The sequence below is a fragment of the Blautia sp. AF19-13LB genome (assembly GCF_003479105.1).
Lineage (GTDB): Bacteria > Bacillota > Clostridia > Lachnospirales > Lachnospiraceae > Fusicatenibacter > Fusicatenibacter saccharivorans.
Map to the genome: position 1 here is coordinate 1 of NZ_QUGO01000020.1, position 45785 is coordinate 45785.

General features: G+C 47.7%; 45 protein-coding genes. 20 read left to right on the plus strand and 25 right to left on the minus strand.

Annotation, left to right across the window (positions count from 1 at the left end):
• Positions 1-75: 75 nt before the first annotated feature.
• Both DWX32_RS16170 and DWX32_RS16180 read right to left on the minus strand, forming a co-directional pair.
• Entirely contained in the window at positions 76-846 is a 771-nt protein-coding gene (locus tag DWX32_RS16170; RefSeq protein WP_117762263.1) for an ATP-binding protein, read from the minus strand.
• 737 nt (positions 847-1583) lie between these two features.
• Complete coding sequence (locus DWX32_RS16180) at positions 1584-2210, minus strand: DUF3786 domain-containing protein (RefSeq protein ID WP_118660595.1); 627 nt, start codon at positions 2208-2210, stop codon at positions 1584-1586.
• A 230-nt stretch (positions 2211-2440) separates the two neighbouring features.
• Here DWX32_RS16180 and DWX32_RS16185 point away from each other — a divergent pair, with 230 nt between their 5' ends.
• From DWX32_RS16185 to DWX32_RS16220, 7 genes are all read left to right on the plus strand, one after another.
• Complete coding sequence (locus DWX32_RS16185; protein ID WP_118660597.1) at positions 2441-2890, plus strand: Rrf2 family transcriptional regulator; 450 nt, start codon at positions 2441-2443, stop codon at positions 2888-2890.
• A 575-nt stretch (positions 2891-3465) separates the two neighbouring features.
• Entirely contained in the window at positions 3466-4359 is an 894-nt protein-coding gene (locus DWX32_RS16190) for a DegV family protein (RefSeq protein ID WP_118595257.1), read from the plus strand.
• A 172-nt stretch (positions 4360-4531) separates the two neighbouring features.
• Positions 4532-5083, plus strand: a complete 552-nt coding sequence (locus DWX32_RS16195) for a stage V sporulation T C-terminal domain-containing protein (protein WP_055221761.1) — start codon at positions 4532-4534, stop codon at positions 5081-5083.
• A gap of 257 nt (positions 5084-5340) precedes the next feature.
• Positions 5341-6285: an ABC transporter permease gene (locus DWX32_RS16205; protein WP_022462693.1), complete on the plus strand. Its 945-nt coding sequence runs from the start codon at positions 5341-5343 to the stop codon at positions 6283-6285.
• A 77-nt stretch (positions 6286-6362) separates the two neighbouring features.
• Entirely contained in the window at positions 6363-7166 is an 804-nt protein-coding gene (locus DWX32_RS16210; protein WP_022462692.1) for an ABC transporter permease, read from the plus strand.
• 1 nt (position 7167) lies between these two features.
• Complete coding sequence (locus DWX32_RS16215; protein WP_118660599.1) at positions 7168-8046, plus strand: ATP-binding cassette domain-containing protein; 879 nt, start codon at positions 7168-7170, stop codon at positions 8044-8046.
• 3 nt (positions 8047-8049) lie between these two features.
• Complete coding sequence (locus DWX32_RS16220) at positions 8050-8781, plus strand: ABC transporter ATP-binding protein (protein ID WP_117510043.1); 732 nt, start codon at positions 8050-8052, stop codon at positions 8779-8781.
• 2 nt (positions 8782-8783) lie between these two features.
• Here DWX32_RS16220 and DWX32_RS16225 read toward each other — a convergent pair whose 3' ends face one another.
• Positions 8784-9767 (minus strand): dipeptidase, encoded by a 984-nt coding sequence (locus DWX32_RS16225; protein WP_118660601.1) that lies wholly within the window; start codon positions 9765-9767, stop codon positions 8784-8786.
• 285 nt (positions 9768-10052) lie between these two features.
• Here DWX32_RS16225 and DWX32_RS16230 point away from each other — a divergent pair, with 285 nt between their 5' ends.
• The 5 genes from DWX32_RS16230 (at position 10053) to fucO (ending at position 16086) form a co-directional block, all read left to right on the plus strand.
• Complete coding sequence (locus DWX32_RS16230) at positions 10053-11450, plus strand: alanine/glycine:cation symporter family protein (protein WP_055267140.1); 1398 nt, start codon at positions 10053-10055, stop codon at positions 11448-11450.
• A 147-nt stretch (positions 11451-11597) separates the two neighbouring features.
• Positions 11598-12686 (plus strand): hypothetical protein, encoded by a 1089-nt coding sequence (locus tag DWX32_RS16235; RefSeq protein WP_117801845.1) that lies wholly within the window; start codon positions 11598-11600, stop codon positions 12684-12686.
• Between the two features lie 66 nt (positions 12687-12752).
• The gene (codB, locus tag DWX32_RS16240; protein ID WP_118660603.1) at positions 12753-13997 is read left to right on the plus strand and encodes a cytosine permease; all 1245 of its coding nucleotides are present in this window, start codon (positions 12753-12755) and stop codon (positions 13995-13997) included.
• A 135-nt stretch (positions 13998-14132) separates the two neighbouring features.
• Entirely contained in the window at positions 14133-14714 is a 582-nt protein-coding gene (locus DWX32_RS16245; RefSeq protein ID WP_117813088.1) for a TetR/AcrR family transcriptional regulator C-terminal domain-containing protein, read from the plus strand.
• A 223-nt stretch (positions 14715-14937) separates the two neighbouring features.
• Positions 14938-16086: a lactaldehyde reductase gene (gene fucO, locus DWX32_RS16250; protein ID WP_118660605.1), complete on the plus strand. Its 1149-nt coding sequence runs from the start codon at positions 14938-14940 to the stop codon at positions 16084-16086.
• A gap of 238 nt (positions 16087-16324) precedes the next feature.
• On the opposite strand, the gene tig is transcribed toward fucO, so the two are convergent.
• On the minus strand, positions 16325-17560 hold the full coding sequence (tig, locus tag DWX32_RS16255; protein ID WP_158579604.1) for a trigger factor: 1236 nt from the start codon (positions 17558-17560) through the stop codon (positions 16325-16327).
• Between the two features lie 243 nt (positions 17561-17803).
• Between tig and DWX32_RS16260 the strand changes: the two genes are divergently transcribed.
• Entirely contained in the window at positions 17804-18259 is a 456-nt protein-coding gene (locus DWX32_RS16260) for a hypothetical protein (RefSeq protein WP_117510035.1), read from the plus strand.
• Between the two features lie 148 nt (positions 18260-18407).
• On the opposite strand, the gene DWX32_RS16265 is transcribed toward DWX32_RS16260, so the two are convergent.
• From DWX32_RS16265 to ispE, 7 genes are all read right to left on the minus strand, one after another.
• The gene (locus DWX32_RS16265) at positions 18408-18860 is read right to left on the minus strand and encodes a DUF1934 domain-containing protein (protein WP_022462143.1); all 453 of its coding nucleotides are present in this window, start codon (positions 18858-18860) and stop codon (positions 18408-18410) included.
• Between the two features lie 39 nt (positions 18861-18899).
• Positions 18900-19724: a glutamate racemase gene (gene murI, locus DWX32_RS16270; RefSeq protein ID WP_055221779.1), complete on the minus strand. Its 825-nt coding sequence runs from the start codon at positions 19722-19724 to the stop codon at positions 18900-18902.
• Between the two features lie 197 nt (positions 19725-19921).
• Positions 19922-20668, minus strand: coding sequence for a stage II sporulation protein R (gene spoIIR, locus DWX32_RS16275; protein WP_118660609.1), 747 nt, complete (start codon positions 20666-20668; stop codon positions 19922-19924).
• A gap of 97 nt (positions 20669-20765) precedes the next feature.
• Positions 20766-22502, minus strand: coding sequence for a GerAB/ArcD/ProY family transporter (locus DWX32_RS16280; protein ID WP_118660611.1), 1737 nt, complete (start codon positions 22500-22502; stop codon positions 20766-20768).
• A 3-nt stretch (positions 22503-22505) separates the two neighbouring features.
• Positions 22506-24038, minus strand: a complete 1533-nt coding sequence (locus DWX32_RS16285) for a spore germination protein (protein ID WP_118660613.1) — start codon at positions 24036-24038, stop codon at positions 22506-22508.
• A 144-nt stretch (positions 24039-24182) separates the two neighbouring features.
• Positions 24183-24896, minus strand: coding sequence for a GntR family transcriptional regulator (locus DWX32_RS16290; protein ID WP_055221789.1), 714 nt, complete (start codon positions 24894-24896; stop codon positions 24183-24185).
• Positions 24883-25764 carry a 4-(cytidine 5'-diphospho)-2-C-methyl-D-erythritol kinase gene (gene ispE, locus DWX32_RS16295; RefSeq protein WP_055226230.1) on the minus strand — a complete coding sequence of 294 codons (882 nt, stop codon included), beginning with the start codon at positions 25762-25764 and terminating at the stop codon, positions 24883-24885. The genes DWX32_RS16290 and ispE overlap by 14 nt, the downstream gene beginning before the upstream one ends.
• A 407-nt stretch (positions 25765-26171) precedes the next feature.
• On the opposite strand from ispE, the gene DWX32_RS16300 reads away from it, so the two are divergent.
• Complete coding sequence (locus DWX32_RS16300; RefSeq protein ID WP_022462149.1) at positions 26172-26915, plus strand: AzlC family ABC transporter permease; 744 nt, start codon at positions 26172-26174, stop codon at positions 26913-26915.
• Positions 26905-27207: an AzlD domain-containing protein gene (locus DWX32_RS16305; RefSeq protein ID WP_330410127.1), complete on the plus strand. Its 303-nt coding sequence runs from the start codon at positions 26905-26907 to the stop codon at positions 27205-27207. Before DWX32_RS16300 ends, DWX32_RS16305 begins: the two co-directional genes overlap by 11 nt.
• A 60-nt stretch (positions 27208-27267) precedes the next feature.
• Here DWX32_RS16305 and DWX32_RS16310 read toward each other — a convergent pair whose 3' ends face one another.
• The 3 genes from DWX32_RS16310 to DWX32_RS16320 form a co-directional block, all read right to left on the minus strand.
• Positions 27268-28797 carry an alpha-N-arabinofuranosidase gene (locus DWX32_RS16310; protein WP_118660615.1) on the minus strand — a complete coding sequence of 510 codons (1530 nt, stop codon included), beginning with the start codon at positions 28795-28797 and terminating at the stop codon, positions 27268-27270.
• A 136-nt stretch (positions 28798-28933) separates the two neighbouring features.
• Complete coding sequence (locus DWX32_RS16315; RefSeq protein ID WP_055226225.1) at positions 28934-29128, minus strand: hypothetical protein; 195 nt, start codon at positions 29126-29128, stop codon at positions 28934-28936.
• Positions 29115-29510: a BrnT family toxin gene (locus DWX32_RS16320; RefSeq protein WP_330377069.1), complete on the minus strand. Its 396-nt coding sequence runs from the start codon at positions 29508-29510 to the stop codon at positions 29115-29117. The genes DWX32_RS16315 and DWX32_RS16320 overlap by 14 nt, the downstream gene beginning before the upstream one ends.
• 199 nt (positions 29511-29709) lie before the next feature.
• On the opposite strand from DWX32_RS16320, the gene DWX32_RS16325 reads away from it, so the two are divergent.
• Together DWX32_RS16325 and DWX32_RS20945 are read left to right on the plus strand one after the other, a co-directional pair.
• The gene (locus DWX32_RS16325; RefSeq protein ID WP_055226223.1) at positions 29710-31002 is read left to right on the plus strand and encodes an L-cysteine desulfidase family protein; all 1293 of its coding nucleotides are present in this window, start codon (positions 29710-29712) and stop codon (positions 31000-31002) included.
• A 57-nt stretch (positions 31003-31059) separates the two neighbouring features.
• A complete protein-coding gene (locus DWX32_RS20945; protein ID WP_368250375.1) occupies positions 31060-31179 on the plus strand; it encodes a DUF6783 domain-containing protein in 120 nt (39 codons plus the stop codon).
• Positions 31180-31188: 9 nt separating this feature from the next.
• On the opposite strand, the gene DWX32_RS16330 is transcribed toward DWX32_RS20945, so the two are convergent.
• The 4 genes from DWX32_RS16330 to DWX32_RS16345 form a co-directional block, all read right to left on the minus strand.
• Positions 31189-32118, minus strand: a complete 930-nt coding sequence (locus tag DWX32_RS16330) for a nucleoside hydrolase (RefSeq protein WP_070103170.1) — start codon at positions 32116-32118, stop codon at positions 31189-31191.
• Between the two features lie 122 nt (positions 32119-32240).
• Positions 32241-33941, minus strand: a complete 1701-nt coding sequence (locus DWX32_RS16335; RefSeq protein ID WP_055226221.1) for an ABC transporter substrate-binding protein — start codon at positions 33939-33941, stop codon at positions 32241-32243.
• 73 nt (positions 33942-34014) lie between these two features.
• A complete protein-coding gene (locus tag DWX32_RS16340; protein ID WP_055226220.1) occupies positions 34015-34905 on the minus strand; it encodes a carbohydrate ABC transporter permease in 891 nt (296 codons plus the stop codon).
• Between the two features lie 11 nt (positions 34906-34916).
• Positions 34917-35873 carry an ABC transporter permease gene (locus tag DWX32_RS16345; protein ID WP_055226218.1) on the minus strand — a complete coding sequence of 319 codons (957 nt, stop codon included), beginning with the start codon at positions 35871-35873 and terminating at the stop codon, positions 34917-34919.
• A gap of 403 nt (positions 35874-36276) precedes the next feature.
• Between DWX32_RS16345 and DWX32_RS16350 the strand changes: the two genes are divergently transcribed.
• Complete coding sequence (locus DWX32_RS16350; RefSeq protein ID WP_158579605.1) at positions 36277-37944, plus strand: sensor histidine kinase; 1668 nt, start codon at positions 36277-36279, stop codon at positions 37942-37944.
• Between the two features lie 84 nt (positions 37945-38028).
• Complete coding sequence (locus DWX32_RS16355; protein WP_055226214.1) at positions 38029-38787, plus strand: response regulator transcription factor; 759 nt, start codon at positions 38029-38031, stop codon at positions 38785-38787.
• Positions 38788-38882: 95 nt separating this feature from the next.
• Here DWX32_RS16355 and DWX32_RS16360 read toward each other — a convergent pair whose 3' ends face one another.
• The 6 genes from DWX32_RS16360 to DWX32_RS16385 form a co-directional block, all read right to left on the minus strand.
• The gene (locus DWX32_RS16360; protein WP_055226212.1) at positions 38883-39509 is read right to left on the minus strand and encodes a GntR family transcriptional regulator; all 627 of its coding nucleotides are present in this window, start codon (positions 39507-39509) and stop codon (positions 38883-38885) included.
• Positions 39510-39723: 214 nt separating this feature from the next.
• Positions 39724-40155 carry an RrF2 family transcriptional regulator gene (locus DWX32_RS16365; RefSeq protein ID WP_055226207.1) on the minus strand — a complete coding sequence of 144 codons (432 nt, stop codon included), beginning with the start codon at positions 40153-40155 and terminating at the stop codon, positions 39724-39726.
• A 147-nt stretch (positions 40156-40302) separates the two neighbouring features.
• Entirely contained in the window at positions 40303-40671 is a 369-nt protein-coding gene (locus DWX32_RS16370) for a prenylated flavin chaperone LpdD (protein ID WP_082424856.1), read from the minus strand.
• The gene (locus DWX32_RS16375) at positions 40665-41240 is read right to left on the minus strand and encodes a UbiX family flavin prenyltransferase (protein WP_055226203.1); all 576 of its coding nucleotides are present in this window, start codon (positions 41238-41240) and stop codon (positions 40665-40667) included. The genes DWX32_RS16370 and DWX32_RS16375 overlap by 7 nt, the downstream gene beginning before the upstream one ends.
• 18 nt (positions 41241-41258) lie before the next feature.
• Positions 41259-42659: a subtype B tannase gene (locus DWX32_RS16380; protein ID WP_118595246.1), complete on the minus strand. Its 1401-nt coding sequence runs from the start codon at positions 42657-42659 to the stop codon at positions 41259-41261.
• Between the two features lie 75 nt (positions 42660-42734).
• A complete protein-coding gene (locus tag DWX32_RS16385) occupies positions 42735-44204 on the minus strand; it encodes a UbiD family decarboxylase (RefSeq protein ID WP_055226200.1) in 1470 nt (489 codons plus the stop codon).
• Positions 44205-44433: 229 nt separating this feature from the next.
• Here DWX32_RS16385 and DWX32_RS16390 point away from each other — a divergent pair, with 229 nt between their 5' ends.
• The gene (locus DWX32_RS16390) at positions 44434-45375 is read left to right on the plus strand and encodes a LysR family transcriptional regulator (protein ID WP_158579606.1); all 942 of its coding nucleotides are present in this window, start codon (positions 44434-44436) and stop codon (positions 45373-45375) included.
• A gap of 122 nt (positions 45376-45497) precedes the next feature.
• Here the strand turns inward: DWX32_RS16390 and DWX32_RS16395 are convergent.
• On the minus strand, positions 45498-45785 hold a 288-nt coding region (locus DWX32_RS16395), incomplete at its 5' end, for a tyrosine-type recombinase/integrase (RefSeq protein ID WP_147398504.1).

The following is a 45785-nucleotide window of genomic DNA, read 5'->3' on the forward strand; positions in this document are numbered from 1 at the left end:
TAGTATTGACTTTTTATTTGCAGGCTGAAGTAACGAGAATGCGACGCGCAGTTTTCAAACTTCCAATCCTCCAACTCACAATCCTAACTTCTTTACAATTTCTCCCAGTGCACTTCTTACAGGAGAATCTTTCGGAAGCCGTATGATCGGCTTTCCATCACAGTCATACTGATATACCTGGTCATCATGTGGTACAACGCCTAACAGTTCCAATCCCTGATTTCGGATTTCTTCCAGAGTTCCGGCATCCAGTTTTCCATCTGGAACACGATTCACGATTAATCCAGTTTTCTGTGGTTTAAAGTTTAATTCATTCATCAGCTTTGCAATACGTCCGGCTGCCTGAACACCTCTTCTGGAACAGTCACTCACAAGAATCGCAACTTCCATCATTGGCAGAATTCCTCTGCTGATGTGTTCCATACCCGCTTCGTTATCAACCACAATATATGGATAATGGCTTTGCAGTTTCTGAACCTGGGTCTGTACAAGGCCATTTACAAAACAATAGCAGCCCTGTCCCTGGGTTCGTCCCATTACCATCAAATCATAATCGTCTTCTTCTGCAATCGCATCAGAAAGACGCATTTCCAGATATGCCTGTTTTGTCATACCGGAGGGAATCTGATATCGTGGGTCTATGCCTGCCCGCTCAATTTCTTCTCTCAGCTCCCCAAGTGTGACCTCCGGCTCAACACCGAGCACTTCGTTCAAATTTGCATTTGCATCTGCATCCACCGCTAGGACCGGACGTTTTCCGCTTTCACATAAATACTGGATCAACAATCCACAAAGAGTTGTTTTTCCTACGCCACCTTTTCCTGATACTGCAATTACATGTCCCATGTTTTTCCTCCTAAAATTCTGAACAATCTGTTGACTTTTTCTTTAAACCTCATTATAGTTGTTACTATATAAATTACAATAGTCAATCTGCGAGATTTGTATGGTTACTCAACACATCAGAAAAATTGTTGAGAAATTATATGATACTAACTAATACAGGAGTATATAATGTCAGAAAAAACGAGAAAACAAGATCGCCGTACCCGCTATACCAGGCAAACCATAAAAGATACGTTCTTAGAGTTGTTAAATCAGAAAAGTTTTACGAAAATTACAGTTACAGAGATCTGCAAAAATGCTGAAATCAACCGTGGCACTTTTTATCTTCATTACTACGATATCCATGATGTATTATCAGATATTTTTAATGATATGACTCAGGATATGTTAACAACTGTAGATCATTTATTCTGTCTAAATCAAAAAAGCTGTTCCTATCCGTTCTGTCAGAAAATACAGATGGAATCACAATACAGGGCACTGTTTCTGGATGATGCAATTGCCCCTATTCTTCTGGAAAAAATAGCAGAAAATACAAAAGAAGGCTATGTGACCTGGCTTATGTCACACAGCCTCCTGACCTTTGAACAGGCAGAATCGGTTTTTTATTTTCAAATGAATGGCTGCCTTTCCATCAACAGACTGATGCTCCGCAATCACTGTAATGACTGGAAACAGATTCAGACAGTAATCGACAAATTTATCAAAGCCGGGTTGGAAAGTTTTCTGATTCATGATCAGAGAGAAGAAAAGGCTTCCGATAATTTTTGCAGCAAAATTTCTCCAACTGTTACCGCATCTTCTACACTCAGATAATGATCGGCATGATCCTGAAGAAATATTTTGCCAGATGCAGGAAATTCTTCATCTGCAAACCATATCTTTAAAGTTACCGGATATCTTGGCAGAACTGGAAAAACAGCACACAGATCCGCCTTTGTTTCTGTGAATTCTGCACCCAGGTTTTTACATGCTTTCTGAATTTTCTCAGGATCTTTATCCTGCAAAAGCTTTTCCAGTTTCTGCTCTGCAGTCCGGTCAAACTTGGTTCCCCGAATCAATCCATCTTTCAGGTTACCAAAAGTAATGAGCTTCTGTGAACCTTCTGTTCCATCAGCCATATCCAGATAATGCAGCAATGTCAGATAATGCCATTCGTCCATGTCTGAGTTAATACGAAACTCGGGGAGTTGAATTTCAATCGTTTCATAAAAACTCAGTACTTCAAGCACATTTCGGCTGCTATGAAAAACAGCCCCACTTTTTGCAGCAAGCTCCTCTCCGGAACGATTTTGCAGCCGTTTTACTGCTGCCTGCAACATTTCCTGAAATGCACGATTTTCTGTTTGATTTTTGTATTCCATAAGTTCTCCTTTGTGAACATTTATAGTATCTGTGTTGACTTTTCCTTTAATCTCCATTATAGTTGTAATTATATTATTTACAATCATCAAAGCATTAAAAAATGTACAGTTTATCAACACATTAAAAAGAACTGTTGAGAACTTAGGATGTTTTAAACAAACCAGAAATATTTTCATCCCAAAAACGTGAAAACAAGATCATTATATCATACTACAAGGAGTTTCTTATCATGAAATATTCAACGAAATTAAGTGATGCTGTTCATGTGATGGTTCTGATTGCTATCAACCAGGAAAAATCCCTCTCCAGTGCCTCAATTGCAGAAAGTGTCCATACAAATCCCGGCTTTGTACGCCAGCTTATGTTAAAACTAAAAAAAGCGGAACTTATGACCAGTGTAGCCGGACATGCCCGTCCTTCTCTTTCAAAACCAGCCGATCAGATTACATTGCTGGATATTTATAAAGCAGTTGAAGGTGATAAACCATTGCTTCATTTAGATACTCATACCAATCCAGATTGTGGCGTTGGTATTAACATTCAGTTATCTTTGCAGGGATTTTATAATGAAATTCAAAAGGCTGCCGAAGAAAAAATGAATACGATTACTTTGCAGGATATCATAGATACCTACTATCAGCGGATATCTATAGAAAATAACTTACAGAATATTATTTAACAGGAGAACACTTTCATGTACCTTCAGCAAATACGAAATGCTACCAAAACACTGTGGGAGAAGTAGACTATGCGAAAACAATCTGGTCAAGTTCATAGCAGGGAATCTTCTGCAACTCTCCAACTGACAGTAAGTTTACTCTATCCTTAATTGCTTAAGCTGGTTGTATATGAATAAAGAATGATGTATAGTATTTGCAAGAGGCACCTTCTTTCGTAAATGTTGCAAATGTTTGTTTCGTCACTTTCATTATACAACATCAAGAATCAAGGTGTCTTTCTTTTATGCAAAATCACGAACTTGCTCATTTATAGATAAAACGATTTTATTTCAAAAGCGGTTTTTACTAAAAATACGTCTGCCGTTTTTGGTCATTATTACTATGCATTGATACCTGGTCAAATTTCTTCCGAAAACAGATGATTTCAGGAATCGACTTGTCGGCACACTCCCTTGCAGTGTGTTGTCTATCTTCCATTGAAATCTCTCTTCTTTGGTGATACAATGTGCTACAATGCTTATCAAAAGTTACATCATTTTGGGGGACATTTACACTACAAAGGAGAATTTTATTTATGTTTCAGGTTTTTGTTGATTCAGCGGCAAATCTGCCTGCTGTTACTGCGAAAAAATACGATATCCATGTCGTTTCTTTCGTCAATCTTGTGAATGGAAAAGAGCTGGTCTGCTTCGACCCGGATCTGTCACCGGAAGAGGAGCTTTCCAAAGGAAAAGAATATTACAATGCCATGCGCACCGGCTGTGAAATCAAGACCGGACTGATCAGCACCGCAAATTTTGCGGATGCGTTCCGCACCGCTCTTGAGGCAGATCAGGATGTCATCTATCTTTCCTTAAGCAAAAACATCAGCGGAACTTATAACTCCGCAAGACTTGCTGCCGAGGAGCTTCTTGAGGAATACGGCGGAAAACGTAAAATCCGCCTCGTCGATTCCCTGAATGCCTCTCTTGCACAGGGCATCCTCGCCATCTATGCCAGCGAAATGCGCGATCGGGGCATGAACGTAGACGAAGCGGCAGATCTTCTGGAAACCTACGTCGGCAAAATGAACGGCATTTTCACCGTCGGCGATCTGAAATATCTTTCCCGCACCGGAAGAATCAAGGGAAGTGTCGCTGTGGTCGGAAATATGCTGAAAATCAAACCGATTCTGCGTGGAAATGAAGATGGCTATATCGTTTCTTATAAGAATGTCCGCGGACGCAAGGCCGTTTTAAATGAACTGATTCGTCTTTTCTGTGAAACGATCGAAGACCCGGAAAACCAGATCGTCGGAATCGCACATGCAGATGCCTATGAGGAATCTCTTTATATGATGGAAGAAATCCAGAAAAGAGTGAAGGTGCGTGAATTTATCAATACTTCCTACGATTACTGCACCGGAAGCCACGTCGGACCGGATACGATCGCTTTGTTCTATCTCGGAAAAGACCGCAGTCTTCTGTAAAAGGAGCAACCAGACTAACCACTGCTGTTCCACTGTATTTTTTCCGAAATTGCTGCAAACAGCGGAAATACTGTTTCTTTTTTCCATGCATAATTCCACCTGTTTTTCCACATACTACCCATACAGTACAAATTATGGAAAGTACATTGCGGAAACAGGAGGAATTTTTCATATGAAAGCGACGGGAATTGTTCGAAGGATTGATGATCTGGGGCGTGTGGTAGTTCCCAAGGAAATCCGGCGCACGATGCGGATCCGGGAGGGACAGGCCATGGAAATTTATACCGGACGGGAGGGTGAGATTATCCTGAAAAAATACTCACCGATCGAAGAGCTGGCGGAATGCGCAGCAGGGTTTACAAAATCGATTTCAACGGTGACCGGATGTCTCGTCTGTGTTTCGGATCAGGAACAGATTGTAGCGGCAAACGGGCCGGAACAGAAAAATTATCTTGGCAAGTCCATCAGCAGCCGGCTGGAGGAAGCGATTCTGAACCGGAAAACAGTACTTGCGCGTCCCGGTGAAAAGGCTTATTTTTCAATTTTGGAAAACACAGACAATACTACTCCTCTGCCGGAGCTCATTTTTCCGATTCTCTCCTCCGGTGATGCCATCGGTTCGGTCATTCTCTGCGGCAAAGACAGGGAGTCCCTGCCGGGCGATACGGAAAAGAAGCTCCTCCAGGTAGCGGCAACGTACCTCGGACGGGAAATGGAAAACTAAACAGGGGATTTATCGAAGGCAATTTATCAAAGGCTTTTTGCATCATCCGCACCGGTTATGCAAGAGGCCTTTTCCTGTTATTCTGTAATTCGAGATATTCCAATTTTATCTTGCTATTTACACCTGCATTGTCTACAATAAAAATGACGTGCACGAAAACCTTCAGCCGATACGCCCGAAGCTTTTCTGTGCCTGCTTTTATAAGCCGGGAAAAATTCCCGGAGTATCCTACATTACACAAGGAGGAATTTCCATTCATGAAATACATTGCAAAGAAATTCGGCTCTCTCCTTCTTACGCTGCTTCTTGTATCCTTTTTATCGTTCTTTGCCTTTTCCGTCATACCCGGAGATGCGGCAAAATCGCAGCTTGGCACGGAGGCGACGCCGGAGCGGATTGAGGCTCTGCAAAAGGAAATGGGACTGGATCGGCCGGTTCTGGAACGGTATGCTTCGTGGGTAACCGGCTTTTTTCATGGAGATCTCGGCACCTCGTATTCATACTCGATGCCGGTCGGAGAACTGATCCGCGATAAAGTTCCGATTACCATCGCTATCACCGTTATCGCATTCCTGATGATCCTTGTTGTCTCGATTCCCATCGGCATTTTCACAGCACAGCACGCCGGAGGCCATCTGGACCGGCTGATCATGACGATCAATCAGGTGATCATGTCTGTGCCGGGATTTTTCATCGGTATTCTGATCACGTATCTTTTCGGTCTGATTCTCAAATGGTTTCAGCCGGGCGCCTATGTGCCGATTTCTGAAAATTTTTCCGGTTTTATCGGTTATCTTGTTGCACCGTCTGCCGCCATTGCACTTCCGCGCTGTTCCATGGCTGTCAAAATGCTGCGCAGCTCTGTGCTCTCACAGCTCGATGCCGACTATGTGCGCACCGCCTATTCCCGCGGAAACAGTACACGCCGTGTTATGTATCACCATGTGCTGAAAAACGCCCTGATTCCGGTACTGACCTTCTGGGGCATGACAATCGCAGATATTGTGGCAAACAGCATTATTCTGGAACAGGTTTTTTCGATTCCGGGCATGGGCAATCTTCTGATCACTTCGATCTCCAACCGCGATTACCCCGTGGTTCAGGGCATCCTTGTACTGATCGCCGCCCTCATTATTATCATCAATTTCGTGGTAGATCTGCTGTATGGCAGAATTGATCCGCGTATCCGCGTAAAAGACTGACGGGAGCTTTCGATCATCAGCTCCCGCGACCGAAAGGTCATGGGGAGCCGCCCACGACAAAGGAAAGGGTTTTCATTATGAAAAAGAAACGCAATCTCACGCTGATCATCGGAGCTGTTCTCACCGCTTTTATGCTTCTGTTTCTTCTGATCGGCTTTTTCTATACACCGTACGACCCGGATGCAATGAACGGCGCAGCCAAGTTTGCTGCTCCCTCTCTGTCGCACCCGTTCGGCTGCGATCACTTTGGACGCGATATTTTCAGCCGCGTCTTAAAAGGAACCGGTACAACCTTCTTCGTCGCTTTCGCTACTCTGCTGCTCGGCGGAACCATTGGTGTCCTCGTCGGTGCGTTCACCGGGTATTTTGGCGGATGGATTGACGAAATCCTGATGCGCATAAACGATGTCATTGTTTCCTTTCCGGGAATCCTGCTGGCGCTGGTATTTATCGCGCTGCTGGGTCCCGGCAAATACAACGTGATCCTTGCACTCGGTATCGTATTCATTCCGAGCTTTGCACGTATCACCAGAAGCGAATTTCTCGCACGCAAAGATATGGACTATGTCAAAAGTGCCCGTCTGATGGGTGTTTCCCATCTTCGGATCATATTTGTACATATCCTGCCAAATACGGTCCCGTCCCTTCTTTCGATGGCAGCAATCGGTTTCAACAACGCCGTTCTCTCCGAGGCCGGCATGAGCTTTCTCGGCATCGGTGTCCAGCCGCCCGATGCCTCGCTTGGACGGATGCTCTCAGAATCCCAGACGTATCTGATGACTGCTCCCTGGGGCTCTGTTTTCCCCGGTCTTGCCGTCATTTTACTGGCGCTTGGCGTATCGCTCCTCGGCGACGGATTACAGAAGAAAGGCGGTAACTGATATGGCACTTCTCGATGTACGTGACTTAAAAATTGCATTTTACGATACCACGCCACCGACCGAAGTGGTAAAAGGCATCTCCTTTTCCTTAGAAGAAGGTGAGACGCTTGGCATTGTCGGGGAATCCGGTTCCGGCAAAACGCAGACAGCACTCTCCATTCTGCAGCTTTTAAAGGAAAATTCCGCCGTATCCGGCGGAGAAATTCTTTACGAAGGTTCTTCCGTTACACACGCTTCCAGCCAGGATCTGCAGCGCATCCGCGGAAAAGAAATCAGTATGATTTTTCAGGAGCCGATGACCTCTTTAAATCCGGTTCTGGCCATCGAAGAACAGATTGCAGAGGGACTGCTGATTCATGAGAGCTGCACACCGGCAGAACGTCATGAAAAGGTTCTTGCTATAATGCATGAGGTCGAGCTTCCCGACCCGGAAAAGCTTTGCAAAAAATACCCGCACCAGCTCTCCGGCGGTCAGCGCCAGAGGGTGATGATCGCTGCGGCGCTTATTACAGAACCGAAGCTTCTGATTGCAGACGAGCCGACAACAGCTCTTGATGTGACGATTCAGTCGCAGATCTTAAAGCTGCTGAAAAAAATCAATGAACGCCATCACACGGCGATTCTTTTTATCTCACACGACCTCGGCGTCATCCGTTCGCTCTGTGACCGGGTCATCGTCATGAATCATGGGACGATTGTGGAATCCGGCAGTGTAGACGATGTCTTTTTCCACCCGAAGGAAGACTACACCCGCCGCCTGCTCGATGCAATTCCGAACCGACGAACATCGCTGCGAAAGCGAATCAAAATCGCTCCAACAGCTCAATGGCCGACAGACTCTGACAAAAAAGCTGCTCCGCCGGCGGAAAAGGAGGAATAACCCATGGAAGAAATCAGTCCGAACAACATTCTGAAAGTCAGCCATATTTCTGCCTCCTATCAGGAGGGAAAGCAGAGAAAAACGGTGCTTCATGATATCTCTTTCGAGCTTCATGAAAATGAAATTCTCGGTCTCGTCGGAGAGAGCGGATGCGGAAAATCGACACTCTCCAAAGTGATCTTAGGATTTATCCGCCCAGATGAAGGCGAAATAATTTCGCAGGTCGACCATCCGCAGATGATTTTCCAGGACCCGTTTTCTTCCCTGAATCCTGCGAAGAAAATCTCCTGGATTTTAGAGGAGCCGCTTCGGATGCAGAAGGTTCCAAAAGAAGAACGAAAAAAACGGGTTCTTGCGATGGCCGAAAGAGTCGGCCTCTCCGCAGAGCACCTGAAACGCCGCCCGCATGAGCTCTCCGGCGGCCAGCGCCAGAGAGTCAGCATCGCGGCCGCACTGATCCAGGGCTCACGCCTGATCCTTGCCGACGAACCGGTTTCCGCTCTCGATGTGACGATTCAGAAGCAGATCATGGAGCTGATGGTTCAGCTTCAGGAGGAGCTTCAGCTCTCGATTCTCTTTATCTCGCATGACCTCAACGTGATCTATCAGATGTGCGACCGGGTTCTCGTGATGAAAGAAGGCCGGATTGTGGAGAACGCGGAGACGGAAGAACTGTTTGCGCATCCGCAGAATGATTATACAAAGGAGCTTCTGGCGGCATCACCGGAGCTGTAGTTTTATTTCCAGCATTCTCTAAACACCCGAAGTACATTCTTGGAAAAGACCTTCTCGATCTCCTCATCGGTGAAACCGTCGTGGCTCATCACATCTGCGAGATGCTGCATATGCGCAGCGTCCGGCACATCCGTCTTGCCGCTGAAACCGTCAAAATCGGTTCCAAGGCCGATGATGTCGATGCCGCCGACGTTTCGCAGATACTTCATATGGCGTACCATATCCATCGTCGATGCCTTTTTCGTTGCCGGCTCCTCCTCGCGCAGAAACGACGGACAGAAATTGATACCGGTGACGCCGCCACGCTCTGCGAGCTGACGAATCATTTCATCTGAAAGGTTTCGCAGATGGAAGCACGCACCGCGCGCATTGGAATGGGATGCAATGACCGGACCTCTCGTATGTGCAAAAACGTCGCGGATTCCGGCATCATTTAAGTGTGATAAATCGATCACTATGCCGAGCCGCTCCATCTCCTCGACAAAGGCAATACCGGTCGGTGTCAGCCCGTTTTCAAGATCCGGAAGATATGGCTTTCCCTCTTCCTGCGCCGGGTTCGGGAATCCAAGCTCATTCGGAAAATTCCAGGTCAGCGTGGAAATCCGCACACCGAGATCGTACAGCGTATGCAGCTTCTCTATGCTTCCCTCGTAGACACCACCCTCTTCGACGGTCATCACCGCACCTATTTTTCCTTCCTTCTGTACCTGCATCAGATCCGCATACGTTTTGATCTGACAAATGCGGTCCGGATACCGTTCCACCTCTGATTTCCAGAGATCAGCCAGCTTTCTCACATGCTCAAACGGTGTTTCGTCTTTCAGTCCCTTCAGGAACGTAAACAGAGAAAAGCACTGGCAGAGGCTGCCGCCCTTTTCCAGCTTATCCAGATTGATCTGAAGATCCGCATCCGCAAGATGCTCCTGTTTTTCCTTCCACTGCAGCGCCGGGATGGTGTCGCAGTGCATATCAATTACCTGAAACATGGCAATAATCCTCTTTTCTGTTTTTTCTCTATTCTATCATATTTCGCTGCATTCCTTCACAAAAACTGGAAGAAAACGTAAAAAACCGCCTGGCTCATGTTAAACCCATAAGGCTAGAGAAAATATATCTTTCCGGAATCGCAAAAAATTTGGGGGTTCGCGTTTTTTCTCGAAAAAAACTTGCAAATCTCGTCTGAGATGATATACTTTTTGCATTGTGTTACTTTATGAAAGCACTGATCTTCCAAGAAAGTGCTTCTGCTTATGAAAAAGAAAGAGGTATCTATGCTCCAACTGATTGAAACCATCAACAATGCCGTGAACAATTTTATCTGGGGTGTTCCGGCTATGATCTGTATTTTCGGTGTCGGTCTTTACCTGAGTCTGCGCACCCGTTTTCTCCAGATTCGAAAATTCCCGTATGCGATCCGCACAACGCTCGGAAGAATGTTCCGCAAACGAGATGCTTCCGATGGCGCAATTACACCGTTCCAGGCGGTCTGTACAGCACTTGCCGCCACGGTCGGTACCGGTAATATTGCCGGTGTTGCCGGCGCTATTGCTATCGGCGGACCCGGTGCCGTATTCTGGATGTGGGTTTCCGCTCTGCTCGGCATGTGTACGAAATTTGCCGAGGTAACACTGGCTGTTTTCTATCACGAGAAAAATGCCAACGGGGAACTCGTCGGCGGACCGATGTATTACATCAAAAACGGTCTCAGCAAAAAATGGCATTTTCTGGCCTATCTTTTCGCTGCTTTCGGTGTACTGACTGTGTTCGGAACCGGAAATGCAACGCAGGTCAACACCATCACAACCGCAGTCAACTCCGCACTGATGAATTACCATGTGATCTCAAAGGACGCGATCCCGACCTCCAACCTGATTCAGGGTATCATCATTGCGGCACTCGTAGCGCTGATCCTGCTCGGCGGTGTCAAACGGATCGCACAGGTAACAGAAAAGCTCGTTCCGTTTATGGCTCTGTTTTATATTGTCCTTGCCATCGGTGTAATTTTGCTGAACCTCAACCGGATTCCGTCTGTTTTCGTTTCGATCCTTGAGGGCGCCTTCCGTCCCTCCGCCGTTACAGGCGGTATCGTCGGAAGCATGCTTATGAGTGTAAAAAAAGGTGTGTCCCGCGGTATTTTCTCAAACGAGGCAGGTCTTGGTACCGGTTCGATCGCGCACGCCTGTGCCGACACAAAAAAGCCAGTCAAACAGGGTATGTTCGGTATCTTTGAGGTATTTACTGATACGATCGTGATTTGTACCTTAACTGCACTTGTTATTCTCTGCAGCGGTACTTCCATCACCTACGGACAGGCTGCCGGCGCAGAGCTGACCATCAGCGGTTTTACCCTTACATACGGAAACTGGGTTTCGCTGCTCACCGCGTTCGCGATGTGCTGCTTCGCCTTTTCCACGATTCTCGGATGGGGACTTTACGGTGCACGCTGCATCGAGTTTTTATTCTCCGAAAGAATCACAAAATATTTTATGGCCGCCTATGCGCTGGTTGCCATCCTTGGCGCCACCGCAAACCTCGGCCTGATGTGGAGCATTGCCGAGACCTTCAACGGTCTCATGGCGATCCCAAACCTGATTGCGCTCTTCCTGCTTTCGGGCAAGGTTGTGGAGCTTACAAAGGAATACTTTTCCGGAGAAGGCAAAACCCGGTAAAATTCCTTTTCTCGCGGCGCATTCCCTTCTTCTGTAAGAAAATCATGTAAATTCGCCTTTTCCCTTGACAATCAGGTTGCTACCCCTTACACTGTTAAAAGTTTATAACATGTTTACCAAAGAGGGAAAACCGGGAGGAACTTTTGAATGGAAAAATGGAATGAAGTAAAACTGGTGCCGGAGTTTTCGGAACAGGGCGTGGACTGCTATCGCCTCGCAGGCGGCGATTATGAGAACGAATACTATGTCGTTTCCGAAGCAGAGACAAGAAAGCTTCTGAACACACCGGAGGTTGTCGGATATGAGGTTTATCACTGCCTGATTCCGTCTACTTCACAGATGCTTTATTATTTTAAAGAGCAGGGAAAGGTAACCGCAGCCAACATCCTTTCCATCCTGCGCGGCGCTTTGAATTATCCGCTGGAGGAAAGCTGCTACCGTGAGCACATTCGTGTACATGACATCAGTTTTCTGTCAAGTGAGCGCGTCTTTAAAGAGGAAGAAATCGCAGGACTGGAAATCAAATACAGCAAGCTGACGATGGTTCCGGGAAGTACACTTCTGATCGGCGATATCATCGCAACGGGTGAAACGCTGATCCACTGCCTGCGCTACGTAACCGATTTCTACCGTGAGCACGGTGCTTCCCTTCGCAACATTATCATCTTTACGATCGGCGGCACAACCGGAATCAAAATCCTGGAACGTCTCACAAAAGAAATCCGCGAGTTCTGGCCGGAGTTTGAAGGCTTTATCACCGTATATTACGAAGGAATCTTCAGCACCTATCAGGACAGGGGCGTATCTGGAATCAATCTGCCGGATGTCGATTTCTACTGGAAAGACGGTATCATTGCACCGGAGTTCCGAAGAGAAACGCTTTCCATGCGCGATCCGCTGTTTGAAAAATGCATCATCTACGATGGCGGTGCAAGACGCTATGAAATCCATGAGCACGTCGAGGAGGTTCTCGATTTCTGGAATAAAATGCTGGAGAGAGCCGACCGGATCGACTTCACCAGACTGCTCGAGGAGAAGCTCGGCTGCCCGCTTGGCGCATCCTACGAAGAGTGGATTCACATCAATCACTACGAAGAAATCGATGAACGTGTGACCAAATGGCTGTACCGCCAGGAAAAAGGCTATATTGCAAGCCTTGGCGATGCTACCCTGAAAGAAATTGCGGCTGAACGAATTGAAGAGTTTACCGCAGCACTTCGCAAATACATGCTGTAACAAAAAACCATTTCTTACGGTTCGCTGAATTTCGGCGAACCGTAATCACAGTTTTCAGGAGATATTATGGAAAAAGAAAAGAAAGTAAAAGATGTTGACTTCGCGGACAGCGCGGTTCCGGCTTCTGCCCGGAAAAATGTAGTAACCATGTTTATGATCATGCTTGGCTTCACCTTCTTCTCGGCAAGCATGTGGGTCGGCCAGCAGCTCGCTGACGGCCTCGATTTCTGGGGCTTTTTGGGATCACTGATCCTTGGTGGAATCATTCTTGGTATTTATACCGGTCTGCTCGGCTACGTCGGTGCAAAAACCGGTCTGTCACTTGATCTTTTGTCCCAGAGAGCCTTTGGCGAAAAAGGTTCCTATCTGCCGTCAGCCATGACCAGCTTTACGCAGATCGGATGGTTTGGTGTCGGTCTTGCCATGTTTGCAATTCCGGTTTCCAAGGAGCTGCTCGGCGGAAGCACTGCGGCACAGTGGGGACTTGTTATTCTTGCCGGCGTCTGCATGACCGCCTCTGCCTATTTTGGTATTGAATCTCTGACCATCGTCAGCTATATCGCTGTACCAAGTGTTGCCATTCTCGGAACGATCGCCATGGTCATGGCCGTAATGAGAGGCGACGGAACGATCATCGATCAGTTTGCCAAATCCAGCGGATCTCTGACTATCATCGGCGGTGCCGGTCTTGTCATCGGCTCCTTCGTTTCCGGCGGAACCGCAACCCCGAACTTCGCACGTTTTGCAAAGGACGGAAAAGCGGGTGCCATCACCACGGTTGTGGCCTTCTTCATCGGAAACTCCCTGATGTTCTTCTTCGGTGCCGTTTCCTCGATCTTTGTCGGCGGAAACGATATCTTCGAGGTTATGGTCCGCCTGAACCTGTTCTACCTGGCTGTTCTCGTTCTCGGTCTTAATATCTGGACTACAAACGACAACGCTCTGTATACCGCAGGTCTTGGTCTTGCCAACATCTTCCATCAGAGGAAAAAACCGATGGTTCTCCTTTCCGGTATCATCGGAACGGTTGCCTCCGTATGGCTGTACTACAACTTCTGCGGCTGGCTCAACATTCTGAACTGTACCCTGCCGCCGGTCGGCATGATTCTGGTGCTCGCCTACTTCATGAACAAAAAGGACTTTGAAACCGATCAGCCGAAGCTTAAAACCGTAGACTGGTTTGCGGTTGCCGGTGTCATTCTCGGTGCCATTGTTGCGAACCTCTTACACTGGGGCATCGCTTCCATCAACGGCATGGTTGTTGCCGCTGTATGCTACTGTGTCGGACAGGCCGTAAACAAAAGAAAATAACAATAACGCCCTTGGCATGTTTCTCGCTTTCATCCTGGAAACATGTTCAGGGCTTTTTATTTCTTCTGATTCGCGTTATAATGTATGCATAACTCTGCATAGTTATAATTTTCGAAACGAAAGGAAACTGCCCGGATGATCCATTCCACCGTATCTGCTCCCAAAGGAGAAAAAACAAAATACCGTCTTGCCGAATCCATGAAGGAGTGCATGAAATCAACCCCTGTCGAAGAGATCACCGTGCGCCAGATCTGTGAAATCTGCGGTGTTACCCGCCAGACCTTCTATCGTAATTTTCTCGACAAATACGATCTGATCAACTGGTACTTTGATAAATTACTGACAAAATCCTTCGAACATATGGGTCGCGGAACGACCGTTTTTGACAGTCTGGAAAAGAAATTTACCTATATTCAGAAAGAAAAAGCTTTTTTCGCCGCTGCCTTCCGCTACGACAAGCAGAATTCTCTGCGTGAGCACGATTTTGACCTGATTCTCGCGTTCTACGAAAATCTGATTCACGAAAAAAGCGGCAGCCCGGTTTCACCGGAAATGCATTTTCTTCTCGAAATGTACTGTCAGGGTTCCATCACCATGACCGTAAAATGGGTGCTTACCGGCATGGATCTGACACCTTCCGAGTTTGCAGCTCTTCTCGTCCGGGCAATGCCGGAAGACTTAAAAAAACTGTTCCGGAATCTGCAGCTGCTCTCTTAGAGCGCGTGTCAAAGTGGGGCTTGCAGATTGCGGAAATGGTTTTTCAGACACTCTCTGGTTATTTTTCACAAATTTTGTTCTGTTGTTTTTGTCACAATGGCGATTTTTTTTAAAGTGTTACACTTCGCTTCTTCTGTCACTTTCTTTTTCCCTTCCGGATTTGTTAATATAATAACAAGTTCAGTAAAACCATTTATTCATTTTAGAAGGGAGTTTTTCAATCATGGCAAATCGTATTAATTTAAATGCAACCTCTTATCACGGAGCAGGCGCTATTGCCGAGGTCGCAAATGAAGCAAAGGCACACGGCTTCAAGAAAGCTTTCGTATGCTCTGACCCGGATCTGATTAAATTCAACGTTACTTCCAAAGTAACCGATATTCTGACCGCAAACGGACTCGACTATGAGCTTTACAGCGATATCAAGCCAAACCCGACCATCGAAAACGTAAAACACGGCGTAGAAGCTTTCAAGGCATCCGGCGCTGACTATCTGATCGCCATCGGCGGCGGTTCTTCTATGGATACCTCCAAAGCAATCGGTATCATCATCGCAAACCCGGAGTTTGAGGATGTCAGAAGCCTTGAAGGCACTGCACCGACCAAAAATCCATGCGTACCGATCATCGCTGTTCCGACCACAGCCGGTACTGCTGCAGAGGTTACCATCAACTACGTTATCACAGACGTTGAAAGAAAACGTAAATTCGTATGCGTTGACCCGCACGATATGCCAATCATCGCAGTTGTTGACCCGGATATGATGTCCTCCATGCCAAAAGGACTGACCGCTTCTACCGGTATGGACGCTCTGACCCACGCAATCGAGGGTTACACCACAAAAGCTGCATGGGAAATGACTGACATGTTCCATCTCAAAGCCATCGAACTCATCTCCAAATCTCTGCGCGGTGCTGTCGCAAACACCAAAGAGGGACGCGAAGGAATGGCTCTTGGCCAGTACATCGCAGGTATGGGCTTCTCCAACGTGGGTCTTGGAATCGCTCACTCCATGGCACACACCCTTGGTGCTGTTTATGATACCCCACACGGTGTTGCATGTGCCATGATGCTTCCGATCGTTATGGAATACAACCAGGAGTGCACCGGTGAGAAATACCGTGAAATCGCACGTGCCATGGGCGTTGCAGGTGTAGACGAAATGTCTCAGGAAGAGTACAGAAAAGCAGCGATTGATGCTGTTAAGAAGCTGTCCGCAGACGTTGGAATCCCGTCTGTTCTCGAGGCAGTCAAAGAAGAGGACCTGCAGTTCCTTGCAGATTCCGCACACGCAGATGCCTGCGCACCGGGCAACCCGAAGGATGCAAGCGTAGAAGATCTGAAGGATCTGTTCCGCAAAATCATGGCATAACGAACACAGTTCGTCTCCCACATGTCAAGCGGATATTCGCAATCCGCTTCGCTACTTGCTCATAACCGAATAACTGCTCCGCAGTTTATCAGAAGGAGCTTGCACTCCTCCTGATACAAGCAAGTCCCCACCCACTGCTTATTGCTTTTCGCAATGGAAGCAGGGGACTTACTTGATTCGGTTAAATCACCCCGGAAAACAGAAATTTTCATCCTGTTTTCCGGGGTGATTTTTCTTTTTATTCTACTGTATTTCCGTCTGCATCCACAGTCACAGTATTGACTGTTGCATTGTCGAGAACCATATTGATCATGCGCTCCATCATGATATTGCGCACTACCGTATCTTCCCCGTAATAATCATTGGCCGCTTTCAGGAAATCTTCCTGCGACATATTGGCATTGGCTGCCTCGTCGTTTAAGATCTGCTGGTAATCCTGGTCATCTGTCGTCCAGCCTTCTGCCTCTTTTACGGCATCCAGAAGAAGGGCACTTTTTGCCATCGTTCCTGCATACGTTGCTTTCTCCTGATTGTAGGTTGCTCTGTCCGCATACTGCTCCAGATAGTCGTCCAGGGAAATGCCGTAATTCTGAAGATAAGTGGTATACCGTTTATCGTAATCCTCTTCGCCAAGGGTGATATAGGATTTCGGAATTTTGTGAAACGTACAGCCGTCTGCCACCTGCTGCATCGCGTCATTCTGCAGATTATTTTCCGCTGTCGTCTCATTTGCAGCCTCCAGCTCTGCGCGTTTTCCGGCACGGTATTCCTCCACAGTGCTGTAATCTGTATTCTCTGCTACCCATGCATCGTCGAGTTCCCATCCGTCAATGTTTTCTGCCGGGCGGGTAAACGCATTTACCGTAACGGTAAACACAACGTCTTTTCCTGCCAGATCGGTACTCTGATAGCTGTCCGGGAATTTCAGGTTCAGATCCTTTGTCTCCCCTGTTTTCATTCCAATGACACCATCCTCAAATCCATCGATGAAGGTACCGGATCCGATCACCAGATTGTAGGAATCACTGCTTCCGCCGTCAAACTCCTTGCCGTCAACTTTGCCAACATAGGCAATATCGGCGGTGTCGCCTTTTTGTACGGTGGCGTCCGGATCGTCCATGGTGACAGCTGTCTCTGCCATAATGGCCGTCTGTACGTCATCATCCGTTACCTGCTCTACTTTCTTTTCCAGTGTCAGCTTTTTGTAATCTCCAAGCGTTACACACTCTGCCGGATCAACTTCCTCATCGACAACCGGAATCCCGTCTACATCACTCGGGGAAGCGTATTCCTCAGAAGCTGTGCTGTCGGACGATGTGCTGCCTGCGCTCGACGCATCGGATGCTGAGGAAGCGCTTGTGCTGCTTGCGCTTGATACGGAACTGCTGCTTGTTGTATTGTTTTTTCCACATCCGCTCACACTGGCTGCTCCCAGTGTCATGAGCAGAAGCATGACTGCTGCTTTTCTTTTCATTCTTGAATTTTCCTCCATACTACGCCGTTCCCGGCGCGTTGTAAATCTCATTTTACCATACTTGTCTGGTAAAAAAAAGGCTGGGGCTCCGATTTTAGAAATTCTTATGATTTTCAACCGTAAAATCGCCTGGATTGCGCTAAAATGTGTTTGCGTTTTGCCGAAATCAATGTTAGAATGTTCATAGACTGGCATTGTATGTTCCGATGCCCACATTATTTTTTGCAGAGGAGGAATAGAGGGATGAAACCCTGGATTATCGTATTAATCGTATTAGCTGTCATCGCTGTCATCCTTGGTCTGCTGTATTACTTCGGTAAAAAAGCACAGACAAAACAGGCCGCACAGCAGGAACAAATGGAGGCCATGAAACAGACTGTCTCCATGTTGATCATAGATAAGAAAAAGCTTCGCATGAAAGATTCCGGACTCCCACAGATGGTCATTGACCAGACACCGAAAATGATGCGTCGCGCAAAACTGCCGATCGTCAAAGCAAAAGTCGGTCCGAGAATCATGACCCTGATCTGCGACGCTGCTATCTTCGATCAGATCCCGGTAAAAAAAGAAGTCAAGGCTACCGTAAGCGGTATCTATATCACCGGAGTTCGCGGCATCCGCGGTTCTTTAGAGCAGCCGGCAAAGAAAAACGGCTTCTGGCAGAAAATGCTCCGCAAGGCACGCGGCGAGGAGAAATAAAATTTCATCTGAAACAAAAAGAAACACGCTTTGCGTGTTTCTTTTTGCTTTCGCGGCAGTCTCCAAGGTCTCGTGCAAGCCCGGACTTTGGCTCGTTGCTCGCGAAAATACCCGAGTTGAATGATTTTCATTCTTCCCGGGTATTTTTTTATAAATTCAGTTTTCCGCCTTCCCGCGGTCTTACCTCGATATCGATTACGCAGTCCCCCACGTAGCTGTCGTTGATGTCGAGCGCGTATTCTGCCTTCAGTAAAATCTGATCCGGCGTCTCTTTCATTCTGACCTTCGTCGCCGCAACTCCCATGTTGATCATGCCATATGGCGTGTGATAAAACGAAATGTTCTTTTTATCCTCCTCAAAAATCATATGGACATCAATGAGGCCGCGCTTGCGCACCTCGAGGGCGTTTTCCGTAAATTTGATCATGTTGTGCGTCATCATGTCAAAGCCTTCGGTTGCCTCGTCGTAGATCAGAAAGTGATGGCCATTTTTCTTGTAGTACGAACCCGTCGTCATAACCTCCACCGGTTCTTGTTCGCCGGATTCCTCATCCATCAGATACTGCAGTCCGCGGATGCTGATGAGTACGTCTTTTTCCATCCTTTTCTGATGTTCCTCTCTCTTTTCTGTATGTCGTTTTTAATAGTTTTCAATCTGTACCTGTTTCGTATCGCTGATCTGCTCCGGCAGAACGGAATGTGCGAAGGCATTGAACCGCTCCACGCCGTCGCTTGCGAAGAACTGGTATTTTTGACGGCCCAGCTCATCGTTTCCCGGATTCTCCAGATCCAGCTCCCGCAGCAGTCTGCGCAGTGCCTGTGAGGTTTCGTATGCCGGGTTGACGAGTGTTACTTTTTCTCCGACTACTTTCCGCAGCAGAGAACGCAGCAGCGGATAGTGGGTGCATCCCATAATCAGCGTGTCGATGTCTTTATCCAGAATCTCTGCCAGATAGCGGCGCGCCACTTCCTCGGTGATCGGATCTTTTGTCCAGCCCTCTTCCACGAGCGGCACAAACAGCGGACACGGTTTTCCGTAAACGGTGATCGCCGGATCTGCCTCGGTAATGAGCTGCTGGTAGAGGCCGCTCTGAATAGTGCTCTCGGTTGCGATGACGCCGACGCGCTTGTTCTGCGTCGTCTCGACGGCCATCTGTGCGCCCGGTTTTACCACGCCGATGATCGGGAGATCAATCTCTTTTTCGATCGTATCGAGTGCCAGCGCACTTGCGGTGTTGCAGGCGATGACGATTGCCTTGACCTGCTGGGTTTCCAGAAAGTGTACGATCTGACGGGAATAACGGATGACGGTGTTCTTCGATTTGGAACCGTACGGCACACGCGCGGTATCTCCAAAATATACGATTCGTTCGTCGGGCAGGTTTCGCATAATCTCACGCACTACGGTCAGTCCGCCGACACCGGAATCAAAGACGCCGATCGGCGCCTGTCTGTCTGCTTTCATACTTTCCTCCATTTTTCATCCGGCATTACTTTTTTGTCATGCCGAATGGGGTTCATTTCTATATTTAATATATCTGAATTTTTACATTTCTTTTTTCATTTCACGACCCTGGTTAAAATAGGTCGCTGATACATTATTTTAACCCGAATGGAGGAATATTGCAATCATTTCTCTTGAAAGTCTTTCGAAAAATCCGCCTAACGCCAGAAAAACCGGAGCGAAATCCGGTCACTTTTCAGGATTTCGCGGTAGGCGGCGTCACTCAACAGATTCTGCAGCGGAATCCGGCTTTTTTCGACTTTTTCTGCACTTTCGCCGTCCTCGTTTACGGGGCGCAGGGCATCCGAAAAGCAGATGGACGGGTACAGCATGCACCACCAGTTGTGCCCTTTGGCTCTGCCGATGTTGATCTGAAGAGCGTCGTACGTTCCGGCGGGGAGAATATAATTGCCCGTTTCTTTTTCCTCAAAACTGGCTTTTCCGTACGTTACGGTGATATCGTCAGTACTGCCTCCTGCGCGCAGCGTCTGAAGGGCGGCGGCACGGATGGAAGGCTCGTTTTCACGCAGGATTTCTTCGGTTTCTGCTTTTGTTTCGGCTCCGTGCAGGATCGTCTGCAGTTCTTCGGCAACGGCATCGCGTACCTGAAGCTTGATCTGCTGGTCGGAGGCGCAGTCGCTGTTGGCTCTTACGTGAAAGCGCACGATCTTTGCAGCGACTTCCTGCTGCAGACGGGACTCGCGGAGAAGATTGGCGGTTCCGGAAAGGATCAGCGCCGCAATGCAGACGGGGAGCCAGCGGCGGCAGAAAATTTGAAATGCCGCCTGGAATTGACTTCTATGCTGGTTCCCAAATGTATTTCGGGGCTGCGCCTGCCTGTCCCTGGATTTCTTCTGTGTCTGATTTTGATTCCGTTTCCGGCTCTGTACTTTTTTCTCATTCATATGCTGCCTCCTGTTTTTTTCCAGTTTTGCCGGATTTCAAAACTTTTATACACAGACACTCACTACCCGCTCCGATATTCCATACACTTTAAACCTTTTACGGCGCTTTCGGAATCCACAGAATGCTCCTTTCGTTTTCCCACGCATAGCACAAGTCCGCCAGTGTCACCGCCTCTTTTCTTTTCACCCGGTTGTCATAAATTCCGCACAGGTACTCACCGACGGACTCCACCTGTTTTCCGTTCTGCTCCATGATATCTTCTGGTTTTTCTGCGTGAAACAGATAGGCACTGTGCCCAAGCGCACGGTCCTGTTCCAGGTACTTCAACAGTTCTTCCATCCGTCCCCGGTCACTGAGCAGTGCATCGGAAAATACAATCGCCTGGACGTGTCCGGTGTCGAGATCATATTCCTCTGTGCTGTCATATTGCTGCGCAATCTCCTCAAACGTCTCCGCTTCAAAGAACAGCGATGCGGGGTCCTCGTCGGTTCCCTCCTCCTGCTCATCCTTTCCCTGGCCGGTCACCACCGCAAGATTCGCAGGCGCATACCAGACGCGCCATTTACCGCCAGCCGTCTCCTTTTCTCCGCCGCTCTCACTGACCGCCGTCCCGGTTTCTTCCCCAGTTTCACTGTTTTCCGGCGCAGTCGCCTCTTCCGACATATAATCAAAGGCAACCGCCAGTGGATACAGCCGCTTTTCCGGCTCTACTGCCCCGCAGGATGACAGGAAAATCATACTGCCCAGCGCCAGACACACAAGCCGCAGTTTTTTCATATGCTTCTGGCAGAAGCCGAGCAGCACCGTGATGGCAAGGAAAAACGGAAAGTAACCGTATCGGACCGACCAGCCGCTTTCCGCGCATGACAGCAGCCATATAAAAAGCACTGTACCGATCTGTACATAGAGATTCTGCGGTTTCCACAGTCCCGTCTTCTCTCCGATCAGCGATACGTAAAACAGCAGACTTCCCAGTGTGAACAGCAGTCCCATCAAAAGAAATGCCATCCACAGAATATCAAACCGCTCCAGAAATCCACCCGGCAGGCTCGTTCCTGCCATTAACAGTAAGAGCGGGTCCTGCGCCGCAGCCGTGCCGCGCCGGCCGAAAACGCCGAGCAGCGCCATGCTTCCTGCAATTACAAGAAGCCCCGTTTTCCAGATACTCTGCGTCACCGGAAGAATGACACTCCTGTGCTCTTTCTGCACATGCCCCAGTAAAAACGGCAGCAGCGCAATCGGTGTTCCATTTTCCAGTGTTCTCCACACATTCCACCCAAAAAGTATTCCGTTATCCACAATTTCAACAGACTTTGCTGTCTCCCAGGCATCCTCAAACGAGGAAAAATGCATCTGCGGAACCGTCAGCAGAAGCAGAATCAAAATCCCGCCCACAATCCACGGATAGAGTGCTTCCGCCAGCCGTCCTCTTTTCTGTACTTCACTGCCGACACCAAACCCGGCCGCCGCGAGCAGAAACAGTCCGCAGAGCTCCTGCGGTACACCCGCTGTCAGATACGCGGCGGCAAGCTCTGCCATTCTGCGAAGCAGTGTTCCGCCGAGGAAAAGCAGATAACACAGATACATCACTGCCAGAAGGAGTTTCCCAGCCTTTCCCATCACGCTTTCCAGGCGGCAGTAAAGCCCGCCAAGGCGCACGAGATAAATGCACCACACCGCCAGCAGCCCATATCCAACGAAAATCCCTGCCATACCGGGCAGGCCGTCCGATGCGCCGTACGCCGCGAGCTGCCAGAACGCCGGGCAGAGCAGAACGAGCACGATCTGGCGTTCCATCTGGCGCTGTGAAATTCTGTCATTTTCCGAAAACATGCGTCACTCTCCCCTTTCCTGTTTTTCTTCCGGCTCCGCAGCTTTTCTGTTTTTCCGCAGCCGCACTCTCTGATCGCGCTTTGTAAAGACCGGCCGCTCCCGCATCTGATGCAGCGGGGGCCGCCATACGGAATCCTTCGGCGCATGGTAGCCCGCAAGTCCTTTCCCGACGAACGGCATCAGATAGGGAATGCCAAAACTCGTAAGTCCGGCAAGATGACCCGCGAGAAGAAACGTGCCGAGCACCATGCCGAAAATGCCGAGCCATCCGCCGATCAAAATGAAGCCGAACTTCAGCAGCCGGAACGGCGCACCGAACTCTTCGTTCGGAATCGCCAGCGAACAGAGCGCCGAAACCGCAACCACAACGACGGTCATCGGGCTCACCAGATTGGCGGAAACCGCTGCATCTCCGATGATCAGCCCGCCCACAATTCCGATCGTCCCGCCAAGCGGCCCCGGCATGCGCACACCGGCCTCGCGGATCAGTTCAAAAGCAAATTCCATCAGAAGAATTTCCAGAATGCCGGGGAACGGAACGCCTTTCCGCGCTTCGGCGAACGCCAGCAGGAGTTTGGTCGGAAGCACCTGTGTGTGAAAGCCCGTGACAGCCAGGTATCCGCCCGAAATCCACAGGGTGAGAAAGACCGCCGCATACCGCAGCAGCCGCTCAAATGAGACGATCAGAAAATGATGATACCGGTCCTCACTGACCTTTAAAAAGCTGTCAAATGATGCCGGGAAGAGAATCCCGACCGGGGAATTATCACATAAAAGCAGGATTCTTCCGTCCAGAATCTCCATCGCCGCGCGGTCCGGCCGTTCGGTCGTCTCGAAGCGCGGGAACGGCGATTTCCACTGCGGTTCGCAGAGCTGCTCGACCATGCCGCTGTCAAAAACGCCGTCCACCTCCCAGCCGGCAATCTGCTGTTTTACCTCTTCCAGAAATTTCGGATAAATCAGCTCTTTCTCATACACCAGAGCCAGAACCGTATCAGAACGCGCACCAAAATGTATCTCCTCCACTTTCAGATCGGTGGTCCGCAGACGCTTGCGGACGAGTGCCGTGTTGGTTTTGACGGAATCGGAAAAGCCCTCGTTTGAGCCGCGCAGCACTTTTTCGGACTCCGCTTTTTGCACTCCTAAATTGGGATAACCCTTCGATCCGATCTTGACTGCACGGTCATAATGATCCACAAAAAGAATTGCATTTCCCGCAAGCATGGAAGCGAACGCAGCTTCCATAGTGTCAAATTCCAGTGCGTCCGAAATTCCGAGCTGATTTTCCGAGAGAACCCCCGGGATATCTGCCTCGGGAACCTCCATCAGACGGTTCAACAGCTTCCCGATCACGGAATCCTTCAACATAACGCAGCTCACCGCCACTTCTACGTAGATCAGCAGCGCACCGGTTCCGCCCGTTTTGCCGAGTTTCATCGGGCGGATCTGAATATCATCGCAATTTTCACACCATGTACGGATCACGCTTTCATTTTCCGCCAGTGTGAGTGAAATCTGCGTCTTCTCTTTTTCCATGCCTGCGTCCCTCCTTCTCCTCCTTTTGAAAGCTTCCGAAAAACCATCTGGAGAAATATACTCTGCAAAATTTCATAAAAAAACATTCTGTCACGATTTTTTACTCTGTAACAGAATGTTCCTTTTTCGAAATTTTATACGCTTTTATTTTTCTTCTACACCCGTCATGCTCTGGTGATGTACGGTCTGCATAATACTCTCCTGCTGTCGCTCGATATGCTCGCGGATCATCTTCTGTGCGCCTGCAAGATCCCGATTTTTCATACGTTCATAGAGGGCATCGTGCTCCTCGACCAGGGAACGTCGGGATTTTACATCCTTTAAATATTCAATCCGGTAACGGTACATTTGCTCCCGCAGATTGTTCAGCAGCTGAATCAGGCGCTCGTTGTTCGTCGCCTGATAAATCACATCATGGAATGCCACATCTGCCTGTGCAAGCTTCTGCAGATCATCCGTCTCTGTTGTCTCCAGCATTTGTTCAAAGCTGCGCGATGCCTGATAAAGCTTCTGCAGTTCGCTCTCTGTAATCCGCTGACACGCCAGTTTTACCGCCAGCTCCTCGAGTCCGAGCCGCACCTCCAGCACATCGTTCAGATCTTTTTCCGTGATCTGCGCCACCTGTGCACCCTTTCGCGGCACCATGATTACAAGGCCGTCCAGCTCCAGCATACGGATCGCTTCACGGATCGGCGTACGTGAAACGCCGAGCTGATTTGCCAGCCGGATCTCCATCAGCCGTTCACCCGGCTTTAACTCCCCGCGCAGAATCGCCTGGCGCAGCGTGCGGAACACGACATCGCGGAGCGGAAGGTACTGATAATCCTCCATCTGCAGGTCTAACTCATTTTTTGCCATACTTTGTACCTCCCGGTTTTGATACAGTAGTCAGGAATGTCTGTTTCGACAGTCCGCTTATTTTTAACTGATCGCGGGCAAATTCTGCCTTGTCCGGATCGTCGAAAATGCCGAATACGGTCGGGCCGCTGCCGCTCATCATCGCATTGACCGCACCGTTTTTCATCATCTGTGCCTTGATCTCATCGATCACCGGATACGCCGGACACGTCACGGATTCCAGCACATTTCCCATGCGGTCCGTGATGCCGTACAGGTCATGATTTCGGATCGCCTCTACCATGCCGTCGATATCCGGATGCTCCGTCACCTCATCAAGATGCAGGTTTCCATAGACAAATTTCGTCGAAACATTGATGCCCGGTTTTCCGATCAGCACGTAGCACATCGGTACGCCGGGAAGGGATGTCAGCTTTTCGCCGATTCCTTCTGCCAGCGCTGTACCGCGCATCACACAGTACGGAACATCCGCTCCGATCTGCACACCCCGCTCCATCAGCTGGCGTTTTGTCAGACCAAGCTGAAACATGCGGTTAATTCCTACCAGTGCTGCTGCCGCATCCGAGCTTCCGCCCGCCATGCCGGCCGCTACCGGGATAAATTTTGTCAGGTTCATATCGACACCCTGACGGATATCGAATTCATCCATCAGAATCTTTGCCGCTTTGTATACGAGATTTCCGTCATTACACGGAAGGAACGGCAGATTGGTTGTAAGCCTTATTCCGGGTTCTTTGCTCTCCTTTATTTCCAGCTGATCGTACATCTGGATCGTCTGCATTACCATGCGGACTTCATGGTAACCATCCTCTCTTTTTCCGGTCACATCAAGACCAAGATTTATTTTTGCAAGCGCACGCAGTTTCATCGTAGGCACCACCTTCGGTAATGTTTTTTGTATACATAGATATTAATGGATTTTTCTTCTATTTTCAAGCGTTATCTTCTGTTTTTGTACATAATTTTATACAATTCAGTTCAACAGACTTAGAAACGCAGGCGTAAGCAGTGGCTAATGGAAACGAACAAGAACAAAATAAGAGTTTACGAACCTGTCGAAACTTGCTATAATTTTCATCAGATATCAGGGGCAAAAGATCAAAAAGCCGGTGCAAGCTCGCTTGCAAGAGGATTTTTGATCTCTTGACCCCAACATTTTTGCCAGATGCCAGAGCATGTCTGAAAAAAACTTTTCGTAAGCTGCGAATCTCAGATTACGGAAATGATTTTTCAGACATGCTCTAGCTTCTGCGAAGGAAAAGGAAGTAGCTTTTTATGAGTTCACAAAGATCTTATTCATTTTCCCGCCAGGTTCTGGTCAACGGAATCCGCGATGGCATTCCGATCGGGCTTGGCTATTTTGCGGTCTCGTTTTCGCTCGGCATTGCAGCGCGTAAGGCAGGTCTTAGTCCTTTTCAGGGCTTTCTCGCCAGTCTTTTCAACAATGCTTCCGCCGGAGAATACGCTGCCTTTACACTGATTGCCGCCAACGCAGGCTATCTGCAGGTCGCTATCATTACGCTCATCGCCAATGCGCGGTATCTTCTGATGAGCTGTGCGCTTGCCCAGCGTTTTTCACCGGACACGCCGTTTTTCCACCGTTTTCTCATTGGTTACGATGTAACGGATGAACTGTTTGGCATCACAATCGCGCGCCCGGGCTGGCTGAATCCGTATTATACATACGGTGCCATTCTCGTCGCTGCTCCCGCGTGGTCGATCGGCACGGCTCTTGGTATTATTGCCGGAAATCTGCTGCCGCTGCGCGCTGTCAGTGCCTTAAGCGTGGCGCTGTACGGCATGTTCCTTGCAATCATCATTCCCCCGGCGCGAAAGAGCCGTGTGGTAGCGGGTCTTGTTGCCGTCAGCTTTTTCTTAAGCTTTATCTGCAGCTATCTCCCGGGCATCTCCACTCTCTCCGACGGAACCAGAACGATTCTGCTCACCGTTCTGATTTCCTGCGCCGGAGCTATCCTGTTCCCGGTAAAGACAGAGGAGGAAAATGCTGATGTACAATAATTATATCTATATCGCCGTCATGGCTCTGGTTTCCTACACAATCCGGATTCTGCCGCTGACGCTGATTCGGAAGCCGATTAAAAATCAGTTTATTCAGTCGTTTCTGTACTACGTTCCATACGTGACGCTGTCAGTCATGACCTTCCCGGCGATTGTCCATGCAACACAGAGCCCTGTTTCCGGCGCACTCGCGCTTGTCGTCGGCATCGCAGCCGCATGGTTCGGTGCAAGCCTGTTTCAGGTTTCGGTGGCATGCTGTGCCGTGGTGTTTGTGATTGAATTATTTTTGTAATAGAAATGAGCCGCCCTGTGGGAACAATCCTTTTCCCCGGGGCGGCCCGTTTTGTATGTATTACTTTTCTGTTTCTGTTTTTCTGAAATGATAAACGCTGACCGAAGCCGCCGGCAGTGCAATCTGGAAGGAGTCTTTTTCCCGTGCAGGTGCTTTTCCTTCTTTGCAGCGGACTCGGTTCGGATGTCTCGCATCATTGTAGTTCTGCGGATCTTGGGAGTACAGTGTTTTGGCCTCAACAAATTCCGGACACTGTTTGAATTTCAATTCGATTTTCTTTGATTCGCTGTAGCTTGTATTTACGAGGTTGACGTAGATATCATCATTTTTGATCGAAGCAAAGATGCAGACCTCAGGATCTTTGTTCTTTTCCTCAAAGCCAAGCGTATACGCACCCTGATGCACCTGATACATATCGAACACATCGTAGTTTGGTGTCAGAATACAATGCTCACCATCCGTCAGGAACAGGGAATTCAGGACATTGACAGACTGTGCCACACATGCCATGCGCACATCCCCGGTATTGCGGTGGAAGATGTCGAGCGTCAGTGCAGTTGTAACGGCATCACGCATCGTACACTGCTGATACAGCGCCGGGCGCGCATTAAATGCACTGCTGTGCCAGTTGCCCCACTCACCGACAATCAGTTCACATTTTCTCGGTGCCGCCTGGAACGGACCCTCCGGTTTCGGAAGTGCCTCAAGACCAGCGTCTATCAGGCGGCGCTGCTCGTGAATGACATTTTCCAGCTCTTTGCATCCATTGATCACATCATACCACTGTTTCTCATCAAATTTCTTCTCGGTCTGAAGCTGCTTCAGATTCCAGTTGTAAAAATGGAGATCGTAGCCATAGAGAGACGGCATCCGGTATTTTCCCATTTCCTTAAAGAAATCTTTTGTCCACGCAGCACGTTCTTTCGGCTTATTTCCATCCGGGCCGCTGGCGATGCATTTCATGGAAAATGCCTGATCGCCGCCTCCAAACGACGGACAGGAGGAACTGAATTTCCGGTATTCGTTCGCATACATCTGCGGCGTCATTTTTCCACCGCCGTCCCATACTTCATTTCCGATACCCCAGTATTCAATCTCGAACGGTTTTTCATGACCGTTTGTTTTTCGTTCCTGCGAAAGTGCCGTCGGCTCTTTGCGGTTACAGTACTCCATCCACTCTCGCATCTCGGATGGAGAGCCGGTCATCATATTGATATTAAACCATGGCTTCGCGCCGATCATCTCGCAGAATTCCATCATCTCGTGTGTACCGAACTGATTGGGATCCGTCTCGAAAGTACCGAAGTTTTCATTGTATGTAACCGGCCGCTGCTCCCGCGGGCCAATACCATTCCGCCAGTGATACACATCCGCAAAGCATCCGCCCGGCCAGCGGATCACCGGCGGGTGCAGCTTCTGAAATGCATCCACAAGGTCTTTTCGGATTCCATGATAATTCGGAATTTCCGAATCCTCTCCAACCCAGATTCCATCATAAATACAGGAGCCAAGAAACTCGATAAAGTGTCCCTGCAGTTCCGGGTAAATATATTTTTCTCCAGCTAATTTTCGAAACGTAATCTTCTGCATAAAAATCCTCCAAATGAAAGGGTGGTGTGTATTTTTGCTACTTTTCAGTATAGGACACTTTAAAGGAAAATACAATTTATTCTGAAAAGATCTCCGTAAAACTAGGATTTTCTGGTTTTACGGAGATCACAAATTTTTATGCTCTTTTTTTGCCTGCTCCCCTCGGCGGATTTACCCGTCGAAATTTTAGCGCCCGTTCTGGAGTCGTTTCCGGACAATCTTCATCAAATACAATAGGTTTTTCTTTTGCTGCTTTTAGTTCCCTTAATTCTTCTTCTGAAAAAGCGAGTTCTTTTATCAGGCTTTCTGTCATTTCTTTAGTATTTACCATAATAAAGCCCCCTTTCAAAATTGGTTGCATATCTTGCGGAGATTAATCTTGTCACATCTATTTCTGCCCCATTTTCATTTTTCCGTATTCTTTCCGTATACACTACAAACAAAACATCATCACTTTTTATATTTCCGATCATAATCTCTGTATTACGCTCTATTTGCGCTGTCCCTGCAGATAAATCACCTATGATATCATATCGATCTTCAACATTACTATTTTCCTCATCATAATATTCTATTCGATCATAATCAAAAAATACACGGGCAGCACTTTTAAATGAAATTCCATGTTTTTCTATATTAATTTTATTCTTTTTCTCATCATATTCGAAAATCATTCCACCAAGTGAAAATGTTACAGTTTTGCTATTCTCCAATGATTACCTCCGATTTCAGTATTTTACTGTTTTTATCGTATCATCTTTTCTTTTCTGCGTCAATGCATGATGTTAATTCACAAATTGCAATTCTCTACTTGACATCTGATATTATCAGTGATATATCAATAGTATAATCAGAAAGAAATGCAAGATTTACCAGTTGATAACGCATAAAAAACTATACAGGAGAATTTTCATGGATCAGAAATTATATGACAGTTATGTAAAGATTTTAAAAAACGAGCTTGTTCCGGCGCTTGGCTGTACAGAGCCGATTGCCATTGCATATGCGGCAGCAAAAGCACGCGAAGTACTCGGACAGATGCCGGAATCGATCGAGCTTTGCTGCAGTGGAAACATCATCAAAAACGTAAAGGGTGTTAAAGTTCCAAATTCCAACGGTCTGAAGGGCATTGATGTTGCGGCAACGCTTGGCGTCGTCGGAGGCTGTGCCGAACGTGAACTTGAAGTACTTGAAGATGTGACCGAGGCAGATATTGAAAAGACAAAAGAACTGGTACAGCAGGGATTCTGTACCTGTACTTTAAAAGAAGGCGTAGAGAATCTCTACATTGTTGCAAAAGTCATTGCCGGAGAGCACAGCGCGGAGGTAACGATTGTAAACCGTCATACCCTGATTTCACGCATCGTAAAAGATGGTGAGATACTTTATCAGATTGCGGCTCATGAGGATTCCCCTGAATACGTTGATAAAAGTGTGCTGAACGTCAAGGATATTCTTGAATTTGCCGATACTGTGAAGATCGAAGACATCAAAGAAATTCTTGACCGTCAGATCACCATGAACTCTGCCATTTCCGATGAAGGTCTCCGTCATCCATACGGTGCACAGGTTGGCCGCACGCTGCTGAATGAATACGGCAATGACGTAAAAATCCGCGCCCGCGCCCGTGCAGCGGCAGGCTCCGATGCGCGTATGAGCGGCTGCTCTCTTCCGGTCGTCATCAATTCCGGCAGCGGAAACCAGGGCATGACCGTTTCCCTTCCTGTCATTGAGTTTGCAAAAGAATGGAACGTTTCCCAGGAAAAACTGTACCGCGCACTCGTTGTCAGCAACCTGATTGCGGTTCATCAGAAAAAATATATTGGAAGTCTTTCCGCTTACTGCGGCGCCGTCAGCGCAGGCTGTGGAGCCGGTGCCGCCATTACCTATCTTTCTGGCGGAACTTATGAAGATGTCAGTCTGACGATCGTCAACACCATTGGAAACGTCGGCGGTATTGTCTGCGACGGCGCAAAATCCTCCTGTGCGGCGAAAATTGCATCCGCTGTTGACGCTGCTATTCTCGCCCACTACATGGGCCAGCATCACAGAAGTTTCCAGCCGGGCGAAGGTATCGTGCGGGAAGATGTCGAGGATACGATCAAGAGTATGGGATACATCGGAAGAGTCGGCATGAAAGATACCGATACGGAAATCCTGAATATTATGATCGACCGTGTGGATATTGACGAAGTGTGTAAATAACGAAAGTATTACGATAGACAGCCATCTGGACAAACTTGCACAGATGGCTGTTTTTATATTGCTCTTTCTGTCCATACAAAAACCCGCTGCGACGCCCTCTGTCGAACAAAATTTCCGATAAATTGTGACACACATCTTGTGGAAAGCTTTTTTCAAACAGGCTCTGATTTTGATTAGCAGTCCCTGTCACATCCCATAATTCAATTTCAGTTTCGCAAAAAAGTCTCTCAACGTCAGCTCCGCATTCGGATCATGGTAAACGCGAATTTTGCGGTTCTTTCCGGTGAAGTGATAGCTCATGTCCTCATAGCTGATTTCCGGCGCTTCTACCATTTCATAGAGGTCGGTACGCTGTACCTCTGCCAGCAGCAACCCAACTGTCGGAGAATCGCCGAGACCCCAGATTTCGCCGTGCGGCCATTCCTGGAACTGATAGAAGGTGTTGTTAAAGTCTACCATCTGCTGATACAGATAATTTCCAATTTCTCCACATGGCTGAACATTAAGCTGCAGCTCGGCAAGAGAAACTGTTACTTTCTTGTATACGGTAGACGGAACCTGCCATACCTTCATGCCGGATTTCATCACAACGTTTGCAGCTGCGATATCCTGGCGGAGGTTGAACTCTTCTCCCCCTTCCGGATACGGTGCTCCGCCGATCCAGATGGCGGTCATGCGGTCTGCGATTTCCGGTTTCATCAGAAGTGCGGAGGCAACGTCGGTCAGTGCTCCCTGGCAGGCGATGAACAGCGGATGCGGATCATCTTTCATGGCTTCTTCGGCGATCAGCTTTGCGCCATCCGACACGGCCGGAGTCTGCTCGTCCTTCATCGGAAATTCCGATCCTTTGCAGACCGGGCATACGCCCTGCCGATCCATCAGATCCAGCACTTTATTGACCTCGTCCATGCTCGCCTGTGCCGTGTGGCCATCGCCATAATCGCGGGAGAACATGTTGAAGTGACACGGAACGATGCCTTTCAGAATAAACATCGGTGTCATCAGGTGATGTGCCAGTGCGAACTGGTCGTCCGCCTCATTTTTGCAGTCTGTGCTGACAATCATACGCACGCGTTTGTTGTCCGGCACGGAAAATGTGTAATTCATTTTTTTCATAGTAAATCCTTTCTGCTGTAAAAGTCAAAAACATACAAAGCAATCCGCCCGAAGACCGCACAGCTTTACGGTTTCCGGGCGGATTTGCCTTAGATCTAATTATACCTAATGTTGATCTTTCGTTAGTTTGCTTCTTTTGCTGCTGCAATCGTATCAAGGTTAGACTGCGGAGTTTCTGTAGCTCCTCCGTTTTCATCCAGCCATTTATCCAGCTGCTCCTGTTTTGCATCCATAACAGTCTGCAGTCCGGCTGCATACAGCGCATCATTCAGTTTCTGGAGTGTTTCTTCTACACCAGCAACTCCGACAGAGCCTGTCTCAAGTGCTGGACGATACGTATTCAGTGCATTCTGCAGAGCTGTGATCTGTGTAGAGTATTCAGAAGAATCCCACATAAATCCGTATGCCGGTGAATACTGTGCCCAGTCGTTATGGTGCTGCAGTTTATCCCAGTAATTTGCATCCTTGGAACCATCATTCCATACGTATGTGTTAAACTGATTGCCCATAAACCATCCTGTATTCTGATGATATTTAAAGTTAGAAGCATCTTCACCATCTACATAATAAGCAGTACCATCATCCAAAACTTTATAGTTTACATCCTGAATACCATTCTGCCACAGATTCATAACCTCCGGATCTGTATACAGCGCGGAGATAAACTTAAAGGCCATTTCCGGATCCGCACTGTTGGTTGCGATACCAGTATCATAAAAACTTACGTTTGTAGTTGAATATCCACCTTCTACATCCTGTCCAAAATACATTGCATAGCAGTCTGTTCCTGTAGATGCCTTTGCCTCAACAAGATAGCCCGGTTTAATTGCTGACATATAAGAGAACGTATTTCCGGCTTTCATCATAACTGCAGATCCCTGTGTATCCGTCAACGCATCCGGATAAATGTATCCTGCATCAAACCATTCCGCCAGCTGGGTTACTGCTTCTTTGTAAGTATCGGTTTCAAACTCATTCACTACGGTTGTGGAGTCATGATCAGCCTCCCAGTCCAGAACACCGAACTGATCCGCTAACTCGTCGAAAAATGCAAGACGTCTCATCGGGCTTGCACTTCCCTGCAGATACAGAGGTGTCATTTCCGGATGTGCTTCTTTTACTTTCTTGAAAATTTCAGTTGCAACCGACCAGTCATACACTTTTCCGGTGTATTCATCCTGATTCAGCTCCAAACCATATTCTTCTGCGATACCAAGCTCATCACAGATATCTGCTCTCATAGTCAGACCACCAAGTTCAACCGATTCCTTCTGTGCCGGGAAGCCGAACAGAATACCATTCATGGAACCTACCGTTGCATTTGCCTCACCAAGTACATCCTTAATGGCCTGTCCTTCCGGAGTATCCATATATTGATTCATGTCGACAATACCATTCATTGCAATCCAACTGGAAGCATTGCTGTAATAAATTGGCATAACATCCAGCTCATCACCACCGGAAATCATCAGCTGAATCGTCTGCTGATATTCTGCATACTGCAGTGGAAGAAATTCCACTTCAATATGGTATTTCGGAATCATATATTCATTCAATGCATCCTGTACTGCAGTACGTGCTGCGTCATCCTGCTCGTAGAACTCGACGAAGGCAAATACGAGATGATAAGGATTTTCTTCCGTATACTCACCAAGCTCTGTTTTTGTTACGGAAGCATCTGCCTCGCCAGATGCCGATGCTGTTGATGTTGTTCCAGAAGAGCTCTTGGATGAGCCGGAAGTGTCTCCACTGTTTCCGCAGCCGACAAGCAGGCCGCCCACCATTGTCGCTGCCAGAAAAGCAGCAAGCATTTTTCTTTTCATATGAAAATTCCTCCTTAAAATAAGTTTATCACGAAGCAGCCCTTTTCGCTGCTAATGATTCATTCCATCTGTATCAGCCTTTGACTGCGCCAAGAGCGATACCTTTTGCATAATATTTCTGGAAAGACGGGAAAATCAGCATAATCGGCAGAATTGCTACGAATGCAATTGCCATCTGGATTCCCGTTGCCGGAATGGTCGATGCAGCTGCTGTCACATTCGAGTTGGAGCTCTGTGTCAGGAACTGAATATTCTGTACCATCTGGTTCAGAAGGTTCTGTACGTTGTACAGACCTGTATTCTTAACGATATAGTACAGACCATTGGTCCAGTCATTCCAGTAAGCAAGGCCTGCAAAGGTGCCCATTGTTACCAAGATCGGTTTTCCAAGCGGAAGTACGATTTTCCAGAAGATGGTAAACTGGCTTGCACCGTCAATCTCTGCCGCCTCGTATAATCCATCCGGAATGCTTGTGGTAAAATAAGTTCGAATCATCATAACATTCCATGCAGAAAGCAGGAAGTTTGGAAGCAGCTGTGCAAAAATCGTATCTTTGATATGGAAGGTACCTGTCCACATAATGTAAGATGGAACGATACCGCCGTTGAACAGCATGGTAAAGAACACGAAGAACATCATCACATTTCTGCCCGGAAGATTTTTTACTGACAAAGGATAGGCCATCAGAGCAGACAGAAGGACATTCAACAGAGTTCCGACTACCGTGACACCAATACTTACTCCATAGGCCTTCAAAATCTGACCTCCGGATTTGATGATGTAGGAATAGGACGCGAGGGAGAACTTCTTCGGAAAGAAGGAGTATCCATTCGCTACCAGTGTGTTTTCATCTGTAATAGAAGACATAAATAACAGAATAAACGGTAAGATAATGGCAAGCGTCCAGATAATCATGACAGCGTTTGCTAAAATCTGATATTTGGAAAATGGTTTTTCTTTCATACGTGATCTCCTTAGAACATTGCGTTTTCTTTGCTGACTTTACGTACGATTCCGTTTGCGGTAAGGACAATGATAAATCCGATGATGGACTGATAGAAGCCGGCTGCTGCAGACATTCCGACATTTCCGGATTTCATCAGGCCGCGGTATACGTAGGTATCAATAACATTGGTTGCCGAGTACAGAAGTCCTGAATCACGTGGTACCTGATAGAACAGACCGAAATCGGAATAGAAGATACGGCCGACACTCATCAATGTCAGGGTGATTACGGTTGGTTTCAGGAATGGAAGCGTAATGTTTTTGATCTGCTGCCATTTGGTTGCGCCATCCAGAGAAGCTGCCTCATACAGAGACGGATCAATGCCATTGATGGTAGATATGTAGATCAGACATCCATATCCTACACCCTTCCAGGTATTTACAAAAATCAGAATGAACGGCCAGTATTTCGGTTCTGCATACCAGTTCACAGCATCTTTTCCAAGTGCACTTAAAATCGAATTGTTTACAATACCTGTACTCTGACTTAAAAATGCATATACAATGTAGCCAAGAATAACAGCCGACATCAGATATGGAAACAAGATTGCACTCTGATAAATTTTCTTTAATTTTTTATTAAACGTATCGCAGATAAAGATTGCAAAAATAATTCCGACTACCGTGTTCAGAACAATAAACGCCAGATTGTAAAGTAACGTATTTCTTGTAATAGTCCATGCATCCGATGATGCAAACAGAAATTCAAAGTTCGCCAGTCCGCAGAACGGGCTCTTCCAGATTCCCAAACGGGCATTGTACTTCTTAAATGCTACGATAATGCCTGCCATCGGAATATAATTGTTAATGAGCAGATAGATCGCGCCTGGAAGGAACATCAGATACAGCGGAAGGTATCGTTTGAATTTTGCTGCTTTGCTGTGGCTGCTCCCGGATGATGCATGGGATTTTTTTAAAGATGCCATGTTTTTCCTCCTCGTTTCCTCTTTGTTTTCTCGTTTTTTTGTCGTTGCAAGTATGTTCGAACAAAATTGCTTTGACTATCAACTGTTGTTATTATATAATTTTAATAAACTTTTTAGCAATTCACATTGCTTAGGTTTTATTGCACTTTTCTTAGAATCTATGTGCAAATTATATATAATTACGGAGGCATCCTTCTTGAATTCATCAAAACATCGTACTTTTTCACTAAACTTCAATTTTTTTGACCACACTATGCACAAACACAAAATATATTCCCTAAAGAAAAAAGCATTTTGGTATTGGATGCGTATTTTAATAATATTCAGTATTTTATTGCTGTTTTTAATTTTTTATATTTCCAAACAGCTTCAGCATGAAACCTACCAGGGAATTCATCAGACAATGGATCTTTATGTACAGCAATTAAATAAAAGTATGGAAATCGCAGAAAACTGTCTCTGGGAATTCGCCAACAACAATACCGATGTTGTCGATACCATCACTTCCAAAAACAACCCAAACGCAGCAATTTCCCAGATTAAAGCCTCCAGGCTTTTGGATAATACTTTAAGTTACATGACAGACATTGACGGTATGTTTGTTTATGGAAAAGCAAACGACCATTTTGTCTGCCGCTATAAAAACGGGGGCTCCAATGACTGTAGTTCCTACATGAAAAAGCTTTTACGTCAGTCGGGAGAGGACGCCTCCGCTCTCAACTTCAAGAGTTGGTATTATATAGAGCTGGAACGCCATACCTATCTGATCCGAATTATCAATGATCTCCATGGCTATCTTGGTGCCTGGATCCGTCTGGATGAACTGAATACTCCATTCGATGATTCAAATACCATTTTTCTGTTTGCTGATGAAAATGGTATTCCATACGACAACGAAAGCTGGTCCGATTTTAAACTGTCTACCGACTTTTCTACCCAGAAACCTCATCGGATCCGCGGAAAGGACGGTATACAATATTTACAGGTCGCTGAAAAGCTTCCTTCTTCTACCTGCTCCTTAAATGCACTCATCCCCTCCGAAGAAGTCAACACTCCTATTTACAATATGCTCAAGCTTCTGCTCGGGGGTGCTCTGCTGATTTTCGTGGTTTCTCTTTTATGGACCGTTTCCTATGAACACCTGATTTCAAAGCCTCTTGATCTGATCCGGAAAATGGCATCACAGGTCAAAGAGGAACAACAGGTGCCGCACCCGGATCTTTCCAATGAGCGGTGTGAGGAGGTTCTGGAAATCGGTGAAACACTGAATAAGCTGATGAATCGAATTGAGAAGTTAAAAATCAATGTTTATGAGGATAAATTAAATCTGAAGGCACTGGAGATTCAGTATCTGAAATCCCAGGTAGCGCCGCACTCTCTGATCAACTGTCTCTCCGCAATCGCATCAATGCCATTCACGGAAGAAGGAAGGCGGCTCACAAATGAATTCGTCCGCACACTTTCGAATCATTTGCGGTACACCCTGCAGGATAAGACAGCCGTTCCTTTGAAAGAAGAACTGAAATACGTAGAAAATTTTCTGGAGATGACAGAACTGCGGTTTCCAGGCTGTCTGAACTGGGAAATCCATGTGGATGAGAAATGCAGGAATGCTTCTGTTTTTCCGATCATTCTGCTGATGTTTACAGAAAATACCATCAAGCACAACATGATCATGGGCGAAGAGCTCCGTGTCCGTATCACCGGCAGCCTTGTGGAGCGCAATGGTGAAAAATATGTGGTTCTCACTCATCTCGACTCCGGCAGTGGTTATTTTAAAGAGGATCTGGAATACCTGAACCGGCCAGTTTCCCAGCAGGTTCATGACTTTGATGGAAAAAAAATCGGAACCTACAATCTGCTCAAACGGCTTTATCTTGTTTATGGAGAAAAAGCCCATGCGCATTTTTCCAACGAACCCGGATGGGGTGCAAGATCAGAGGTTACGATTCCATACATTCCATACCGGGAGGATGGCAATCCGCCGGAAAACAAAATTGAAACATCGGAACCTCTTTTTTCACATGCTTCCGACACACCTCAGGTCCCCGGCAAAAGAAACGAGAGCTAAAGCTTGTTTGAAAAAGGCTTTCGGCTTGCTTTTTGTAACGATTCAAATCCATGCGAAACGGAAGAAAGGAACAGGGCTTTTACAATGAACATTTTAGTAGTGGATGATGAATATTATATTGTGAAAAACATTATCGAAACGACAGACTGGTCGGCGCTCGGGATTGAGCAGGCGTTTCCTGCCTACAGTGCCAGCCAGGCAAAACGAATTTTTGAGGGTTCCCAGGATATTGATATTCTTTTGACTGACATCGAAATGCCGCGCGAAACCGGTCTGCAGTTAGTGGAATGGCTGCATGAGAACAATTTTCATCCCATCGTACTCGTTCTGACCGGCCATCAGCGATTTGATTATGCGCAGGAAGCGCTGAATTTACATATTTTCTCCTACCTGTTAAAACCAATCGACCCGGATCAGCTTATGGAAAAGCTGGCGGCGGCTGTGCAGGAGGTAAAAAAAAATGCATGGTATGAGAAAGAGCGGCTGAATATGGAAGAGCACCTCTCCACCGATGCCTCGGACCCGATCAGCGTCATCAAGGACTATATCCGTTCGCATCTTTCCGATCCTGAACTGGGCCGCACCTCCATCGCCGAGAAAATCCACATGAACCCGGACTACCTGTCCCACATTTTCAGTACGAAAACAGGAGCGTCGCTCAGTAGCTACATCATGGACGAACGTATGACAACCGCAAAACGTCTGCTTGCCACCACCAGCTTCTCCCCCCAGCAAATCTGTGACCAGATCGGAATCGCAAACGTTTCCTACTTTTACCGGCAGTTCAAGAAAAGCAGTGGAGTGACACCGCAGCAGTATCGGGAGAAGCATTTTCATGGATAATCACGAGCCCTGGAGCGTGCCTGGAAAAGGTCTCCAGCGCACAAAAAAACAGAGTGTATTGGAATTCTTCGTTTCCATACACTCTGTCTCATTTCTTACCCACAAAAATCCGCCAGATCCTCTTTCAGATAGTTCTGCGTCTTCTCCAGATCTTTCTCCCGGATACTCTGCATAATATCGTTATGATGCGCAATGTCCAGTGCCGGGTTTACGTTGGACCAGGTCTGCCAGTAAAACTGGGCGTAAGCGCGTTTTAAGACGTTCATGGTGCGTTCAAGCTCCTGATATGCGTAAGCGTTGCCGGAGAAGGAAATCAGCTTCAGATGGAATGCTGTATTTGCCTCCCAGTGATCCCATACGCTGTCGGTGCTCTGTTTGCATCTCTCATCAATCTCGGCAAGCTCCGCCAGATTTTCTTCGGTGATATGTCCGATCGACTGACGAAGATATCCGCCCTCGAGAACAAGGCGGAAATCCAGAATATTCTGTGCCTCTTCGCGGGACACGCTGACAACCTGGTAGCCGAAGCGCGGGAAGCTGCGGAGGATTCCCTCATTGCAGAGCGTCACAAGGGCTTCACGGATCGGTGTCTTGCTGCAGCCGAATTTCTGTACCAGCTCCTGCTCGTTGATAATTTGATTGGGTTTATATTCATCGGTAAAAATGCCGTTCAAAATGGCCTGATATACCATATTTTTAAGGCTTTCCTGTTGTTTTTTCATAAGGGGAAACTCCTTATCTTTTATTTTCTTCACTTTTGCGCATCCTGATTTTTTTCTTCTCCAAATGCGCCCTGTTTTTTATCTTAACAAATTTTTTTTTGCTTGTAAATGCCGTGCTCCCAGATTTTTACCGGTAAAAAAAAGGAAAATGATGTTTTCACCATTTTCCCTCTTCTGTTCCCTCATTGGACGTTATCGCTTATTCTGTCTGCCGTCAGATTACATACTCATTCGACTTCTGCATCTGCCATTCCACCAGATCTGCCAGCGTAATATTGTCCACCACACTGTTGATGGCATCGTTCAGTTTTTTCCAGAGCATCACCGTAACGCACTGATCTTCCCTGCCGCAGTCGGCGCCGTCTTCTACACAGTCCACCGGCGCAAGGCTGCCCTCGGTCAGACGCAGGATCATGCCCACGGTATATTCTTCCGGCTTTCGTTTCAGGGAATAACCGCCCGCCGGGCCGCGCACACTTTTTACGAAACCAGCTTTATTCAAAATCGAGATGATCTGTTCCAGATATTTTTCCGAAATCTCCTGCCGCTTTGCCACATCTTTCAATCGCACCGGTTCGCCGGTATTGTTGAGTGCCAGATCCAGCATCAGACGAAGCGCATACCGTCCTCTTGTCGAAACTTTCATTTTATTTCCTCCGAATATATGTCATGATAAAAATACCTTCTTTTATTTTATTCCATATTCTCTACATATTCAATAGGAAATATAACACAAACCCAAAGCATGTCCGAAAAATGCAATAACTTTTTATCCGCTTTCCATGCTTACTTATCATCTCAAATCCTGCGCAATCTCTTCTCCCATCTTCTCTACCGCATCCACAATCTCCCGGATCTGCTCTCCGGTAATTCCATCGATATGCACGCCACCGGTGCAGACGGTCACGGTACGGCAGGCACAACAGATTTTTTCCGCCAGCATCCGGCACAGTACCTCATCTTTATGTCCGGTGCGGTTCCATACCGAGGAAGTCGCACTCCAGCTCCCGTCTCCGGTCAGCGATTCCCGTGGTACGGCCTGCACCACACAGCCGATATGCGGCTTTTCTCCTCCGGCGAGACAGATCTGAAAATCTTCACCGATCTTCATTACCGTCACTTCCATCGTGCATCCTGTAGCTGTTGTCTTTTTTGTCAGCATCCTTTCCATCTCCGGTACTCCTTTACTTCCACGCCGAACGGCAAAAGCAGTTTGGCCGCAAGATGTGTCACCATATCGTCGATGGACTCCGGTTTCTGATAAAAGGTCATCATCGGCGGAACAATCCATACATTTGACAATCTCGACAGTTCGTACAGATTCCGCAGATGAATTTCACTCATCGGTGTCTCCCGTGCTGCCAGTACAAGCGGGCGTTTCTCCTTGATCGTCACATCCGCCGCACGCAGCAGCAGATTGTCGGTGTATCCGCTTACAATTCCTGCCGCTGTTTTCATGCTGCACGGCACAATCACCATGCCTTCTGTCCGGTACGACCCGCTCGCCGGGCCTGCACCGATGTTGTCCTGCTCGAGCACTTCATCTGCCAGCGCTTCCACCTGCGAAACACTCCAGTCTGTCTCCTGTTCCAGCGTCAGCTTTGCACTGCGGCTCATCACCAGAAGGGAACGGTATTCCTCACTATCCCGCAGAATTTCAAGGCACTTCATCAGCAGCGGCATTCCACTCGCCCCGGAAGCGCCAACTACAATCCGTTTTTCCACAGCCATCCGTCTCGTTCCTTCCTTTTATCCACAGATTCCATCGATCCATGCGAATAACTCGTCGAGGTCGTAGTCGCCTGCATGCGGCGTATTCCATGGGGAATGGTAATCAACCTCACAGCCCGCCTCGCGCAGTTTTGCCGTCAGCATTGCCGAGATCACCAGAGAGGTGTCGCGGTCGCACTCGCCGTGGCGGATGCGGAAATGCTGTGCTTTTTCTGCTTTTTCATCCAGAATGTATTCCATTGGATTCATCATTTTCACAACTTCTGCTTCCGCACACGCGCCCTGTGCTTTCGTGTGTGCTGTGCTGTATTCCGTGAAGTGACGGCAGTTTGTCGTCTCGTTTCCAAACAGATCATTCTCCGGGCTTTCCAGATCCAGCGCATCAAAAGCAGGTGCCGTTTTCATCCGGGTGATGTCTTTGACATAAGCGGTAAAATCCATGCCCTGCACTTTGCCGTTCTCGACGATCAGCCATGGTTTATCTGATAAATCCACACCCTGGTCAGACGCTCTCTGCGCAGATTCCATCACAACGCGTTTTACATATTCCTTCAGGGATCCTTCTCCATCTGCATCAAGTGTCAGTGGATCTCCGTTTTCATCCTTCAATCCAAGGCTGTTTACATATGCCGGAAACATTGCTTTTTCCTCTGCTGAAACAAGGATCTGTTCTTTCGTCATCTCGCCATCCACCGGTGTGAAAACCGGGCGGCCGCCCTCATCCATTTTCATGTTGGCACGGTGAAAATCATTTACTCCGCAAAATTCCCATTCATACGCCATGTCTGCGTGTTCAAGGTTTGTGATCGGGCAGTAGCAGGAAGCCGCAAACACGTTATCTCCGGCATCCGCCGCGCCAAGTGCCTGCAGATACGGCTCATAGTCCGGGTGATTTCCCGTGCTTCCCATCAGGGATGACAGCGCACCTCCGGCACTCGTTCCATTGGTGATAATTTTGCTCGCATCGCCAGGCAGCTCATCCGCGAAGAAGTGGAGATATCGCACGGCCGCTTTATAATCAACCACGCAGGATGGTGCTTTTCCGTTGTACCGGCCATCTGCCCCCTTCTGCACTCTGCCGCGGATTGCCGGGGATGCCACAACATAGCCGTGCTGCAGTGCACGAAAAATCGTGTTGGGTCTGCCCTGTAAAAATGGATTCGTTCCAGGCTCATCCGCCGGACCCGGCATGTAGCCGCCGACCGTATTCGGCATGAAAACCGGCGCGCTCCCTAAATCATAGCCATGCAGGGATGCTCCCTCATAATAGCATTCCGGCACAAAAAGATTCATCTTCTGAAACTCTTCATTAACCGGTTTTTCCACATAAATCAGGTCGCGGAACGCCCGAAACCGGATCGTCTCGCCACACAGTGTTACTTCTTCTATTGTATAATCATTTTTCTCAAATTTCAGCATACCAGGCTACTCTCCTTTTTTGACAAAATATACTTTTTAGAACACAATATAACATTTTTTTTGCAAAACATGCTTTTATTCCTCGTCCAGCCAGTGTTTCGGATCAACTTCCAGAAACCTCGCCCGCACAAATCTTTTCTTCTGATCATACGGCACGGTACAGTCAAAAATTGTCTTGCATGCAATTCCGTGATCGCGGATCGATGGCGAACACGTCGGATCGTTTGACGGATCGAGTGGATGACACCGGACACCTGGGATCGTGATGATATCCGCATCGCCCTGGAATCGTGTGTTCATTGCCCAAAGGACATCGTTCATATCGAAGCAGTCCACGTCCTCATCCACGAGAAATACATGTTTCAGTTCACTGAATGCAGAAAAAGCCAGCAGCGCCGCCTGACGCTGTCTTCCCTCATCACTTGGACCAAGCTTTTTAAATTGAAGAACAGCCATATATTTTCCGCCGCCCGCAGAACCACAGTACACATTCCGGAGTCGTCCCGGCATTGCTTTTTCTACCATGCCGTAGATACTTGCTTCCGTCGGAATGCCCGCCATGGAAACATGTTCCTCGCTTGGTCCGATGCAGGTCTGCATGATCGGATTTCGCCGGTGTGTTACCGCTTTTACTTTAATCAGGCGGCACTGATCGCTCGCCGGACCGGTATAACCCGGAAATTCCGGCATGGCGTAACCGGTGTGGCTGTTCTGATCTTCCTGCACACGCACGCCCGGGATAACCTCGCCCTCGATCACATACTCTGCATTCGCAATTGCCATCTCATTTACCGAAACGCAATGGCACAGTTCCACCGGCTCTTTCCGCAGCGCACCTGCAACCGAAAGCTCATCGTAACCAAGCGGTGTTGTCGGCGGCTCAAAGCAGGAACCGATCTCAATCGCAGGATCGACGCCGATGCTGATGGAAATCGGCAGTTTCTGGCCAAGCTCCTCCGCACGGTCTGCCATCGCGCCGATATGGCGTGCACCCGGCGTGAAGAAAATCGAAAGTTCGTCTTTTCCCTGAATACAGAGACGGTGAATCGTCACATCGTGCAGCCCGGTATCCGGGTGAGAAGCGTAACACATGCCAAGCGTGATGTACGGGCCTGCGTCATCCGGCGTGTTGGTCGGTGCCGGGACGAGGCGGTTCAGATCAAAATCGGGATCCGTCGCCAGATGCACAACCTCCTGACACGGCGGCGCACCCTGAAATTCCACCGGTGCAACCGGCTTTTCCACGCTGTGATACAGCATTTTCCCAAGATTCTCCGGCTCACAGTCCAAAAGTGCAGCCACACGCTTCCGGCTCGCCAGGACACCGATCGCAACACTTGCGTCCGGGTGCCCTTTGATATTGCGGAAAATCATTGCCGGTCCTTCTTTCGTCGGACGTTTTACCGTTCCGCCCGCGCCGACATAGCGGTAAACTCCGGCAAGCTCCGCCATCGGATCAACTGCAACATCCGTCTCGGCAAGCTGTCCCGGCATATTTTTCAATCGTTCCAGCGCACTGCGCAGATCTCTTACTTTTTCAGCCATAATCATTCTCCTTATTCCCCAGATCAAAACTGTCTCATAGAATGTTCTTTTTTGTACTCCATTCAGCCAGCAAATCCATCGGATCCTCTCCATCCACTTTCCCTGCTGCATGTTTTATCCTTTTTTATTTTAAAAAGAAACCTTTGTGGAATCAATTCGATCTGTGGTACAATTGTTTCCAGAATAGAATGAATGAAATGGAATGATTTTCAAAAGGAGGTTCTCTCTTATGACCATGGAACAGATCGACTTTTTTCTGATGACCGTCCGATGCGACACTTTTTTAGAAGCTGCAGAAAATCTTCATATCGCACAGTCCACGCTCTCGAAGCAGATCCAGAAGCTGGAATCCGAACTGAATCTCACCCTCTTCGACCGCACCCGCCGCCAGGCGGTTCTGGCTCCGGCAGGCAAGCTGTTCTGCCAGGAAGCCTCAGAGCTCTCCCGCCAGTATCATCAGATGCTGCAGAAAATGCGCCACTTTAAAGAGTCGGAACGCCAGCCGCTCCGCGTCGGCTCTCTTCCGTTTCTGACGCAGTATCATCTCACCTCCCGCATCCGCGCTTTCGCACATACGCATCCGGAGGTTGAACTGATGCTGGAAGAGTGTGAAGAAAACGAGCTGATGGACGGTCTGCAGTCCGGTCGTTTTGATCTTGTCATTGCACGGGATTCCATGATTTCACCGCAGAAATATCACTTTGTACCTCTCGCAAAGGATCGTCTCTGTGTGATGCTCCCCATCGATCATCCGCTTGCAGAAAAATCTTCCCTGACAATCGCTGACATTGCCAGAGAACCTCTGATTCTTATGCATCCCTATACCTCGATTTATCAGCTCTGTATGCAACTATTTGAAAAGGCAGACCAAAAACCGCACATCCTGCGCACTGCCCGCCTGGAATCCATGATAAGCTCCGTGGAAGTCGGCGAAGCCTTAAGCCTGTTTGCCGGGAGTAACTTTGCATTGTTCCACCACCCAAACGTCACCGCCGTTCCTCTGCGCGACGCACCGCCTCTTGTGATCGGTGCCGCGTATCCGCTCAAAATGAAAGCATCAAAAAAGCCGGGAAATATCTCTGCACAGACGCTGAAATCATTTGTCTTTTTTATTCAAAATCACAAAGTAATTTTTGACTATCTTTTTAAAAGTTCTTATATGCCGGTATAGCCTATTGTTACAGGCTTTTCCGGCATTTTTCGTTATGGAAGATATTCTCAAATCTTCTTATATCCCCGTATGTTTTGGTGTTCAAAAGTAGTATGTGGAGTAGTAAATTCTCCGTTTACTACTTATGCAATCAGCCGCTTCATTTCTGTTATCGACGTTTCGGAAGTCGTATGCGCGTAATAGTTCAGTGTCATGTTGATATTAGAATGTCCCATAATGTACTGTAATGCCTTTGGGTTCATTCCTGCATTTGCTAACGTGGTGCAGAATGTGTGGCGTAAGGTATGCGGTGTCATTACCTTTGGCAATGCTACCTTTTGCGTTTTGCTGTATTTCCTTACAAGCCCCCGAAACATACTTTCATAGTTGACTGCCACTTTTGGCAAGCCGTTCCGGTTAAGGAACAGAAA

Coding starts and splice junctions, on each gene's coding strand:
- DWX32_RS16330 (WP_070103170.1), bottom strand. CDS start 32,118: ATGAAAAAAATGAATTACACATTTTCCGTGCCGGACAACAAACGCGTG.
- fucO (WP_118660605.1), top strand. CDS start 14,938: ATGGCAAATCGTATTAATTTAAATGCAACCTCTTATCACGGAGCAGGC.
- DWX32_RS16305 (WP_330410127.1), top strand. CDS start 26,905: ATGTACAATAATTATATCTATATCGCCGTCATGGCTCTGGTTTCCTAC.
- DWX32_RS16190 (WP_118595257.1), top strand. CDS start 3,466: ATGTTTCAGGTTTTTGTTGATTCAGCGGCAAATCTGCCTGCTGTTACT.
- spoIIR (WP_118660609.1), bottom strand. CDS start 20,668: ATGAATGAGAAAAAAGTACAGAGCCGGAAACGGAATCAAAATCAGACA.
- DWX32_RS16380 (WP_118595246.1), bottom strand. CDS start 42,659: ATGCTGAAATTTGAGAAAAATGATTATACAATAGAAGAAGTAACACTG.
- DWX32_RS16350 (WP_158579605.1), top strand. CDS start 36,277: ATGGATCTTTATGTACAGCAATTAAATAAAAGTATGGAAATCGCAGAA.
- DWX32_RS16310 (WP_118660615.1), bottom strand. CDS start 28,797: ATGCAGAAGATTACGTTTCGAAAATTAGCTGGAGAAAAATATATTTAC.
- DWX32_RS16245 (WP_117813088.1), top strand. CDS start 14,133: ATGATCCATTCCACCGTATCTGCTCCCAAAGGAGAAAAAACAAAATAC.
- DWX32_RS16265 (WP_022462143.1), bottom strand. CDS start 18,860: ATGGAAAAAGACGTACTCATCAGCATCCGCGGACTGCAGTATCTGATG.
- DWX32_RS16340 (WP_055226220.1), bottom strand. CDS start 34,905: ATGAAAGAAAAACCATTTTCCAAATATCAGATTTTAGCAAACGCTGTC.
- DWX32_RS16345 (WP_055226218.1), bottom strand. CDS start 35,873: ATGGCATCTTTAAAAAAATCCCATGCATCATCCGGGAGCAGCCACAGC.
- DWX32_RS16220 (WP_117510043.1), top strand. CDS start 8,050: ATGGAAGAAATCAGTCCGAACAACATTCTGAAAGTCAGCCATATTTCT.
- DWX32_RS16185 (WP_118660597.1), top strand. CDS start 2,441: ATGAAATATTCAACGAAATTAAGTGATGCTGTTCATGTGATGGTTCTG.
- murI (WP_055221779.1), bottom strand. CDS start 19,724: ATGAAAGCAGACAGACAGGCGCCGATCGGCGTCTTTGATTCCGGTGTC.
- DWX32_RS16230 (WP_055267140.1), top strand. CDS start 10,053: ATGCTCCAACTGATTGAAACCATCAACAATGCCGTGAACAATTTTATC.
- DWX32_RS16370 (WP_082424856.1), bottom strand. CDS start 40,671: ATGCTGACAAAAAAGACAACAGCTACAGGATGCACGATGGAAGTGACG.
- DWX32_RS16170 (WP_117762263.1), bottom strand. CDS start 846: ATGGGACATGTAATTGCAGTATCAGGAAAAGGTGGCGTAGGAAAAACA.
- DWX32_RS16300 (WP_022462149.1), top strand. CDS start 26,172: ATGAGTTCACAAAGATCTTATTCATTTTCCCGCCAGGTTCTGGTCAAC.
- DWX32_RS16385 (WP_055226200.1), bottom strand. CDS start 44,204: ATGGCTGAAAAAGTAAGAGATCTGCGCAGTGCGCTGGAACGATTGAAA.
- DWX32_RS16360 (WP_055226212.1), bottom strand. CDS start 39,509: ATGAAAAAACAACAGGAAAGCCTTAAAAATATGGTATATCAGGCCATT.
- DWX32_RS16225 (WP_118660601.1), bottom strand. CDS start 9,767: ATGTTTCAGGTAATTGATATGCACTGCGACACCATCCCGGCGCTGCAG.
- DWX32_RS16285 (WP_118660613.1), bottom strand. CDS start 24,038: ATGGAAAAAGAGAAGACGCAGATTTCACTCACACTGGCGGAAAATGAA.
- DWX32_RS16205 (WP_022462693.1), top strand. CDS start 5,341: ATGAAATACATTGCAAAGAAATTCGGCTCTCTCCTTCTTACGCTGCTT.
- DWX32_RS16235 (WP_117801845.1), top strand. CDS start 11,598: ATGGAAAAATGGAATGAAGTAAAACTGGTGCCGGAGTTTTCGGAACAG.
- DWX32_RS16315 (WP_055226225.1), bottom strand. CDS start 29,128: ATGGTAAATACTAAAGAAATGACAGAAAGCCTGATAAAAGAACTCGCT.
- DWX32_RS16260 (WP_117510035.1), top strand. CDS start 17,804: ATGAAACCCTGGATTATCGTATTAATCGTATTAGCTGTCATCGCTGTC.
- codB (WP_118660603.1), top strand. CDS start 12,753: ATGGAAAAAGAAAAGAAAGTAAAAGATGTTGACTTCGCGGACAGCGCG.
- DWX32_RS16355 (WP_055226214.1), top strand. CDS start 38,029: ATGAACATTTTAGTAGTGGATGATGAATATTATATTGTGAAAAACATT.
- DWX32_RS16375 (WP_055226203.1), bottom strand. CDS start 41,240: ATGGCTGTGGAAAAACGGATTGTAGTTGGCGCTTCCGGGGCGAGTGGA.
- DWX32_RS16280 (WP_118660611.1), bottom strand. CDS start 22,502: ATGTTTTCGGAAAATGACAGAATTTCACAGCGCCAGATGGAACGCCAG.
- DWX32_RS16390 (WP_158579606.1), top strand. CDS start 44,434: ATGACCATGGAACAGATCGACTTTTTTCTGATGACCGTCCGATGCGAC.
- DWX32_RS16210 (WP_022462692.1), top strand. CDS start 6,363: ATGAAAAAGAAACGCAATCTCACGCTGATCATCGGAGCTGTTCTCACC.
- ispE (WP_055226230.1), bottom strand. CDS start 25,764: ATGAAACTGCGTGCGCTTGCAAAAATAAATCTTGGTCTTGATGTGACC.
- DWX32_RS16180 (WP_118660595.1), bottom strand. CDS start 2,210: ATGGAATACAAAAATCAAACAGAAAATCGTGCATTTCAGGAAATGTTG.
- DWX32_RS16195 (WP_055221761.1), top strand. CDS start 4,532: ATGAAAGCGACGGGAATTGTTCGAAGGATTGATGATCTGGGGCGTGTG.
- DWX32_RS16325 (WP_055226223.1), top strand. CDS start 29,710: ATGGATCAGAAATTATATGACAGTTATGTAAAGATTTTAAAAAACGAG.
- DWX32_RS16335 (WP_055226221.1), bottom strand. CDS start 33,941: ATGAAAAGAAAAATGCTTGCTGCTTTTCTGGCAGCGACAATGGTGGGC.
- DWX32_RS16365 (WP_055226207.1), bottom strand. CDS start 40,155: ATGAAAGTTTCGACAAGAGGACGGTATGCGCTTCGTCTGATGCTGGAT.
- DWX32_RS16290 (WP_055221789.1), bottom strand. CDS start 24,896: ATGGCAAAAAATGAGTTAGACCTGCAGATGGAGGATTATCAGTACCTT.
- tig (WP_158579604.1), bottom strand. CDS start 17,560: ATGAAAAGAAAAGCAGCAGTCATGCTTCTGCTCATGACACTGGGAGCA.
- DWX32_RS16215 (WP_118660599.1), top strand. CDS start 7,168: ATGGCACTTCTCGATGTACGTGACTTAAAAATTGCATTTTACGATACC.